This is a genomic window from Cupriavidus sp. BIS7 (assembly GCF_000292345.1).
Lineage (GTDB): Bacteria > Pseudomonadota > Gammaproteobacteria > Burkholderiales > Burkholderiaceae > Cupriavidus.
Map to the genome: position 1 here is coordinate 1 of NZ_ALOU01000010.1, position 57,671 is coordinate 57,671.

Below are 57,671 nucleotides of genomic sequence, written 5' to 3' on the forward strand. Positions count from 1 at the left end.
TCGTCGAGCAGCAGCACGTCGGCTTCGGCGGCCAGCGCGCGCGCCAGCATGACCAGTTGCCGCTCGCCGCCAGACAGCGAAAGAAACGCGCGGTCACCAAGGTGTGCGGACTCCACGCGTGCCAGCGCGTCGCGCGCGGCGGCGTAGTCGGCACGGCACGGTGCGCGCAGCAACGAGATACCGCCCGCGCGGCCCAGCAGCACCATCTCGAGCGCGCTCATCGGCAGCGCGGGATGGACTTCCTGCGGCACGAAGCCCATGCGGCCAACCCGGCCGACCTGGCCGGCGGACGGCGCCAGATGGCCCGCGAGAATTTTCAGCAGCGTCGACTTGCCCGCGCCATTGGCGCCCAGCAGCGCACACAGCGCGCCGCGCGGTAGTTGCAGATCGAGGTTGCGCAGCACGGCACGGTTGGCGTAGCCGTGGCTGATGCCATGGCACTGCAGGACGATGTCAGCCATGCGCAGCGCCTCCGAGCCGGCGGATCAGGAACGCAAACAGCGGCGCGCCGAACAAGGCGGTCAGCGCCCCTAGCGGGATCTCCATCGGGCTCAGGGTCCGTGCCAGCGTATCGACCAGGACCAGGTATACGGCGCCAGCCAGCACGGTGTTGATCAGGAAGTGCCGATGCCCGTTGCCGCAACTCATGCGCACCAGGTGCGGCACCACCAGGCCCACCCAGCCGACCACGCCGCACACGGCAACGCTGGAAGCGGTGATGACGCCGACAGCCAGCAGCGCAAGGCCGCGCACGCGGCCCACCGGCACGCCCAGGCTGCGCGCGTCATCCTCGCCAACCGCCAGTGCCATCAGGTGGAAGCGCATGCCGTAGAGCAGCAGCAGGCTCAGTCCGATGCATGGCAACGTGAGCAGCAGCCTGTCATGATCTGCCGCTGCAAGGCTGCCCATCAGCCAGAAGATGATCGCCGGCAACTGGTTTTGCGGATCGGCCATCAGCTTGACCAGCGACACGCCCGAGGCAAAGACGGCATTGACGACGATGCCGGCGAGCACCAGCAGCACGGCGCCGCTCCGTTGGCTTTTGCGCGCGCCCGCCAGCCAGTACACGGCCAGCAGCGACAACAAGCCCCAGATCAGCGCGCCAGTCATCACAGGCCAGCCGTCGCCGACGGCGAGCAAAGCCAGCACGCCGCCGAACGCCGCGCCGGACGACACCCCGAGCAGTTGCGGCTCGGCCAGCGGATTGCGGAACAGCGCCTGCAGCGCCGCGCCCGCGCCGGCCAGCCCCGCGCCTACCACCGCAGCCAGCAGCACGCGTGGCAGGCGTACGCCCTGCACCACGCTCTGCTGCATCGCGGTCCAGTCGCCAGCACCCAGCAGTGGCGATGCAAGGATGCGCAGCACGGTGGCGGGCTCGATTGCGTAGCGGCCCGCAGCCATCGCCAATACACCGACCACCGGCAGCGCCGCCAGCAGGATCAGCGTGGCCAGCGAACGTCCCGGCCTCATCGCACGCTCCCTGCGCCGAACAGTGCGCGGTAATGAGCGCTGCCGCCATTGGCGGTGAGTTTCAGCAGGTCGTCGGTGTCGCGATCGCTCAGGTGATAGCCGTAGATCATCCGGTACGCGTCGGTAATGCGCTGCCGTATGCCCGGCTCGCTGCGCTGCGGATGGAACAGGCTGAACAGCCATTCCTGGGCCAGCGGCGTCTCCTGGCTGGGCGGGTCCCAGCGGAAGCCGCCGTGCGGATAGCTGTAGATGCGTCGCTCGCGCACCGCCGCCAGGCCCTGAAGGCGCGGATTGCGGTAGACGTCCGCCGGCGCCAACCCCGGCTCGAAGTTGTTCAGCAGCACGATCTGCGGGTTCCATGCGAGCAACTGCTCAACATCCACCTGGGCGAAGCCCGGCACGCCGGCGGCAACGTTCACGCCACCGGCCAGGCGGATGTCGCCGTCCATGCTGGTTCCCTTCCCGGCCGCCCGCAGGCCTGAACGCGCACGCTGCAGGTAGAGCACGCGCGGCCGCTGCGCGCTGGGGATGGCTCGCGCACGCTCGCCGATGGCCGCGCTGCGTGTCTCGAACCAGCTCGCCAGATCTTCGCCACGGTCAGCACGGCCCAGCGCTGCGCCGACCAGGCGCAACCACCCGGCAGCCAGAGCGCTGTCACCGTAGCGCAGCGTAATCACCGGCAGGCCAATCGCGCGGATCGGGCGAACGATGTCGTCGCCGCGGTCGCCCCACTGGAAAACCACATCGGCCTTCGACGCGGCCAGCGCTTCGACATTGGGCACGAAGCCTTCGCCAGCCACCTGGGCCGGGATGCGCGCGGCCTCGGGGAACATGCGCCCAAGCAGGCCCAGTTCGAAGTCGGCACGGCTCGCGCCATTCATGCCCACCAGACGGCCCGCGCCGCCATCCACCGCCATGATCATCGACGCAATCGGGATCGGAATGGCGGCCACGCGCTCAACGCGCGATGGGATGGCCACCGGGCGGCCGCTCTGGTCAACAACTTCGGCTGCGCGGACGACCAGCGCTACCGGCAGCAGCAACAGCGCTGCCAGCAGGAGCATCAACGATGGGCGGCGCATCAGTACGTCCCCGTCAGTTTCAGCACCACTGACCGTCCCGGTTCCACCAGCGGATTGCCCACCAGCGTGTTCGGATACGACAGGTTTTCTGCAACGGTGGGATTTCGGCCTACCTGGTTGAACACGTTCTCGACGCCGGCCAGCATCTTCCAGTCGCGCCATCCATTGCCGAGCACGCGGTCCATGTCCAGGCCGAAGAACAGGTCGACCATTCCGTATCCGGCGGTCCTGCGCTCCTGGCTGGTGTCGATATGGGTCTTGGCCTTGAACGCGCGAATCACGCCCTCGCCGTACCATCCGGCCCCGTCGTAGCGCAGCGACGCATTGGCAGTGAGCGGCGCCACGTACGGCAGCGGATTGCCCGTCGAATCGTTACGGGCGTGGGTATAAGCCGCTGCAACGCCCACGCTCCAGCGCCGCGTGACCTGGGTGCGCCCCTCCAGTTCAAGCCCCTGGATAGTGGCGCGGCCGATGTTCTGGCGCTGGTAAAGGTTGGTGCCAACGCGATTCAGCGTGATCAGGTCCGTGTACTTGCTCTGGTAGCCGCTCAGCCTGGCCCAGCCCTTGTTGCCATACCAGCGCACACCGGCCTCGGCGGTCAGGTTGGTTTCGGGCTTCAGGTCGGGCGAAGGCAGCGTGGGCTGGGTGCCCGCAATACTGGAGATCGTCAGGTTCATGCCGGAAGGCGCGCGGAAACCGCGGCTCAGGTTGCCCACCAGTTGCCAGTTCGGCACGAACTCATAGATCGCGCCGAGACCGCCAGTCACCGCATAGTGGCGCGGACGGGTCTTGCCTTCATACGCCTGGGTCAGCTTGGCGGATTCCCCCGGATAGGTGTCGCCGATCCGGATATCGACGATGTCCGCGCGCAGTGAGCCGGATAGCGTCCATTTCTCGCTGACGTGCCAGTTGTCGTTGACGAACAAGCCCAGGTTGGTCTGGTCCGCGCCGCGCTCCATCTGTCGCCAGCCAGTGTTTGCGAGCAACGCGCCCGTGCTGTTGCTGTACCGCTGCACGCTGTTCACGCGGCCATCGAAGTTCTCGTTGAAGAAGTCCCCGCCGTAGCTCAGCGAGTGCTCGCCGATCTGCTTCATGGCCGTCAGGTGGCCGCCCCAGACCGTGGGCGTATAGACCTTGATGTGGTTGTACACGGTGACCGCAGGAGACGTGCTGTTGCGCTGGTAGATGTCGGTATCGAAATCGCGCACGTAGATGCTGGCATCCACGCTGTCGGCCCAGGCGCCAAAGTTGCGGCCCTCGTAGGCCAGGCGCATGTAGCGCTCGATGATCGGGTCCTCGCGCACGCTGAGCCACGGCTCGCCCGGTGCCGCGCCAAGGCCGCCGGCCCGCTTGCTGACCACGCGCTGATAGCGCCCCGACAGTTCCCAGCGCGAATCCGCATTCGGCCGGAAGCCAACCGCGAGGTCCGCGCCCGTCGAATTGAAACCGCTGTTGAGGGCATCGCCGATTGGCGTCGAATAGTCGCCCGCATCGCGATGATTGACGCCGAGCAGGACGTCGAAGCCGTTCCCGCCGCCGATAAGCTCCACGCGCCCGCCCACCATGTTGTTCACGCTGTTCCACTCCACCGAGCGCAGCTTTGGCGCGAGTTGGAACGGTTGATCGGGATCGGCCTTGGCGCGCCGCGTCACGATGTTGACCACGCCGTTCATGGCGTCGGAACCGTACAGCGCCGAGGCCGGGCCCCGGATGATCTCGATGCGCTCGATCGTGTTCGGATCGATCATGTTGTACTCGAGCGTGCTGCGGCCCCGGTAACGGTCGCCATCGATCGCCATGATCGACCGGCCGGAGTTGGTATTGAAGCCACGCATCACGAGTTGCCCGCCAAGCCCGCCGGTGCGCGCGTACGAAACACCGGGAACGTCCGCGAGCAGGCCCTGGATGCCACCGCTGCTTACACGCTCACGCACCTGCTCGCCCGTGATGACGGTGACCGTGCGCGGTGTTCCCTCGATGGTGTCGGACGTGCGCGTTGCGCTCACGGTCACGCTTTCCAGTTCCTGGACCTGACTGGCCATGGAAGCCGCGCCCTGGCCGGGCCAGACGAGCGCAACGGCACCGGCCGTCGAGCAGGACAGCCAGATCCGCCGATTTGACACAAATGTACGAGCCACGATGATTTCCCCGTTCAAGGGTCACCCCCTTGCGAGGATGACCAAGTTTTCGCGAATGATTATCATTTGCGAATTATTCGTGCCTCGTTTCGAAACGCCAATGAGAAATGTCAAGACAGCCAGGGCGGACCTGGCGGAAGCCCGGGCGATGCTGACCGGCCACCCGGTACTGCATCCGGCCGCGCTGAGCGAGCGCCTGCTCTCGCGGGCGGCGATCCGTCATCTGGAAAAGGGGGAGTACGTGTTCAGCCAGGGGCAGCGGGCGGACTACTGGTACCTGGTCCTGCGCGGGCGCATCGATACGCTACGCATGGGCATCGATGGGGAAGACCGGATCATTCACCACGTGGAAGCCGGCCAATTGCTGGCTGCCATCGTCATGTTCCTGCAGCAGCCGAGGTATCCCGTGGAGGCGCGCGCGGCCATGGACAGCACGCTGTGCCAGATCAGCCGCGCCAGCCTTCTCCAGGCATGCCAGGAACACTCGACGGTTGCCATGGGCATGCTGAGCCTGGCCGCGCAAACGCTGCAGCTACGGATCGATGATGTCGACAGCCTGGCAAGCACCAGCGCCCAGCAGCGGCTTGCCGCCTACATGCTGAGACTGGCGACGGCAGGCAGTGGGCGTGCGGAGTTGCCGGTGAGCCAGCGCCAACTGGCGGCCAAGCTCGGCGTGCGCGCGGAGACGGTGAACCGCCTGTTGTCCGATTGGCACAAGCGCGGCTACCTGGAGGGAGGCGGCCGGAGTTGGCTTATTGTCAAACCGGGCGAGTTGGACATGCTGGTGCGGGGTGCGCATGCGCGGCAGGGGCGATGAACAGCCTGGTCTCGCGAAGTCCGGCGTGGAAAGTTTCGGGGGAGTTCGTAGAGCCCCAGCACGGTCTGGAACAGCTGAAAAAACAAAAGCCCAGCGGCTAGGCTGGGCTTTTGAGGTTCCCTCAAGGGGAGCGAACTACCGCGTACTACAACAACTGTTTGCCTCAGAGGGCGTGTGCGAAAATTGTCCTGTAGTCATGCCGCATTGTCAACAGAATTGGACGCATCGACTACCAGTGGCGCCACAGTACCCACCTGGGCAACAGGCACAACAACCTTCGCCAACTGCAATAGCGCCTTCGCATTGATAGCGGCAATGATGCCCTTCTGGATGTCGGCCACCAAGTGAGGGGGTAGAACATCCACGATGTATTTGCCGTTGCCTTTCACGGTCTTCAAGCGCTTCTTGCTTACCTGCTGCACGTGATCACAAAGCGCCCATCTGTCGCGAGCGTCATAGAAAATCGTCCTCGTCACATGCATCGGGTCAATGAACACGTGGAGCCCTCGCTGAACCTTGTTCGCATCCTTGCTGGACGAGACAGGAACAACCACGGCCCCTTGGTTCAACTTGAAATTCAGCACCACCGCAAGACGATTCTTGACCATCTCCGGCGCGATGCGTCCGTCACAGTCGTCAACTGGTTGTTTGTTGGAGTCGTAGGCATAGTCGCCGAAGTCGCACTCCACCAACTGGCCTACTTTCATCGGTTGTCCCGTTCCTTTAGGTTGGGAATGCCGCTGCTACTGCCTGCGCGCCGCAAATCATACCGCCCTCTGTGGCGCACAAGTGTCTCGAATTACCTCCGACAATCGTCAAGATGGCGACACACCCACGCTATAAAAAAAAACCCCGCGGACGCTTTACGCGCCCGCGGGGTTTCTCAGTCCTCAGCAGAAGAAGATCCGCAGAGGAACGCTGACGATTACATCGTCACCGTATCCGCCACTGCCTTGAAGTCTTCGATCTGGTCGAAGTTCATGTACTTGTAGATCTTGTCGCCGTTGGCGTTCAGCACGCCCATGTCAGCCATGTACTCTTCCTTGCTCGGGATGCGGCCCAGGCGCGAGCAGATGGCGGCCAGTTCGGCGGAACCGAGGTACACGTTCGTGTTCTTGCCCAGACGGTTCGGGAAGTTACGCGTCGACGTCGACATCACCGTGGCGCCTTCACGCACCTGTGCCTGGTTACCCATGCACAGCGAGCAGCCCGGCATTTCGGTACGCGCACCGGCCGTGCCGAACACGCCGTAGTGGCCTTCCTCGGTCAGCTGCTTCTGGTCCATCTTGGTCGGCGGAGCGACCCACAGCTTCACGGGGATGTCGCGCTTGCCTTCCAGCAGCTTCGAGGCGGCACGGAAGTGACCGATGTTGGTCATGCACGAACCGATGAACACTTCGTCGATCTTGGCGCCAGCCACGTCGGACAGCGTCTTCACGTCGTCCGGGTCGTTCGGGCAGGCCACGATCGGCTCGTGCACGTCTGCCAGGTCGATCTCGATCACGGCGGCGTACTCGGCGTCGGTATCCGGCTCCAGCAGCTTCGGATCGGCCAGCCATGCTTCCATGGCCTTGATACGGCGCTGCAGGCTGCGCGGGTCCTGGTAGCCTTCGGCGATCATCCACTTCAGCAGCGTGATGTTGCTGTTGATGTATTCGATGATCGGTTCCTTGTTCAGGCGCACCGAGCAACCAGCGGCCGAACGCTCTGCCGAGGCGTCCGACAGTTCGAATGCCTGTTCCACCTTCAGGTCGGGCAGGCCTTCGATTTCCAGGATGCGGCCCGAGAAGATGTTCTGCTTGCCTTGCTTGGCCACGGTCAGCAGACCCTGCTTGATCGCGTACAGCGGAATGGCGTTGACCAGGTCACGCAGCGTGACGCCGGGCTGCATCTTGCCCTTGAAGCGCACCAGCACCGATTCCGGCATGTCCAGCGGCATCACGCCGGTGGCGGCGGCAAAGGCCACCAGGCCCGAGCCGGCCGGGAAGCTGATACCGATCGGGAAGCGGGTGTGCGAATCGCCGCCGGTGCCCACGGTGTCGGGCAGCAGCATGCGGTTCAGCCAGGAGTGAATCACGCCATCGCCCGGGCGCAGCGAGATACCGCCACGCGTGCTGATGAACTGCGGCAGCGTGTGGTGCGTCTTCACGTCCACCGGCTTCGGATAGGCGGCGGTGTGGCAGAACGACTGCATCACGAGGTCGGCCGAGAAGCCCAGGCAGGCCAGGTCCTTCAGCTCGTCGCGCGTCATCGGGCCGGTGGTGTCCTGCGAGCCCACCGAGGTCATCTTCGGTTCGCAGTACGTGCCCGGGCGGATGCCCTTGCCTTCTTCCAGGCCGCACGCGCGACCCACCATCTTCTGCGCCAGCGAGAAACCCTTGCCGGTATCGACCGGGTTCTGCGGCAGGCGGAACAGCGTCGACGGGGCCAGGCCCAGCGACTCGCGCGCCTTGGCGGTCAGGCCACGGCCGACGATCAGCGGAATGCGGCCGCCGGCGCGCACTTCGTCGAACAGCACGTCCGACTTCACCTGGAATTCGGCGATCACTTCGCCGTTCTTCAGGGCCTTGCCTTCATAGGGACGCAGTTCCACCACGTCGCCCATTTCCATCTTCGAGACGTCCAGCTCGATCGGCAGCGCGCCGGCATCTTCCATCGTGTTGTAGAAGATCGGGGCGATCTTGCTGCCCAGGCACACGCCGCCGAAACGCTTGTTCGGCACGAACGGGATGTCTTCGCCGGTGAACCACAGCACCGAGTTGGTGGCCGACTTGCGGCTGGAGCCGGTACCGACCACATCACCCACGTAGGCGACGAGGTGGCCCTTTTCCTTCAGCGATTCGATGAACTTGACCGGGCCGCGCTTGCCGTCTTCTTCAGGCTGGAACGCAGCGCCTTCGCGCTTGTTCTTCAGCATGGCCAGCGCGTGCATCGGGATGTCCGGGCGCGTGGTGGCGTCCGGGGCCGGCGACAGGTCGTCGGTGTTGGTTTCGCCCGGCACCTTGAACACGGTGATCGTCAGCGATTGCGGCAGTTCCGGACGGCTCGTGAACCACTCGGCGTCGGCCCAGCTTTGCAGCACAGCCTTGGCGTTGGCGTTGCCCTTGTCGGCCTTTTCCTTCACGTCATGGAAGGCGTCGAACATCAGCAGCGTCTTCTTCAGCGCTTCAGCGGCCACGGTGCCCACTTCGGCGTCGTCGAGCAGTTCGATCAGCGGCGAGATGTTGTAGCCGCCCAGCATCGTGCCGAGCAGTTCGGTGGCACGGGCGCGCGAGATCAGCGCGGTCTTTTCCGAACCCAGTGCCACGGCGGCCAGGTACGAAGCCTTGACCTTGGCGGCGTCATCCACGCCGGCCGGCACGCGGTGGGTGATCAGGTCCAGCAGGGTCTGTTCCTCGCCCGCCGGCGGGTTCTTGATCAGTTCGATCAGCTCGGCGGTCTGCTTGGCGGTCAGAGCCAGAGGGGGAATGCCAAGCGCAGCGCGTTCGGCAACATGGGCGCGATAGGTTTCAAGCATGGGAACCTGCTGGTAATAGGGTTGTAACGGTACTGCTGTCTCTGTGAGGACTGGCGTCGCATCACTGCCAGTTGCGCGTGATTGTAAACGGAAGTCCGGCCGAGATCAAATGTCTTATATCTTATATAAGAGTTAAGTTTTGCAAGGCGTTGTATTACAACGAATTGCCCACAAGGGGTCCGCCAGGCCGTGCACGCCTTTGCACCGGCATCCGCACCGGGATGCCACCCGAGCCGCCCGTACAAGCGCCCGATAAAGCACCTCATCCTTAAGATCCCTTAAGTTCCGCTCCCCTCATTCGTTAACCAGCTTGCAGGCGCAAATCGCGCGCCAATGCGCCACTGCGCCCGACGCCCGCCCAGCTCAAACGGCCAAGCTGAGCGGGATTCCCCCTTTTTATCGGCCCTTTGCTTGCCTGCGATTCGGGAAGAATGCAGGCATTCCGACACAGGCATCTCATGGCGAACACGCTTTCCCCCTCCCAGACCGGCGGCAACACGAGCAAGCGCGGCCGACTGCTGCTGATCGGCGGCGGCGTACTGGTTGTGGTGCTGGGCGTTGGCGGCTTCGTGCTTGGCAGCGTCATCGGCGGCAACCATCAGCCGGCGGCGCCGGCAGCGCCCGTGGTGCCGCCTCCGATCTTCGTGCCGCTGGACGCGTTCACCGTGAACCTCAAGAGCGAGGACGGCGACCGCTTCCTGCACACCGGCCTGTCTCTCAAGGTGGCGGACAGCGAGACCCAGGCGCGCCTGGCGCAGTACCAGCCGGAAGCACGCAGCCGCATCCTGCTGCTGCTGTCGGCCCGCCAGCCGGCCGATCTGGCAACCGTGGAAGGCAAGCGCAAGCTGGCACAGGACATCCAGGCGACTGTCAGCCAGCCGTTTGCCCCGAGCCTGCCGCCGCAGAAGATCCTGGACGTCTTGTTTACATCGTTCGTGGTGCAGTAAGCCGTGTGCCTGCCTCGCGAATCCCGAGCCAAACCGATATGAAACTGCCCGCCGTTCTTCACTGCTTCCGTCGCGCCGTGCGCGCCGCCTGAAGCCGGACATGGACCGTTTCATCCTTAAAGCCGTTCACGGGGCAGGACACTAGATGGCCTACGACAAGTTCCTCTCGCAGGACGAGGTAGACGAACTACTGAAAGGCGTATCGGGCGAAGCCGATGCGCCCGTGGCAAGCGCGCCCGCCGCCGACGACGGCGGGGTCCGGCCGTACAACCTGGCCACCCAGGAACGGGTGGTCCGCGGCCGTCTGCACACGCTGGAAATCATCAACGAACGCTTTGCCCGCGCGCTGCGCACGGCGCTGTTCAACTTCATCCGCCGTGGCGCGGACATCTCGGTGGGCTCGGTGCGCATCGAGAAATATGGCGACTTCGTCCGCAACCTGCCCGTTCCGACCAACCTGAACCTGGTCCACATGAAGCCGCTGCGGGGCACCGCGCTGTTCGTGTACGACCCGAATCTCGTATTTCTCGTCGTCGACAACCTGTTCGGCGGCGACGGCCGCTTCCACACCCGCGTGGAAGGCCGCGACTTCACACAGACCGAGCAGCGCATCATCCGCCGCATGCTCGACCTCACGCTCACCAGCTACGGCCAGGCCTGGCGCACCGTGCATCCGATCGAGTTCGACTATGTCCGCTCGGAGATGCACACGAAGTTCGCCAACGTGGCCGGCCCGAACGATGCCGTGGTCACCACCGCGTTCCATATCGAACTGGGCGCCGTGGGCGGGCAGCTTCATATCTGCATTCCGTTCTCGATGATCGAGCCGCTGCGCGATCTGCTGATGAATCCGCTGCAGGACGAAGTCGAGGTGGACAAGCGCTGGCTCGGCCAGCTTTCCAACCAGTTGCGAGCCGCCGAAGTGGAACTGGTGGCCGAATTCGCACACCTGCGCAGCACCGTGGCCGAGGTACTGGCCTTGCGCAAGGGCGACGTGCTGCCGATCGAACTGCCCGAACACATCTTCGGCAAGGTGGACGGCGTGCCCGTCATGCAGTGCGGCTTCGGCACCATGAATGGCCAGTACGCGCTGCGCGTGGAACGAATGATCAATTACCAAGATAGCGATTCCAACAAGGAAACCGATCATGACTGACGGCACCCAGGACAAGCCGGTCGATCCGATGGACGATTGGGCCAGCGCCCTCGCGGAGCAGACCAGCGCCGAGCAGGCAGCCCCTGCTGCCGCCATGGCCGCCACCGCTGCCGCTCCGGCGGCGCAAGCCATGCCTGCCGCCACGCCGGCGGCCTCCACCGTGTTCCCGCCGCTGGCGCAGGACGCACCGAGCGGCTTCCACAACGATATCGGGATGATTCTCGATATTCCCGTGCAGCTGACCGTGGAACTGGGCCGCACCAAGGTACCCATCAAGAACCTGCTGCAGCTTGCGCAGGGTTCGGTGGTGGAACTCGACGGCCTGGCCGGCGAACCGATGGACGTGCTCGTCAACGGCTACCTGATTGCCCAGGGTGAAGTGGTGGTGGTGAACGACAAGTTCGGCATCCGCCTGACGGACATCATCACGCCGTCCGAACGCATCCGGAAGCTCAACAAATGACAGCAGCATCGCGCCGGCCTGCCGCGGGCATCGCCCTGACGGGCCTTGCCGCAACCAGCGCTACCGGCGCGCATGCTGCCGATGTCGTCCTCAGTACCGCCCAGGCGGGCACCCCCGCCAGCGGTGCGGCGGCCAGCCATCTGGCCACCTCCAGTGCGCCGGTCATCAGCAGCGGGGCCAGCCTGGCGCAAGCGGGCCTGGGCCTGTTCGCCGTCATCGCACTGATTCTGGCGATGGCCTGGGTAGCGCGCCGCGTTGGACTGGTGCGCCACGGCTCGGGCAACGCGTCGATGAAGGTGGTCGGCAGCCTGATGCTCGGTCCGCGCCAGAAGGTGGTCACCGTGGAAGTTGGCGATACGTGGCTGGTGCTTGGCGTATCGCCCAACGAAATCCGCCCGCTGCACACACTCGCCGCGCGGCCGGACACCGGCGCCCCAGATAGCTCACAACCGGGTTCACAACCGGGCTCACAACCGCCACAGCGCATGCAAGGCGGATTTGGCGAACGGCTGATGCGCGCCATGCAGGAAAACCTCAAGAAATGAACTCGCTGCGTGCCGACGACGTACGGCATTCCGTGCGCCATGTACGCCATGTGCGCGTGGCTGCCGCCCTGCTGGCACTGCTGCCGCTTGCGCTCTGGCTCGTGCCCGAATCGGCGCTGGCCCAGTCGCTGCCCGGCGTAACCAGCCGGCCGGGCCCCGGTGGCGGCCAGACCTGGTCGCTGTCGATCCAGACGCTGGTCCTGCTGACCTCGCTGTCGTTCCTGCCCGCGGCCATGCTGATGATGACCGGCTTCACGCGGATCATCATCGTGCTGGGCCTGCTGCGCAACGCGCTGGGCACGGCATCGTCGCCGCCCAACCAGGTGCTGGTGGGGCTGTCGCTGTTCCTGACGTTCTTCGTGATGTCGCCGGTGTTCGACAAGGTCTACACCGACGCCTACCAGCCGCTGTCGGAAAACAGGATCAGCCTGGAGACCGCCGCCCAGCGCGCCGCCGTGCCGCTGCGCGCGTTCATGATGCGCCAGACCCGCGAGAAGGACCTTGCGCTGTTCGCGCAGATGGCGAAGACACCGGAAATGCAGGGCCCAGACGACGTGCCGTTCTCGGTGCTGGTGCCCGCGTTCGTCACCAGCGAACTGAAGACCGCGTTCCAGATCGGCTTCACGATCTTTATCCCGTTCCTCATCATCGATCTCGTCGTGGCCAGCGTGCTGATGGCGATGGGCATGATGATGGTGCCGCCCGCCACCATATCGCTGCCGTTCAAGCTGATGCTGTTCGTGCTCGTCGATGGCTGGCAACTGCTGCTGGGCTCCCTGGCGCAGAGCTTCATGAACTGACCGGAGGCCCGCCATGACACCGGAAATGGTGATGACGATCGCCACGCAGGCGATGAAAATGACGCTGATGCTGGCCGCCCCGCTGCTGCTGGTGGCGCTGGCAGCCGGCCTGGTGGTGAGCCTGTTCCAGGCCGCGACGCAGATCAACGAAATGACGCTGACGTTCATCCCCAAGCTCATCGCGCTGTTCGCAACGATGGTGCTGGTCGGCCCCTGGATGATCAACACGTTCGTCGACTACATGCGCGGCGTGTTCCAGAGCATTCCCGCGCTGGCGCACTGACCGCCGCCACCCGCCCCACCTTTCACTTTTCGAGCCGCCCGCCGTGATCGAGGTCACCACTGCCCAGATATACGGGTGGATCGCCGCCTTCCTCTGGCCGATGTTCCGGCTGATGGCGCTGATCTCGGTGGCACCGGTGTTCAGCGAATCGTCGATTCCGCGCCGCCTCAAGATCCTGCTGGCGGCTGCGCTCGCGGTCATCATCTCCCCGACGATCGGCAAGATTCCCACGGCGCCGGTCTACTCTCTCGAAGGCCTGCTGGTCGTCCTCAATGAAGTCGGCATCGGCCTGTCGATGGGCTTTGCGATGCGGCTCGTGTTCGCAGCCGTGCAAATGGCCGGCGAAGTCATCGGCCTGCAGATGGGCCTGTCGTTCGCGTCGTTCTACGACCGCTCGTCAGGCGGGCAGACCATGGTGCTGTCGCGCTTCCTCAATGTCGTCGCCACGCTGCTGTTCCTCGCGCTGGACGGCCACCTGATGATGCTGGCCGCGCTGGTCGACAGCTTCCAGGGCGTGCCAATCGCAGGCGTGCCGCTCTCCGGTCACGGCTGGGGCGCGCTGGCGCGTGCCGGATCGATCGTGTTCGCGTCGGGCACGCTGCTGGCGCTGCCGATGATCGCCGCATTGCTGACGATGAACCTGGCCATGGGCATCCTGAACCGCGCTTCGCCGCAGCTTTCGATCTTCGCGGTCGGCTTTCCGGTCACGCTGCTGGGCGGCATGCTGGTACTTTCGCTGGTCATGCCGCACATGGGCGCCTACATGCAGCACCTGATCGAAGCGGGCCTGCAGACTGCCGCGACGGTACTCGACCAGCTTGCGCCGTAGGAACCGGCGGCCGGACATGCCGGCCGCCATGACGCTTGCGTGGGCTCTGCCGAGCTTCACGCAAGTTCCGCGAGAGTCTTACGTGTATGCGATGGCGCCCAGCGCAGCCGCCCGCCGGGCCGGCACGGCGCGTTGCACGCCTACGTCCGCCGGCAGCTTGAAGAACGCCACGGCATCGTCCAGGGACCGGCTCTGGTCCTGGAGCGCCTTTGAAGCATTGGCGGCCTCGTGCACCAGCGACGCGTTCTGCTGGGTGACCTGATCGATCTGCACGATCGCCTGGTTCACCTGCTCGATGCCGCGGTTCTGCTCCGCCGATGCCTCGGCAATCTCGTCGACGATATTGGTCACGCGCGCCACTGCCTGTGTCACGTCGGTCATGGTCTTGCCCGCTTCGTTCGCCAGGGACGAACCGGCCTGCACCTGGGCGACCGATGCTTCGATCAGGTCCTTGATCTCCTTGGCGGCGCTTGACGAGCGCTGCGCGAGTCCGCGAACCTCGCTGGCCACCACGGCAAACCCACGACCCTGCTCACCGGCACGCGCCGCTTCCACCGCTGCATTGAGCGCCAGAATGTTGGTCTGGAACGCAATGCCTTCGATAATGCCGGTGATCTCCGCGATCTTGGTCGAGCTTGCGCTGATGCCTTCCATCGTATCGACCACGCGGCTCACGGTTCCGCTGCCCAGTTGCGCCACTTCGGCCGCATTGCGTGCCAGCGCACTGGCCTGGCGGGCGTTCTCGGTGTTGTGCCGCACCGTGGCGGTCAGTTCCTCGATGCTGGCCGCGGTTTCCTCGAGCGATGCGGCCTGCTGCTCGGTGCGGCTCGACAGATCGATGTTGCCTTCCGAGATCTGGCCCGTCGCCACCGCAATGCTTGAACTGCCCTCTCGCACGCGCGCCACCGTTTCGGTCAGGCGCTCGTTCATGTCGCGCAGCGCGCCGAGCAGCCGGCCGGTTTCGTCAGCGGAATCCACTTCGATACGTGCGCCAAGTTCGCCGCGTGCGACGGTACCTGCCGCCTCTACGGCGCGCTCGATCGGGCCGATAATGGCGCGCGTCAGCAGCATGCCGCCGATCAACGCGAATGCGACTGCGGCAATCGACACGATGATCAGCAGGTTGCGCTGCATTACGTACTCGTCCTGCAGGCGCTTGATCATCTCCGCCTGACGCTCATGCGTGAAGGTGATGTAGGTGTTGGTGGCCTTGATCAGCTCGGCCAGCAGCGGGCGGCACTCGTTGTTCATCTTTTCGGTCGCCGCATCGCGCTTGCCATCCAGGGCCAGCGCGACGATGGCGGTCGCCACGGGGCCATAGCGCGCTTCAACGCGATCCACCTCCGCCACGAGATTGCGCGCCGTCTCGCTGACCCCGTCGGCCATGATCATCTGCTTGAGCCGGGTCATCCGCGCCTCAACGTCCTCATGCGCCTTCAGGACCGCTGCCTTCTCCAGGCTGATGTCGGCCTGCGTCGTCACCAGCACCAGATTGCGTGCGGCGATGGCACGGCGGTCAACGGCGGTACGCACCTGTGTCGCTGCCTCTGCTCGCGCATTGAGGCCGTTGATGTAGGCACTGAACCCGTCCGTGGCCTGGCTCAATGCGCGAAGTGACAACCCGGAGACCACCAGCACGATCAGCGCGAGTGCGCCAAACCCCGCCAGGAGCCTGGTCTTGATCGACAGATCACGAAACTTCATAGCTACCCCCCCAATTACCGAAAGTACGGCCAAGGTTTTGCATCACAACGTGATGCAATAAGCACTGAAATTCCCCGTATCACACGTCTCAGGACCACCACCTGCGGCGTCTTTGCGCCATGCCTTCAATGTATTGTTCGCAGGCTAACGGTGCGAGCGTTGTGCGCTGCACCCTGCCGTGGAGGGGTGTGGCCCCAGAACCGCATAGGTGCTTGCCCGCAGCAACCGGTTGCAATGCCATCGATCACTCCCTGAGTTTTAAGTTGTATTTCATATGCATGTTTTATAGAATCGATTGCGTCACGCGAGCACCCCTTCCTGATCATGTCCGTCCTGCTGCCAATCTCCCCACCTTCCCGCTCCCAGGCCGGCTATCGCGGCCTGCCTGTGCTGGCCCTGGCATTCCGCCCGTTCTATCTGCTGGCCGCCGGATTCGGCGCGTTGGCCGTCGCAACATGGGTTGCCATCTACCTTGGCTGGTGGGCACCGTCCAGCCAGCCGTGGGCAGGCGTCATGCTCTGGCATGCACATGAAATGGTGTTCGGATTTTCGGCGGCGGTAGTGGTGGGCTTTCTGTTCACGGCCGGCAAGAACTGGACAGGCCTGCAAACCCCGCAGGGGGCATGGCTCGGCGCGCTGGCCGGCACCTGGCTGCTGGCGCGCGTGCTGATGTGGACCGGCCCGGCCTGGGCGGCCATCGCGGTGGACGCGGCGTTCCTGCCGCTTTGCAGCCTGACCTTCTATCGCATCCTCCGGCGCGCCAAGAGCGAACGCAACTACGGACTGGCCATCGCGCTCGGCTTGATGGGTGCGCTGAACATTGGCTTCCATGCCGCAGTTCAGGCCGGCCAGATTGCCTGGGCACTGCATGCATGCGAAGCGGCAATCGGGTTCGTCGCCATCTTCGTCACGGTGATCGGTGGCCGCGTGATTCCGATGTTCACCGCCAACGCCATTCCGGGTATCCGCATTCGCCGCTGGGCCGGCGTGGAGCGCAGCGTCATCGCGCTGACGCTTCTTGCGGCGCTGGCCAATGCCGTGCAGGCACCCGCCGCCATCACCGGCCTGCTGGCGGCAGGGGCCGCCGTGGCACATGGCATCCGCCTTGCCGGATGGGATTCGCTGCGCACGGTACGCAAGCCCATCGTCAGCATCCTGCATGTTGCCTACGCGTTCCTGGCCATCGGCTTCGCGCTGATCGCGGCGGCCTCGGCCGGCTGGGTAGACCGCTCCTCCGCGCTCCACGCGCTGACCGTCGGGGCAATCGGCTGCGCCATCATCGCGATGATCACGCGCACCGCACTGGGCCACACTGGGCGCATGCTCCAGACCGGCCGCATGGAACACCTGGCTTACCTGTGCATGACGCTGGCAGCCGTTGTGCGGGTGGCGGTTCCGATCACACTGCCTGCGCACAAGCCTGAGGCCATTGCTGCCTCTGGCGCGCTGTGGGTGCTGGCGCTTGTTCTCTACCTTGCCAAGTACGCGCCCTACCTGATGCGGCCCCGCACCGATGGCCGGGAGGGTTGAGTCCCTCTCTGCATCACGCGCGGTACATGCCGCGCGGTCAAATGCAAGCGGCCACGTGATTCACCCGGGCCGAACCCGGATTGAATCGACGTGGCCGCTGTTTGTCACCTGACGTCAGGTGCAAGACGGCGTCAGGTTTCCTTCTTGCCGATAAACACCATACGCAGCGCAGGCACGATCACCAGCAGCATGATCGGCCCGATCAGCATGCCGCCCACCACCACGGTGGCCAGCGGGCGCTGCACCTGGCTGCCGATGCCGGTGGAGATTGCCGCCGGCAACAGGCCGATACAGGCGGACAGTGCCGTCATCAGCATCGGCCGCATCCGCTGCTGCGCGGCATGTGACATCGCATCCTCGGACTTCTCGCCCTGCTCCCTGAGCTGGTTGTAGTACGTGATCATCAGGATGCCGTCCATCACGGACACCCCGAACAGCGAGACAAAGCCGATTGCCGCCGAGATGCTGAAGTCCAGCCCGGTCACGAAGAGCGCGATCACGCCGCCAGCGATGGCGAACGGAATGCCCGCGAGCGTCATCACGCTATCGCGCAGCGAATTGAACAAGCCGTACAGCAGCACCATGATCATCACGATGCTGATCGGCACGATCAGCTCCAGCCGCTTCTTGGCCTGCTCCAGTTCCTCGAACTCGCCGGCCCACTGAATCTGATAGCCCTCCGGCAGCTTGATCCGGCTGGCGATGCGCGCCTGCGCTTCCTTCACCGTGCTGCCCAGGTCGCGGTCGCGAACGCTGAACTTGATCGGGATATAGCGCTGGTTGCGTTCGTGATAGATGTACGACGCCCCGGTATCGAGCGAGATATCGGCCAGCGCGCTGAGCGGGATATACGCGTTGGAACCGCCGGCGGTCTGGTAGGCCACCTTGATATTGCGGATCGCGTCGATGCTGCCGCGATACTCGGGCGCCATGCGCACCGTCAGCGCGAACTGGCGGTCGCCTTCCAGCACCGTGGTGGCCTGCGTGCCGCCCAATGCGGCCTGCACGACCGAGTTCACGTCACCGGTATTGAGCCCGTAGCGCGCCGCCGCCTCGCGGTTCACCTTGATATTGAGGTTCGGCTGGCCCAACACGCGGAACACGCCAAGGTCCGTCACGCCGCGGATCTGCCTCATCTCGGCAAGCACCTGGTCGGCCAGCTTCTCTAGCGTGGGCAGATCACGGCCCACGATCTTCACCGAGTTCGCGCCCTTGACGCCCGACAGGCCTTCCTGCACGTTGTCCTGGATGTACTGCGAGAAGTTCAGTGAAATGCCGGAGAATTCGTCGGCGAACTCCTTCTGCACCTGCTCGACCAGCTTGTCCTTGGTCATGCCGGCCGGCCATTCGTCGAACGGCTTCAGCGGCACGAAGAACTCGGCGTTGAAGAAGCCCGCGGCATCGCTGCCGTCATCCGGGCGTCCGTGCTGCGAAACCACCGTCGCCACCTCGGGATGCGACAGCAGGATCTTGCGCATGCGCGCCACCGGAGACACGCCCGCTTCCAGCGAAACGGTCGGCGGCATCGTCGCGCGAATCCACAGGTTGCCCTCCTCCAGGGCCGGCAGGAACTCCGTGCCCAGCAGCGGCATCAGCGCGCCGGTAATCACCAGCACCACGGCGCCGATGGCGACCGACATCCGCTTGTTGCCAAGCGACCATTTCAGCGCCGGCTCGTAGATGCGATGCAGCCAGCGCACCAGGATGGTTTCCTTTTCCTCGATATGCTTGGGCAGCAGATAACTGCACAGCACCGGCGTGACCGTGAACGTGGCGATCAGCGCGCCCAGCAGCGCATAGCCGTAGGTACGCGCCATCGGCCCGAAGATCTGCCCTTCCACGCCCTGCATCGTGAACAGCGGGACGAATGCCGCAACGGTGATGGCCGCCGAGAAGAACACCGCCTTGTCCACCTGCAGAGCGCTCACGAAGATCATGCGGATGCGGTCGGTGATGCCCGCGCCCTTGCCCAGCGCCCGCGCATCGCGGCTCATCAGCAATCGCCGCTGGTCCGCCGACGGCATCTGGAAGTTCCGGAAGATGTTCTCGACCAGGATCACCGAGGAGTCCACGATGATCCCGAAGTCCACCGCCCCCACCGATAGCAGGTTGGCCGACTCTCCCAGTATCACCAGGATCATGATGCTGAAGAACAGCGCGAACGGTATGTTGACGCTGACGATCACCGCGCTGCGCAGGTCGCCCAGGAACACCCACTGGATGAAGAACACCAGCAGACAGCCGAACAACAGGCTGTGCAGCACCGTATGCGTGGTGACGGCGACCAGTGTCGAGCGGTCATAGTACGGATCGATCTTCACCCCGGCAGGCAGCGTGCCGTCGCTGTTGATCTTGTCGATTTCCGCCTTGACGCGGGCCACCACCTCGTTGGTCTGCAACGTCCGGTTCATCACGACGATGGCCGTGACCACGTCGTCCTGGTTGTCGCGCCCGGACCTGCCCAGCCGCGGCGTGAAGCCGACCTTGACCTTGGCCACGTCCTTGACCTGGACCGGCACGCCATTGCTCTGCGTGAGCACGACCTGCTCGATATCCTTGGTGTCCTCGATCAACCCCACGCCACGGATGTTGACGGACTGCTGTCCAAGGTTGATGGTTCGCCCGCCGACGTTGATGTTGGCGTTGCCGAGCGCGGTGATCATCTGCGGCAGCGTGATGTTGTACGCATCAAGCTTGCGCAGATCGGCCTCTACGTCGTACTCCTTGGTCGTGCCGCCCCAGCTCACCACCTGCATGACGCCCGGCACCGTCTTCAGGCGGCGCTCGAGCACCCAGTCCTGCAGCGTGCGCAGATTGGTCAGCCCGAAGTGCTCCGGCCCGCGCAGCTGGTAGCGATAGATTTCGCCAACCAGGCTCGACGCCTGGATCTGCGGCTGTACGTTGTTGGGCAGGCTGACGTTCTGCTGCAGCGCAAGCGCGGCCTGCGTATAGGCAAAGTAGTAGTCGATCCCGTACTTGAACGTGACACGCACGAACGAAAGCCCGTAGAACGACGTCGAGCGGATGCTCTCCACGCCGGGCGTGGCCGCCAGTCCCACTTCCATGGGCACCGTGTAGTAGCGCTCCATTTCCTCGGCCGACAGGCCAGGCGCCTGCGCGGTGATTTCCAGGATCACGGGAGCCGGGTTCGGATACGCCTCGATATTGAGCCTCGAATAGGCGAACAACCCGGCACTGGCAAACACCAGGAGAAAAAGCAGAATGAGCGGCCGCCGCGTCAGCGACAGCCGGAGTACGTTCCTGAGCACGGAAGCCTCTTATTCGGAATGACTGGGGTCGCGACTTATGCGCGTCTTACTGGGCGGCAAGGGCGGCCGCGTTGCTGAGGAACAGTGCGCCCTCGCTTGCCACAAGCTCGCCCGGCTCCAGGCCGCTGAGAATCTGAACCAGACCGTCCTGCGTCAGGCCGATGGAGACCACGCGGCGTTCAAAGTGCCGCTTGTCCTTGGTGACCCAAACGGTCATCGTGCCATCGCCTTCGCGCACCACGCCGTCGGCCGCAACCGCCGCCGACCGCGACGGGTCGCCGGTGCGGATGTCGAACGAGGTGATCATCCCCGGCCGCAGTTCATGCTTCGGGTCCTTGACCTCGGAGCGGACCATCAGGCGGTGCGTGGTCGGATCGATCGACGCGCCCATGGCCGTAATGGCGCCCGGGAACTCGCGGCCCGGATAGGCCATGGCGTGCACCTTGACGGGCTGCCCCACATGCAGCAACGGGCTGTCGGCCTCGGTCACGAAGGCTTGCATCCAGACTGTGGAAATGTCGGAGACGGTGATCGGCGCCGTGCTGCTGCCCGGCTGGACCAGCAATCCCGGCTGTGCATTGCGCGCGGTGACGCGGCCGGCAATCGGGCTGGACACGGTCAGGACCGAATCGGTGCGGCGCTGCTCGATGATGCGGTCCATCTCGGCCTGGCTCTTGCCGAAGATCGCCACAGCGTCGCGCGCTGCCTTGTAGGCGGCCTCGGCGGCCTGCTGGTCGGACACGGCCTGGTCAAGGTCCTTCTGCGCGATGCCCTGGATCTCGAAGAGCTGGTGCGCGCGCTCCAGCGCGCGGGCGGTGAGCTTGCGCGTGCCGGCGGCGGAGATCAGCGTCGATTCGGCCTGGACCAGGTCCGGGCTGTCGATATCGAACAGCGGCGTGCCCTTGGCCACATCGTCGCCAATCCTGACGAATACGTTGCGGACCTTGCCCTGATAGGACGTGAACACCGGGACCGATCGGTCCTGGTTGAAATCGATATTGCCGACGGCTTCGCGCTGATTGGCGAACTCGTATTGCTGGGCCGATACGACCTTGACACCCCCCATCTGGGTGGGAGTCAGTGTCACGGATGACCCACGCGGGGCCACCCTTGGCTCGGACGCGGCGCCCTTGCCAAAACCTTTTTCCGGACCATATAGCGGGCTCGGTTGGGTCCACGCGTTGAATGCGAGCATCAACCCCACCAGGACCACAGCGGTGGCGCCGCCGCCAATGACAGCGGACTTAGCATCTAAACGCATGGAGTGACCCTCAGTATTCTAAAAAACTTGGCCGAATGATGAGAGTTCGCCGCGTCACGGTCTACTGTGATTAATGACAGTGGCCGGGCGGCCGCTTCACTCCTAGAATCCGCCCAGCGCTACAAATAGCTATAGAGACTACGGCCTATGCTGCCCGCTCATCGCAGCCTTACTACCCGTTCGAGAATCCCGTTCGCCAGCACCGCATGTGCGCTGGCGGCTTGCTGTGTCGTGGCCGCGTGCGCCGTCGGCCCGGACTTCAAAACGCCCAAGGCGCCTGACGCCGCCGCCTACACGCCGACCCCGCTTCCCGAGAAAACGGCTTCCGCGCCGGTTCAGGGCGGTGAATCCCAGCGCTTTGTCGCCGGGATGCAGATCCCGGAACAATGGTGGTCGATGTTCCACTCGGAGAAGCTTGACCGCTTCATCGATAACGCGCTTAGGGCCAATCCGACGGTAACGGCCGCACAGGCCGCCCTGCGGCAGGCGCAGGCGCAGGTGCGCGCGCAGGAAGGCTTCTTCTTCCCGACGATCTCGGGTTCCTATTCGCCGTCACGGCAGCGCAATCCTGTGGGAACGATCTCGCCGACGCTGACCTCGGGCGAAGAACTGTTCAACCTGCACACGGCGCAACTGTCGATCAGCTACGCGCCCGACGTGTTCGGCCTGAACCGCCGGCAGGTGGAATCGTTGCAGGCGCTTGAGGATGCACAGCGCTTCGAGGTGGAGGCCACCTACCTGACGCTGGCCTCCAATATTGCGCTGGCCGCGATCCAGGAAGCCTCGCTGCGCGCGCAGATCGACGCGCAGCAACGCATCGTCGCCATCGAGACCAATCTGCTCACCATCCTGCAGAAGCAGTTCGCGCTCGGCTTTGTAAGCGGCCTGGACGTTGCCGCGGCACGCACGCAGCTTGCGCAGGCAGAGCAGGCGCTGCCGGGCTTGCGCAAGCAACTGGCGATTCAGCGTGACCTGCTGGCGGCGCTGGCCGGCAAGCTGCCGGCAGACCCGCTCGACGCCGAGTTTACGTTCGATGATTTCAAGCTGCCCGAAGAACTGCCGGTGTCGCTGCCGTCCGAACTGGTGCGGCAGCGTCCGGATGTCCGCGCAGCGGAAGCGCAACTGCATTCGGCCACGGCCAATGTCGGCGTGGCCATCGCCAATATGCTGCCGCAGCTCACCATCACCGGATCGAAGGGCGGCACGGCCACCGTGTTCAGCCAGATGTTCGCCGCGGGCAATGTGTTCTGGAGCCTGGCGGGCAACGTCGCGCAAACGTTCTTTGCCGGCGGCACGCTGCTGGCGCGCAAGCACGGCGCCGACGCGGCACTGGTGCAGGCCGAGGCCCAGTATCGCAGCACCGTCATCAACGCGTTCCAGAACGTGGCCGACACGCTGCACGCCGTGGATGCGGATGCAGATACCTTGAAGGCCGCCATCGCCTCGGAGCAGGCCGCGCAGACAACGCTCAACATCACCGAGAAGCAACTGTCGAACGGCTATGTGAACGTGCTGGCCGTGCTCAACGCGGAGCAGGCCTACCGGACTGCCACGCAAGCCACTGCGCAGGCACAGGCCGCCCGCTATTCGGACTCAGTGGCGCTCTACCAGGCCCTTGGCGGCGGCTGGTGGAACCGCCAGACCGAAGAGACGAAGGTGGGACAGGGCGAGAAGACGAATACGAAGACGAGTACGAAGACGAATACGGACGTGGCTACGCGCTAAGCCCTGCGGGCTCGCCCGGCAGGCTCAGCACGAAGCGCGAGCCCGTTCCCTCGGCACTCATCACCGAAACCGTGCCACCGTGCAGTTCGGCGGCCAGACGCACGATATAGAGCCCCACGCCCGCGCCCGCGGTGCCGCTGACATTGGCACCGCGCACGTATCGCTCGAATACGTGGTTCAGGTCCTTCTCGGGGATGCCAATGCCCTGGTCCGCCACGCATACTGCGATGGCGCCCGATTCCATCGCCACTTCCACGCAGACGGGCGCCCCGGGCGGGGAATACTTGATGGCGTTGCCAACGAGGTTGTTTAGCGCCTGGAACAGCAGCCGCGGGTCCCCCTGGAATACCTCCGCCACCGCATCATCCCAGCGCTCGACGATCACCGCATCGGGCGAGCTTTCCCGATGCATCTCGCAGACTTCATGCACCAGCAGGCGCAGCGAGAACTCGATGTGCTGCAGCGCGCCCGGCGTTGCAACGTCAAGCACTTGCGATGCGCCCAGCATGTCGTCGATCAGCGCGGTCATCCTGCGCACGGCGGCGCGGATCTTCGCCGAACGATCCATCACGGGCTCCATCGACAGCGGCGGCTTCATATGGCTCAGGCGCTGCGCGTACCCGTCGATCACGGTAAGCGGCGTGCGGAACTCGTGCGACACCATCGAGACGAAGTTGCGCTGCAGCTCGGCCATGCGCCGCTCGTTGACCAGCGTGGCTTCCAGCGCGCGCGCCTGCTCGGCCAGCGCGGCCCGGCTTTGCGCCAGCGCCACCGTGTTGTCGCGGAAGCGGAGCACGGCGCGGGCGATTTCGCCAACCTCATCGGGGCGCTCGGTCGACGGGATACTGATCTCGGTTTCGTTGTCGGAAATCCGGTGCATGCGCACAACCAGCTCGGCAATCGGATTGGTCACCGCCGTAACGAAGTAGAGCACGCCCGCGATCATCAGCAGCGTGGCCACGATGATCGCGTTGACGATCAGGTCCCGAGCGCGCCGGTAGGCCAGCGCTTCCGCCTGGGTGGCTTCGTTCGCGCCGGTCACATTGCGCTCGGTCAGCGTGGTGAGCGTGTTGTTGGCCAGGTTGAACGCACGGCGCGATTCCTGGTAATAGAGTGCGATGGCGTCGGTCTTGTCGTCGCGCTGGGACAGCACCATGACGCGGTTGGCCAGGTCGCGGTAGGTGCGCCACTGGCCGGAGAACTGCTGGTAGAGGTCAAGCTCGACGGTATCGTGATCCACCTGCTCGTAACGCCGCTGGGCATCGGCAATCGTCTCGTCGAGTTCCGCGAGCTGCCCTTCCGCCCTGCCCCGGTCCTTGCCGCGCCGCGCGGTCAGCAGTTCGCCTTCCGTGGCGCGGAAATCTGAAATATTGTTGTTCAGGTCGCCCAGGATGCGGTCACTCAGCAGCCAGTGCCCGCTGATCTGGGCCGAGACATTGTGGAAGCTGTTCAGACGATTGATACTGAACGCGCCCAGCCCGATCACCAGCAGCAGGAACAGCACAAACACCAGCGGCAGGCGCACGCGCAGACGCTTGAGCTGGGCCAGCGGAGCCGAGGCAAACCCGTTGATGGTCACCGGGCCGTCAGCATGAAGCAAGTGGCGCATAAATTACCCTGAAGTTTGTGAAGATACGCTCGGTTGACGTATCGGATCCCGCTGAATACAGTACAGCCCCGATGACCGCAGCCACCGGCAACGTTCCCCGCCAGATTCTATGCATCGAGGATGATGCAGAAACCGCCACGCTGATTGCCGAGGAACTGGCCGAGCGAGGGTTTGCGGTGACCGTCGCCCATGACGGCCAGGAAGGCTTTGCCGCCATTCTGCGCACGCCGCCCGATCTTGTCCTGTGTGACGTCGGCATGCCGGTCATGGATGGTTTCGAAGTCCTGTCCAAGCTGCGCGCCCTTGCCCCGCGCTTTTCCGACGTTCCTTTCGTTTTCCTTACCGCGCTGGCCCAGCGCGATACCGAACTGAAGGGCCGCCGCCTCGGCGCGGATGACTATGTCACCAAACCCGTCGATTTTGACATCCTTGAGAGCATTATCGAAGCGCGGCTGTCACGTGCCGGCAAACCGCAACATCGCAGCCAGCAGAACGTAAGCCTGAGCGAGCGCGAGATCGAGGCGCTGTCGTGGTCCGCACGCGGCAAGACCTCCGGCGAAATCGCGACGATCCTGGGCCTGTCGAAGCGCACCGTCGATTTCCATATCGACCGGGCCAGGGAAAAGCTCGGTGTGGCCACGCGGGTAGAGGCCGTGGTGCGCGCAGCAACAGAGGGGTTCATCAAGCCTTAGAAGCGGCGCCGGGGTGGGCCGGGGAATTCGCGGATCGCAATACCTCTCATTACCTTCATCATTCCCACCAGGTTCCACACGCGGCATTACGGCGACCGAAGCATATCTCGCCTATCATCCACGCATCGTCGTCCCCGCGGGATTCTCGATGAATGCCTGGCACCGGCTTGGACTCGCGCTGTGCACCGTTGCGCCGATGTACTGCGCAACGCCGGCCCGTGCGGCGCTGCCGGACGAGATCCAGGTGTATGGGGCCGATATCAATGCCCCGGGCGAGTTCGGGCTTGAGTTCCATGTCAATACCACGCCAAGCGGGAATTCGCAGCCGTCCTATCCCGGCGAAGTCACGAACCCGCACGGCTGGCGTGCCACGGCCGAGTTCTCCTATGGCCTGTCGCAGACGTGGGAGCTGGGGCTGTATATCCCGACCGTGCTGACGCGTGACAACACGTACTACGTGACGGGCCCGAAGGTTCGCGTGAAATGGCTGCCGCTGCAGCCCGTGGACGGCACCGGCTACTACGCCGGCGCAAACGTCGAGGTTGCGCACGTCGATCAACGCTTCGACCAGTCCACCCGTACGCTGGAGCTGCGTCCGATCTTCGGCTACCAGGACCCGCTCTGGCTGTTCTCGTTCAACCCGGTGCTGGACTGGGATCTGGCCGGCCCCACGAAGAGTGGTGTTCCCGCATTCGAGCCCGCCTTCAAGGCGGCCCGCACCATCATCCCCGGCGTGCGGGCCGGGCTCGAGTACTACATGGACCTGGGGCGCCTCAATCATCCGGCCATGGGCCCCAGCCAGTCCCAGGTGCTGTACCTCGCCATCGACGTCACGCGGGGCTTCCTGCCATTCAACTTCGGTGTCGGCCGCGGACTGTCGAATGCGGCGGACAAGTGGACGCTGAAGTGGATCTTCGAGGTGCCGCTGCCGTAGCGTCGCAGGCCAGCCCGCAGCGTACCGTGCGACTCGGTCGACTCGGTCGACTCAGTCGCGGTCTTCGTGCCAGCGGTGCCATTCGCGGCGGCGCTCATGCTCGCGCCATTCGTGCTCGCGCCATTCCCGATCGCGCCAGCCGTCGTAGTAGCCCGGCGCCACCACTACCGGACGCGGGGCCACCACTACCGGGGGCGGCGGCTGGACGTAGACCGGCGCCGGCTGATAGTAGACGGGCGCCGGCGGCGCGGCCACGACCACGCCGGGGATGCCGATACCGATGCCAACGTCGACGTGGGCAAACGCGGAGCCCGATGCCAGTGCTGCCACACCGGCCAGAATGCCGGCCACCATGATTCGTTTCATATTGCTGTACCTCCTGCGTGCAGTCTATCGGCGCCTTGCTTCGCGTTCTCTTTGCGAAGTGTTAGCGCGGTTATGACGTGTAACGGGAACGCACACATGTCGTTGACGTTGCAGACACATTTGCGCCAGGAGCTTTGTAAGGAGTTGTTGCCGCGTGGCTTTCGGCTAGCGCCGCTATGCCTGCGCTAAGACTCCTGCGCCAAACTGCGGGTCATGCCTCACGGCGCTTTTTATTAATGAAGCCTTAACGAAGGCTTTACTGAAGCTTTGGAGGCCGTTTCAAAATGAAGCGAAGCGGTTCTGGCTAGGCGCGGGGCCGCAGACAGTACAAGTAGTACGGCAAGGCCCCGCAACGACGCCAGAATCATTTTGAAACGGCCTCCTGAAAATGGACACGCCATGAATACTTTCACCACTCGCCAGGCCCTGAGCAAGGTGCCTGAGATAACGCTGGCTTTCTGGATCATCAAGATCGCAGCAACCACGCTCGGCGAAACCGGCGGCGATGCGCTTTCGATGTCGCTGAACCTTGGCTACCTGGTCAGCACCGCGATCTTCGCCGTAGTCTTCCTGATCGCGGTTTCGGCGCAAATCCGCGCGCGCAGCTATAGCCCCGCGATGTACTGGGTGACGATCGTTGCCACGACCACCGTCGGCACCACGCTGGCGGACTTTGCCGACCGTTCGCTCGGCATCGGCTATGCCGGCGGCAGCGCGATACTGCTTACGCTGCTGCTGCTTTCGCTGGCCGTGTGGTACCGCACGATGGGCACCGTATCGGTCGATACCGTGAACTCACCGAAGGCCGAGCTGTTCTACTGGGTGACGATCATGTTCTCGCAGACGCTGGGCACGGCGCTGGGGGACTGGACCGCCGATTCGATCGGCCTTGGCTACACGGGCGGCATTGTCGTGTTTGGCACGTTGCTGGCCGTGCTGGCTGCCGCCTACTACTGGAGCAACATCTCGCGCACGCTGCTGTTCTGGGCGGCCTTCATCCTTACGCGGCCGCTTGGCGCCGTGGTTGGCGATTTCCTCGACAAGCCGCTGCAGTCTGGCGGGCTGGCGCTGAGCCGCTTCTCTGCCTCGGCCGCGCTGATCTCGTTCATGGTGATCTGCATCATCATGCTGCCCCAGCGCGCCGCGTCCCGCGCCAGTCACTGAGCAGGACTATGATGCATCCTGACAGGCATGGAGATGGCCAATGCGGGTACTGCTGGTCGAAGACGACCGAATGATCGGGCAGGTAGTTCAGGATGCACTGAAGGATGCATCCTGCGCTGCCGACTGGGTCGAGGATGGACAGGATGCGCTGCACGCGCTGGAAGCCCAGCACTATGACGTGGTGCTGCTGGATCTGGGCTTGCCGCGCAAGGATGGGCTGTCCGTGCTGCAGTCGCTGCGCGCGCGCGGCAATGCCGTCCCGGTACTGATCCTCACGGCCCGGGACGCGCTAGAGGACCGCATTGGCGGGCTCGATGCCGGCGCTGACGACTACGTGGTCAAGCCGTTCGAGATGGACGAACTGCTCGCGCGCATGCGCGCGGTGTGGCGCCGCAAGAGCGGCATGGCATCCTCCGTACTCGGCAATGGCAGCGTGTCGCTGGACCTTTCCACGCGCCAGGCCACGGTTGCGGGCGCATCGCCGCAGCAACTCACGAACCGCGAGTTTGCGCTGCTGCAGGCGCTGCTGGCGCGGCCGGGCGCCATCCTGTCCCGCGCGGAGCTGGAAGAGCGCATCTATGGCTGGGGCGAGGAAGTGGAGAGCAATGCGGTCGAGTTCCTGATCCATAGCCTGCGCAAGAAACTTGGCTCCACCGTCATCAGGAATGTCAGGGGGGCGGGATGGCAGGTGGCAAAGGAAGGCTGACCAACAAGCTGACCAACGCGAAACAGAACTCGGTCCAGAGCCGGATCTCGCTGTGGGTCTCGCTGGCGATCCTGGCGGTTGCGCTGGTAGGGGGCATCGTCTCCTTCGCCACCGCCTATCACGAAGCGGACGGCATGCAGGACGACCTGCTGCGGCAGGTTTCGATGCTGTTCGACGCGCAGCACCTGCCCGCACCGCATCTGGCCGATGCCGGCCGGCTGCCGCATAGCGACGAGGAAGCCCGCGTCATCGTGCAAACGATTACCCCGGGCGGCGGCGGCAGGCAGATGCTGGCCGTGCCCGCCAGCGCACCCGATGGGCTGGGGACGTTCAGGATCGACCGTGAGTCGTACCGGGTGCTGATCCGGACGCTGCCCACCGGCGAGCGCATTGCCGTTGCGCAGGAAACGGGCATGCGCGACGAGATTGCGCGCAACAGTGCGCTGCTTACCGTGCTGCCGTTCCTGATTCTCGTACCCGTTCTGCTGCTCATCGTGGCCAATCTGGTGCGCCAGATGTTCCGCCCCATCGCCACACTCTCCAGAGAGGTCGATCGGCGCGGCGACCACGAGCTTTACCCGCTGCCGGACGATCAGCTTCCGGCCGAAGTCCGCCCGTTCGTCGTCGCCATTAATCGGATGCTTGCCCGGGTCTCTCAGGCCATGGAAATGCAGCGCCGGTTCATTGCCGATGCAGCGCACGAGTTGCGCTCGCCCATGACTGCGTTGTCGCTGCAAGCGGACCGGCTCGATCATGCGGAGATGTCGGATTCAGCGCGAACCCGGCTGGCAACGCTGCGGCGCGGCATCGAGCGCAGCCGCGGCCTGCTGGAGCAGTTGCTGAGCCTTGCCCGCGTGCAATCGGCGTCCGCACCGGCCACCGAGGCCGTATCGGTACGGCACGTGTTCCGGCAGGTGCTGGAGCATCTGATGCCGCTGGCCGATTCACGGCATATCGATATCGGCGTGGTCGGTGAAACCGATGCGCAGGTGCTGATCCGGGAAGTCGACCTGATCGCGCTGATGAAAAACCTCGTCGACAACGCGATCCGCTACACGCCAGAGCATGGCCGCGTGGACCTGTCAGTCGAAATTACGGCGGACACTGTGGAGATGGCCGTCACCGATTCCGGCCCCGGTATCACTGCCGAAGAGCGCGGCAGGATCTTCGACCCGTTCTATCGGATTCCCGGCAACGAGGCACCCGGATCAGGACTGGGCCTGTCCATTGTCAGCGCGATTGCCGAGCGCGCGGGGGCCGTGGTGACGATTGGCTATGCCGATGAAGCCGCCCGGCACGGGACACGCGTCACGGTACGCGTACCGGGCAGCCGGCAGGTGCCTGCCACCGCCCGGACGCGACATTGAATCAACCGCCCTGCTTGTTCTCCGGCGCACTCCCCGCCGCATTCCCTGCCGCGTTCCCTGCCGCGTTCCCCTGTGCCTTGCCCGGCTCGTCCTCCCAGCTTCCGCCCAGCGCCTGCATCAGCGCCACGGTATCGGAATAGCGGCTCGCACGTGCCTGTACCAGCGTGATCGACGCCTGCCGGTACGTCTGTTCGGCCAGCATCACGGCGGGGTAGCCGATCTGTCCGGCCTTCCATTGCTTTTGCGCGATGTCGAAGCTGCGGTACGCGGCGCGCTCGGCGTCGAACGCCTTCTGCAGCCCCCGGGCGTCAACCTCGATCGCTTGCAGCGAATCGGCCACACCCTGATATGCCGTCAGCACGGTGCTGCGGTACTGCGCGGAGGCCTGCTTGTAGGCCTGCTCCGCCGCGCGCTGCTGATGCAACAACATGCCGCCCTTGAAGATCGGCTGCATCAACCCGGCCGAAATGCCCCAGAAACCGGTGCCGGCCGTGAAGAGGTCACCGATCGACTGCGACGCACTGCCCAGGCTTGCCGTTAGCGTGATGTTGGGCAGGCGCGCGGCCGTGGCCACGCCGATCTGCGCGCTGGCCGCATGCATCTGCGCCTCGGCCGCCCGAACATCGGGGCGCTGCCCGACCAGCCGCGACGGCAGGCTCACTGGCAGCGTACCGGGAAGCGTGAGCGATGCAAATTCGAACTGCTGGGAAACCGGATCGCTCGGCAGGCGTCCGGTCAACACCGCCAGCAGGTTGCGCTGCTGGTAGAGCTGTTTTTCGAGCGGCGGCAACGTAGCTTCGGCCTGGGCCAGTGCAGCTTCCTGCGCAGCCACCTCGGCGGCGCCAACCTGCCCGGTGCGCTGCTGTTTGCGCACGGCTTCGAGCTGGCGCGTGGACAGCGTGATGACGTCGTGCGTCGCGCGGATCTGGGCCCGCAGCGACGCTTCCTGGATTGCCGCATTCACAACGTTCGACGTCAGCGTCAGATACGCCGCCTGCCACTGGAAGCGTGCGACATCGGCCTGCGCGACACCCGCTTCCACCGCCCTGCGCGTGCCACCGAACACATCGGGCACATAGGAAACGCTCAACTGTGCCGTGTGCAGCGTGAAGAGGTCGCTGTTATCGGAAAGCGGACTGGCAATGATCTGGGCGATCTTCTGGCGCGACGGCGTGTACTCGGCATCGACGCTCGGGAAGAACGCGCCGCGCTGAGCCGCCACGTTCTCGCGGGCCACGCGCAGCGCGGCCTCCATGGCCTGCAGGTCCGGATTGGCTTGCAGCGCCGCGTCCACCAGCGTGTTCAGTTCGCTGGAACCAAACATCGTCCACCATTGCGCGGGCACATCCTGCCCCGGCGCGAACTGCTGCGCCTGCCCGCCTTCGGTGGCCGCAGAGGCGGTCTCGGCTGGCATGTCGGTTGCCGTATAGCGTCCGCCATCCGGCGCGGCTGGCCGCTGGAAGTCCGGGCCAACCGCGCAACCGGCGGTACCCAGCGCCAGCAGCGCGGCCAGGCTGATCGAAGTGATTCTTGCCATTACAGTTCCCCTTCGCTGGCAGGGCCAAATCCGACCGGCTCTTCCGCGCGCACGCGCTTCGCCGCGCGCGCTTCGATCAGGTAGTACAGCGCTGGCAACAGTACCAGCGTCAGCGCAGTGGCCGTGATCAGGCCGCCCACCACCACCGTGGCCAGCGGGCGCTGCACGTCACTGCCCAGCCCGTGCGCAAGCGCGGCTGGAATCAGACCCAGCGCCGCCACGGTCGCCGTCATCAGCACCGGACGCATCCGTTCGCCCGCGCCACGGATCACGGCATCCTTCAGGCTTACGCCGGACGTATCGCGCCAGCGGTTCAGGTTGGCGATCATGATGATCGCGTTCAGCACCGCCACACCGAACAGTGCGATGAAGCCCACGGCGGACGACACGTTAAGCGTCATGCCACGCAGGTGCAGCGCCACCAGGCCGCCGAGCGTGGCCAGCGGCACCGCCATCAGGATCAGCGCGGGCTGGCGCAGGTTCTTGAACTCGCCGAACAGCAGCACGAACATCAGCGCCAGCACCATCGGCAGGATCACAGCCAGACGCGCCTGTGCGCGCTGCTGGTTCTCGAACTGACCGCCCCATGCCACCCGGATATGGGTGTGGTCGTACGGCACCTCCTTGTCGATGCGCTCCCTGGCCTCGTCCAGGAACGAGGACAGATCCCGCCCGCGCAGATTCAGGCGGACGGTCAGGTGGCGCTTGTTCATTTCACGCGTGATGGTGGTCTCGCCTTCGGCCAGGCGGATGCGGGCCACCTGCGCCAGCGCCACGTGCGCGCCGTTGGCGGCGGTCAACGTCAGGTTGCCGATCGCCTCCGGATTGTTCCGCGCACTGGTGACAAAGCGCGCCACCACGTCATAGCTGCGGTCCTCGACAAACACCTGCGTCACCGGGCTGCCGCCGATACCGCTCTGGATCAGCGCCATCACGTCGGCAATATTGATACCCAGCCGCGCCGCCGCTGCACGATCCACGTCGATGCGGACCTGCGGCAATGGCGGTTCCTGGTCGATGATCACGTCCTGTGCGCCCTGAACGTCCTTCAGTACCCGCGTGATTGCGTCGGCAACCTGGCGCGTCTCGACGAAGTCGTTGCCGTACACCTTGACCACCAGGTCGCTGTGCGCGCCAGCGAGCTTGTCCAGCACGCCGTCGATCATCGGCTGCGAGAAGCCCACCTGCGTACCCGGCAGTTCACGGAAGCGCGCGGACATCGCCTCGATCAGTTGCTGCTTGTCGCGGCCCGTGGTCCACGTGTTGTACGGATGCAGCGTCACGGCCGTCTCGATATGCGACGGCGTGAACGGGTCGGTGCCTTCATCGTTGCGGCCGACCTGCGTCACCACGTGTTCGACCTCGGGAAACTCCAAGGTCGCCGCGCGCAGGTTGTCCGCCATCTGGCCGGCCTTGTCGAGCGAGATCCCCGGCGGCAGGGTCACCTGCAGCCAGATCGATCCTTCGTCGAGGTACGGCAGGAAGTCCCGTCCGATGGTGGCGCCCAGGATCATCACGCCCACCAGCGTGGCCACCGCAATGCCAATCGCCGTCCGCGTACGGCCCACCAGCCGCTCCAGCAATGCCTCGTAGCGTGGCGCCAGCCAGGCCAGCACCGGGTTGTGGAACACCTTGCGCGGCTTGCGGTAGGCCCAGTAGGCCAGCCCCGGTATCAGTAGCAGCGCCACCAGCAGCGCGCCGAACAGCGCAAAGCCCACGGCGAAGGCCATCGGCGAGAACAGCTTGTACTCGATGCGCTGGAACGCGAACAGCGGCAGGTAGGCCGTGATGATCACGACCATGCCGAAGAAGATCGGACGCGCCACCTGCAACACCGACTGCATGATGTCCCGGCCGTGCAGTTCGCTTTCCGCGTCTTCCTCACGGCGGCGCAGGATGTTTTCCATCACCACGATGGCACCGTCCACGATGATGCCGAAGTCGATCGCGCCGAGAGACAGCAGGTTCGCCGGGATCTTGAAGTGGTGCATCAGGATGAACGCCATCAGCAGTGACAGCGGAATCGTGATGGCCACGATAATGGCCGCGCGCGGGCTGCCCAGGAACAGCAGCAGCACCAGCGAAACCAGCAGCATGCCCTCGAGAAGCGTCTTGCCCACCGTGTGCACCGTGGCCTCGACGAGATTGCTGCGGTCGATGTACGCCACCACCTTGACGTCCTTCGGCAGGATGTTTTCGTTCAGGTCGCGTACGGCTTCATGCACGCCTTCCATCACGACCGAAGGGTTCTCGTTCTTGAGCAGCAGCGTGATGCCCTGAATCGTGTCCGGGTTCTTGTCCATGCCCAGGATGCCGTGCCGCTCCGGGTTGCCCAGCACGACGCGGCCCAGATCCTTGACCAGCACCGGCACGCCATTCTTCTGCGTGACGACGATATTGCCGAGATCGTCCAGGTTGCGGATCAGCCCCACGCCGCGCACCACCATGCCCTGCTCGCCACGGTTGAGAATGCTGCCCCCGGCGTTGGCGTTGTTTTGCGAGATCGCCTGCGTGACCTGGTTCAGCGAGATGTTGTACTTCGACAGCATCACCGGATCGAACTCGAGCATGAACTGCGTGGTCAGGCCGCCGAAGTTGGCCACATCCACCACGCCCGCCACCTGCTTGAGGCGCGGAATGACCTTCCAGAACTGAAGCTCGGACAGCTCGCGCAGATCGCGGGTCTTCGATACCAGCGTATAGCGATAGATCTCACCGATCGGCGAGGTCAGCGGATCGAGCGACGGCTGCGCGCCGTACGGCAGCGTCACGCTGCTGATGCGCTCCTGCAGGCGCTGGCGCGACCAGTAGTCTTCCGCGCCGTCCTTGAACACCACGGTGATCAGGGACAGGCCGAACGTGCTCTTGGAACGCATCACGTGCATGCCGGGCACGCCCATGATTTCGCGTTCGAGCGGGATCGTGATCTGCTGCTCAACTTCCTCGGCGGCCAGGCCGTTGACCTGCGTGACCACCTGCGACGTGGTATCGGCGATGTCCGGATACGCTTCCAGCGGCAGTTGCTTCCACGCATACCAGCCGTACAGCGCGACCATCACGAACACCAGCACCACGATTCCGCGCCGGTTGAAGCAAAGGGTGACAAGGCGCTCAATCATTCAGCAGCACCCCTTCCTTCACCACCACGCGGTCGCCCGCGGACAGTCCCGACTTCACCTCCATGCGGTCGCCAACCTGCGCGCCAAGCTTGATCACGCGGGGCTCGAACTGCCACGGCGCCACTTCGACGAATGCGCGCGTGTAGAACCCGCTCTGGACGATGGCCGACATCGGAATGACGATGCCTTCGTGCGGCTGCGCCAGGAACGTGGCCTGCGCGAACATGCCGGGCTTCAGTTTGGCGTCGGGGTTGTCGAACACCATGCGCACCTTGGTCGTGCGGGTATCGGCGTCAAGGATGTCCCCCACGTAGCGCACCTTGCCCGGCTGCGGCTCGCCGTAGGCATCGAACCTGACAGTGGCCGACTGGCCGACGTACACGTGGCCAAGGTCCTTTTCCTGCGCGTTCGCCGTGACAAACACATGGGAGAGATCGGCCACGGTCATCAGTGATGCGGTGGCATCGTTCCAGTAGCCGCCGGTGGCGGCATTTAGTTCGACAACGCGGCCATTGATCGGCGAGCGGACGGTCAGGATATGGCCGCCGGTCACCTGCGCCGCGCCGCCGCCCTTGGCGCCAAGCTGGGCCAGGCGCGCGTTGGCGCGTTCCGATTCACTGGCGGCCTGGTCGTAGTCGCTCTGGGCCTGTTCGAAATCACGCTTGGCGGCGATCTCCGATTTGTCGAGTTCGCGCTGGCGGTCCAGGTTGCGGCGCGCCATGGTCAGCGCGGCGCGGGCCTTGCCGGCATCGCTGATGGCCTGCGCCAGGTCTGCCGAATCGATCGAGAACAGCACATCGCCGGCCTTTACCGAATCCCCAAGCTGCTTGTTCAGCGTAACGATGCGGCCGGCCAGCGGCGGCAGCACCTTGACCAGCCTGGCCGGGTCCGCCTCCACGATGGCCGGCAGGTTGAACGGCGCAGCCACGGTTTCACGTGTGGCGGCAGCCACCACCAGCGTACGGCGCAGCGGCGAATCGGGGGGCACCACCAGGCGCTCGCCCTGATGGCGCACGGCGACGGGAGGCTCCGCTTGCTTCTTTTCTTCCTTGGCGCGCAGCGTCCAGACTCCTGCGCCAACAAGAACCAATACGATCAGTGCGGCAAGCCAGTAGGCAGCGCGCCCGGGAAGGGCTGGCCTGTTTTTCATCATTTACTCCGAGCTGATACGTAAGAAGTTATGAAACCGCCACATGCGGCAATTTGCTGCCAATGGTACGCATGCATGCTGCGACGCACCCTGAATTCTTCTTCAGGCGGGGGCGTGCGTGCAACTGGCCGTTTAGGGGGCTGATAGAATTTGCCCCGACCCGAAAAGGCCAACCCATGAGGATCCTATTAGTAGATGACGACCAGAAGGCAGCGCGATTGCTGGCTCGCGGTCTTCAGGAAGAAGGCTATGACGTGGAAACGGCGCATTCGGTTGACATGGCCGCTTTGCACGACAGCACCGCCTTCAGCCTGTTCATTCTTGACTGGATGCTTCCCGGCAAAAGCGGCGTCGATTTTTGCCGGGACTTGCGCGCCCAGGGCGTGCGCACGCCGATCCTGATGCTGACCGCGCGCGACGCGGTGGAGGACCGCATCGCCGGCCTGGACACCGGCGCCGACGATTACCTGACCAAGCCATTCGTATTCGAGGAACTGCTGGCGCGCGTGCGCGCGTTGCTGCGCCGTGTGGAGCTGGCACAACCCGCGCAGATCACACTGGACGACCTGGTCATCGACCCGCAATCGCGGGCAGTCACACGTGCCGGCGTCCGGCTGGACCTCACGCCGAAGGAGTACGCGATCCTGAAGTTGTTGGTGACCCACGCCGGAGAAGTGGTCAGCCGCGCACAGCTTGCCGAACATATCTGGCACGCGGACCTGATTGCCATCGACAACCTGATTGACGTCCATATGAAGAACCTGCGCCGCAAGCTCGACCCTCCGGGCATGGCGGCGCTTATCCATACCGTGCGTGGCCAGGGGTTCCGGCTCGCACCTGCGGGAGCCTCCTGACGTGCTGAACTTCCGGCAGCGGCTGGTCCTGACGCACTGGACCGTCATCGTCGTGATCGTTGCCTGCTCGGCGTTCGCCGGGTGGTGGCAGCTTTCCCGACTGGTACACGGGCAGCTTGATGCCGCGCTGCTGGCGCTGGCGGAGACCGAAGCCGGCATGCAGGCCGAAAGCCACGGGCAGCCTGTCCGGGTGCATGAGCGCCCGCCTGGCTCGGCGCCGCCCTCGCTCGTGCGCCTGGACCGCCTGGTGCAGATCGTCAACGCAAGGGGCGAGGTGCTGTCCCGCAGCGCCAACCTCGGCGATGCCAGCCTGCCCGCGCCGCCCGCGCTGCTGGCGGAGCTGGCATCGGGCGGACAGGAGGTATTCCAAACGCTGCCGAACTTCGGCGAGGAGCCGATGCGCATGGTGTCCCTCCCGGCAATGGCGAACGGCAAGCCCGTCGTCATCCAGGTGGCGGGATCGCTGGACGACGTGCACGGCGTGCTGGAATCGGCAACGATACTGTTCGGCATCATGGCGGCGCTGCTGCTGGCCGCAGTCGGCGCGGCAGGGGTCGTGCTCACGCGGCGCACGTTCCGCGGCATCAACGACGTCGTGAAACAGGCCCAGCTTATTGGCGACGCAAACCTCGGCGAACGCCTGCCGCATCCGGGCGCCTCGGACGAGATCGGCCAGCTTGTGGACACGCTGAACGCGATGCTCGACCGGCTCGAGCACGCGTTTGACCAGCAACGGCGCTTCACCGCCGATGCGTCGCACGAGTTGCGCTCGCCGCTTTCCCGGCTGCGCACGGAGATCGAAGTAACGCTGCGGCGCCCGCGCGAAAGCCAGGAGTATGTGGATACGCTGCGCTCCTGCCTGGACGAAGTTGGCCGCCTGACCCGGCTGATCGAGGAACTGCTGGTGCTGGCGCGCTTCGATGCGGGTCAGGACGGCGCGGCCGGCGAGCCGCCCGCGCTGAACACGCTGGTTGCCGAGACGCTGCTGCGCGCGGGCCCGGCTGCCCGCGACCGGCAGGTCGATTTCGTCGTGCACAACGATGCGGCGGCCGGCGCCAGGGTGGCGCACGCATCGGTCAGCCTGGTGCTGGCCAACCTGGTGGACAACGCGCTGAAGTTCTCCCCCCGGGGCGGCAAGATCACGGTCGACTGCGCCACGGACGCGCAGGACGCGCTGCTGAAGGTTGCCGACGAAGGGCCCGGCATCCCGCAGGACGAACTGCCTTACCTGTTCGACCGGTTCTTCCGCGGCGCGGGCGCACGGGCATCGGATGCAGAGGGCGTGGGCCTTGGCCTGGCGCTGTCGCAATCGATCATTCACGCTCAGGGCGGGCATATCGAGGCCGCCAACGCGCCGGGCGGCGGCGCGGTCTTCACGGTCAGGATCCCGCTCGCGCATCAGGAATCCGACGCGTGAGCGCCTGAAGAGCCTGAAGGCCTGAAACACCTGAACAACCTGAAGAAGAATTCAGTGTACGCAGCGGCACCCCGTTGATAAGCTCCGTTCCGTCAAAGCAAACCTGAGGAGTCCCTCAAATGGACAGTTGCTCTAGTCGATCTTCGAAGCAAGATTCGAAACAAGGTTAAGCAAGCCACCCGCATTCCCTTTGCCGCTGGCTTGCATCGATCCATCGCAAGTCACGCAGCGGCAACACCGGGCACCTCCGCCCGCCGCGCGCCACTCGCACTCGCCTGCCCTCGCAGGCCACGCTGTCCGGACCAGCCGGATGGCCAAGGAGTCGGAAATGCGCAAATTCCTCTTTTCCACCACCCGGACCTCCGCACTCACGGAACGTCTGGCATCCCCGTTCCTGCGCACCCGGGTGCAGTCGGACACCTCAACCGCGAAATCGTCTGGCCGGGCCGGCCACCGCGACGCCCCGATGACCGATCGGGAGTACGCCGATGCGGCCGTCCGGTTCTGCCGCACGCTCTGGTAACTCCGTGCCCCCACGGAATACCTCCGCCATGATTTCCATTGCAGTTTCCATTGCTGTTGAGCATGTCCATCGAAGCCATCCAGAACATCAACGTTGACTCACTCCTCGACACCGGCATCAGCCTGATCACCGCCTTCCTGCTGGGCGGGGTCATCGGATACGAACGCCAATACCGGCAGCGCACGGCCGGCCTGCGCACCAACGTGCTGGTGGCCGTGGGCGCCGCCATCTTCGTGGACATGGCCAATCGGCTGGCCGGCCATGATGGCGCCGTGCGCGTGGTGGCCTATGTGGTGTCCGGCATCGGCTTTCTCGGTGCCGGGGTCATCATGCGCGAAGAAGGCAATGTGCGTGGGCTGAATACGGCCGCCACGCTATGGGGCTCGGCCGCGGTCGGCGCATGCGCGGGGGCCGACCTGATCGTCGAAGCGGGCCTGGGCTGCCTGTTCGTGCTGGCGGCAAACACGCTGCTGCGCCCCGTCGTTCATCGCATCAACCAGCAGCCCATCGATACCCCGGCCGTGGAGGTCACCAACACGGTGTACGTGATCACGCCGCGTCATCGCCAGAAAGAAGCACTGGCGATGCTGACGGACGCGCTGGAGGCCAGCAACCATCCCACGCGCGATCTGGTGGTGCACGCGTTCGGCGCGAGCGACGTGGAGATCGAAGCCGTGCTTATGGCCACTTCCGTCGATGGCGATGAACTGGATGCCGTGGTGGCGCGGCTAGCCGAATCCGAGGCAGTAAGCCAGGCATTCTGGAGCCCGAGCACCACGGAATAGTGGCCTCCTCATCCAGCGTCCACACCCGCTCCGGCCGCCCGGCTTGAAATCGGGGGCTCGCAACCTACCATTGTCTGCATGCGGACCAACGCGGGAGCGAGGCCATGGAACTCAGCATGGTGCCGGTGACAAAGCCGGAAGCCACCAACTTCATCTTCGGACAATCGCATTTCATCAAGACTGTCGAGGACCTGCATGAAGCGCTCGTCGGCACGGTCCCGGGCATCCAGTTCGGCATCGCCTTCTGCGAAGCCTCCGGCAAGCGGCTGGTGCGCTGGTCAGGAACCGACGAGGCAATGATCGACCTGGCCTGCCAGAACGCAACGGCGATTGCCGCCGGCCACACGTTCCTGATCTTCCTTGGCGACGGATTCTTTCCCGTCAATGTGCTCGGCGCGGTGCGCGCGGTGCCGGAGGTGTGCCGCATCTACTGCGCCACGGCAAACCCGACGCAGGTCATCATCGCGCAGACCGACCTGGGCAGGGCTGTGCTTGGCGTCGTCGACGGCGAACCGCCACTTGGCATCGAAACCGAAGCCGACATCGCCGACCGCAAGGGCTTGCTGCGGCGGTTTGGGTACAAGCTCTGAGGGGGCGAGGCGGTCTTGTGTGCGTCGCATATAGCCACGGCCATGGCGGAATCCGGGCCGTGGCTCAAGACACACCTGATCAGCAAAACCTGGATCAGTACTGGTAGGTAACCTGCAATCCGCCCGTCACATCCGCCGTCTGGAACGTGGCGGGCTTATACACTGGCATCCCCGCGAACAGGTCATAAGACAGCCGCCCGAACCGCGACCCGAACCCGCCGCGCAGGCCCAATACCGCGCCGGCAAGCTGCGTTCCCACGAGACCGGCCGTTGATGGCCCAAATACACGCCCGTAATCGAGCCCCGCGTACAGCGCCAGCCCGGTGTTCGCAATCGGTGCCTGCAGCTCGTTGCGCCAGTAGAAGCCGCTGTCGCCCGCCAGCAGCATTTCGCCGTCGAAACCACGCACCGTGTAGCGGCTGCCGATGGTCATCATGTCCGACGAATACAGGTGATTGCCGGTGTACTGGCCCCGGAACGTCGTCACATAGCGCAGTGCCTGATTGCCGAGCCTGAATGGCGCCGACAGATTGGCATCGGCCACCACCATGCTGTACCGCCACGTTGGCCCGCCATTGACGGCCAGCGTATCGGGCTGGGCCCCGAATCCGCCGATGCCCTGCCGGAAGACGAGACTGCCGTCGAACTGTGCAGCGCCGAAGTAATGCCGGTCAGTGAAACCGGCCTCCACCAGCGTGTTGTTGCGACGCTGCTGGGGAATCTCGGTGTCCTCGATGAAACTCTGGCCAAAACGGCGCGACAGCCGGAACTGCAGTCCCAGCACATCGTTCTGGCTGCGACGGATCACGCGCTGCAGCTTCATATCCACCGTCTGCGAGTTTCCGCTCGAAATAAAGGTCTGATTGACCCCGGCGATCTGCTGGTAATACGTGTTCGAGTAAGCGGACAGCGTGCCAGTCCAGTAACCCCACGGCACCGAATAGAAACCATTCCAGCCGTGCGTGCCACGCGTACGGTTGCCGAACCCCAGGTCCTGCATATAGCCGACGTTGAAAAGATCATTGAGGCCCAGCGGGTTGTCGATGCCGACGCTCAGGTTGCCGAGCCACTTGCCGGTGGCCTCCGTGCCCGAGTTGTCGACCGATGCAACCACCGTCCATGGCTTCGCACGCTTGACCGTAATCACGACATCGCTGACGCCGGGCACGGCAGTCGGCACCACCTGCATATCGGCATCCTGGCTGGCCACGCGCTTCATCTGCTCCAGCCCCTGCTCCAGATCGCGCAGGTTCAGCAAATCGCCCGAGCGCGCCGGGAAAGCTGTCTTCCATGTGCCACGCGTTTCAGCGTCTGCAAAGCGCAACTCGCCGATCACACCGGGAATCAACGCCAGCCGCAGCGTGCCGGAACTCAGGTCCTGCTGCGGCAGCAACACGCGCGTGGTCACGTAGCCCCGGCCCAGAACGGCTTGCGATACGCCCTTGACCAGCAGATCCAGCCCCTGCCTGCCGACGCACGCGCCCTGGTAGTGATCGAGCCACGTCCGGGCAAAAGCGAACGGGTCCTGCGGCAATGCGGAGGCGCCTTGTGCTTGAACGCTGTCGGGCAGGTCCGCAGGAACCTCCAGCACGAAACGGTCGATGCGGAAGCACGGGGTCTCGGAGGGAAGCACCGGGTATGCGAGCGGCGCAATCTCTTGCGCGCGTACGCCCGGGGCTTCAGTGACCTGCGCACGCTCGCGGGCTTCTTGTTGCTGGCGGGTGAGTTGTTGTTGCTCGGCGGCGGTTGTTGCTACTTGCCCAGGCGGGAGGGCTTGTGCGAGTACGGCAGGACTGGCCAGCAACAGCCCGGCGAAAGACTGCCAACCACTTATGGCGGGAAGGTTTTTCTTCTTCATTGAGATACTTCAGATCACGATCACCATCAGCTCGGATCCTTGATGATGACCTTCGGTTTTTGCCTCACCCAGTTCCTGAACCGGGGAAACGGGGAAAATCTTCAACATCCCATCTATCCGGTAGTCGAATAGTTGGAGAGAAATCGACCTTCCAAATATCAACCTCGCAGGGATAAGATCGATCGTTTACGTATAACGTCGCCACGAGGAGGACTCCGTCGGAGTCGTTCGACTTCAATGTCGCCCCAACTATTCCTCGTTGGACATCTTCGTACTCGTGCGGTAGGCATATACGAAAGCTCCCCATGCCTCCATCGTCCAGCGGTTCGACGAGCAGCTTTTGATGGTGACGAACGAGTAACTGCACCTCTGGAATCGTTGCAACCTCGCCAAGATGTAGCAGTAAGCCCCTTTCTCTATCCGATATTTCTCGCAAAGCCTTCATCTCACAGTTACGCGCCGGATGTTCGCTATCTGGATTATCGAGCACGGTCGGCGGAAAATACGCTCGGCCAGCGCCCCTAATCTATCAGCCCTGCCTCTTGTAGATGCTTAGGGAGGACAACGACATGAACGATCAACAAAAAGATGAATGCCGGAAGGCTAATCCAGATCAAGCAAAATCTCTCATCCATTCCAAGTAGAAACCTCACGCCCCCGCCCAATATGAACGCGTATAGCCCACTGGATGCAATAGATATGCATCCCACAACGATAATGCTTCGCTCGTTTATGAGTGACACGCGGTCAATCAGTCTCTTTATTTTAACCATGGAACGAACCGCTCTGGTTTATCACTCAACATTCCGGCCTTTCTCAATGACTCCGGTAAAAATCTTGCGAAAATAACAAATAAGATAATGAACAATGGAAGGCCAATCACTACTAGCGATTCGTTGTCATTAAATCCAATCCCCATTCCGCAGATACTCGCCACTAAAAATGACCAAAATCCGGCATTGCAAGCCGAGGCCACGCAGATCACGAACCAAGTCTCAAGGCTCGCGTAGACGTAACGCCAATTCATTTCTGATCTCCCGCCTCCCGAACTACTCTCTGCGTAGATACACGCACCAGTCGAGCAAACAGTCGCGAAAATCTTGTGGGGCGTCAATTCTTGCGCACTCCACCTCGACGCTTGCGCCATCAAAATGTGAGGCCAGCTCAGTTCCAACTTCATCCATGATTCCGCGATCCAACTCCGGAATCGCGCCATCGAAGATGACCTTGATTCTTACGTCGTCACCGTCGAATCCACAGCTAATAACTCGAATATTTGAACTAACACTTCCCAGCAAAGCGGCCTGCATGGCCAAGAGCAAGCGAATGCGCAGCGTATTACTCATGATTAAGCTCTCGCAGGTACAATTCAAATCTATGAAAACGGCGTCTTTTCTCTGTTAAGGATGGCTTTCCACTGCCCAATGGCCTGCTGGATAACTGTTATGAACATATCTTTTGGAAGTCGCACTTCCCAGGCATTACTTGGTTTAGCTACATCGCCAAAAACTAGGCGATCACCCCCCTCTTCTTGGAGCAAAAAGAAGGCGTAACCAGCATCCAAAATGCTCAAGGGAGAAACCAGATGGGTATAATCACTGGACTCCGCGTTCGAATTCATCCCAGGAAACGCGAGGACACAAAGGCTCTCAAACACCTCCTGCGGCCCCTTTGCCGCAAGGTTTCCATCGCCGACAGCCTTCTCTAGGCACGTAAAATTGGCCATGGAGGCAATATCAGAGCCGATGGTCGATAAAAACGGTTGTTGTGGGTACATGTGCTCTTCAACTATGTATGCCAGGCATCCATTAGAAAATTTAGCTGTTGACCAAGCATCAACCTGATCAATCCAGACCGCAAATATTTGTGGGTCGCCAATAATCATATTATCTCCCCCTAAAACCTCGCGCTCTAATATGATTTGATGAGTTGAACTCACTTCAATCATATTCGGATCATAGTGCCGCGCTGTCCTCAACTGAGAGAGCCTTCATTACTGCATCCTGCCAGTCCTGCCAAGCGCCAGGATCAGCAGGACCATGTCCGCCTTCCCAGACTTGCCATGATAGCGAACCGAGCATCCCACCAAGCTCATCCGATTTAGTTAGCTCATATTCGCGCTCGATAAAATAAAACATCGCACGATATGCCTGCTCTATAGTCAATTTCTGTTCAGTCATCATTTCCACCCTGGTTATAAGCCTGCAGCCGTCACTGACATGCCTCCAACCACACCAACAATCTGGCTAACGGCATACAGGCGCCTCCAGTTCATCCGTATCCCTCAGAATAACCACGCAGCACTTGCCAATTGAAGCGGCCAATCAGCCTCTGCAGGTCCGGGGTGTTGCCCACCTGCGTGTTGGTGTTCGACGTATCGCGGCTCAGCAGCATTCCGGAACTTGCGTGCCCCAAATGACGAAGCAGTCATTAACTTGCTGACGGTGATTGTGAGAAGCGGCTTTGGAGAATGGGCGCTAGTATCGACGTACCCAAACTCGCTTTACCTGTGTCGGAAGCAATGCCACCAGCGCGAGCGCCTTTCCTTGTTCGTCACAAAATTCGACTTCATAAGCAAGGCAAGGACTATGGTGAATTTCAACGATGACACCTTTCATTCCCGCACGAAGCCCGTCATCAAGTAGGTCGTCGATCAACGCAACAACATCAAATAGCTCAAATTCGTTCATGGCAGTTACTTCACGTAGACAGTTGCCATTCGAGGGTTGGACGAGCCTGGTTCGATAATCCAGCCAGTGCGTACCGTCGCGGTGTTGCCTTTGGGGCCGGTAATCGGTATATCAACCGTAAATCGCTGACCGAACTGATCCGACTTGCCAGGGATAGCGGGATATTCGTTGACGCCCTTCTGAATCTGGCTAATTAGCTGATCTGCCTGCGCTAGTGAGAGTGATGGCAACGTAAGGACAATGGTGTGACGCAGCATCCAGTTCGGCCCGCTTTTCGAAAGGCGACATACATCAAGGCTATTCCTTCGCCTTAGATTGACTTACGACTGAGCGAATTACGCTCCTTACATCCTCAGTCGAGTCAATCGACATTATCGCATCGATGTACCCGTCTAGATTGTCGCTCAGCCAACTCTCGTCGACCCTTTGTACATGAAATTTCACCACTACACTTAACTCATCGGCGGAAACAAAAGCAACCAGCACAGAACTCGGTGATGTGCTGTTCCATCCCTCGAAGACCCTGCTTAAAAATTGAATAGCCTGAGGCAGAGGTGTCACATCGTCATAGTCTTCGACATGAAGAGAATTAACGAAGCATTCGAATCCTGTGCCATCCTGAAAATTTCGTCTGTCAACATTTCTCTCTTTTTCAAGCATGGCGCTAAGTAGATAACAGTCACCAACCACTTGGAAGCCCATATCCGCTATCTCGCTCAACCCTGAATTTGTGTCGCAAGTATCAGGCGAATTCAGCAGAAGTCGTTGCATCTCACTATTAATTATCATTACTGTACCCCTAGATATTTCATTCATCCTACGTCTCGCACCAGTTGATAGATGTAGATGATGATTAACTCGAATAATATGAAAGTGGTATTTACAATTATCTTCCCTCTCGCGACCCTCCATGGTTCGGTGATTGCATCATATTTTTTCTGAAAAACCTCAAGCACCCCATCTGACCAGAAATCCCTCCAGTCTTTCCCCTGACCAAGAAAGGCAAAATTATTAATCGCCAAACCGACAATTGATTGCATAAACATCGAAGCTACCGATACCATTACCGCCACATCAATGGCTGACACCTTCGTTGACCTCTCCCATAGATTTAGCTTTTCGATGGACATAAAAAAAATCAAAGTGAATATTGCCACCCCATTTATTAGAGTCAGCCGCAAAATTGATTTCAACATTTCCAATGGCTCATTATTTGCTGAAAGAAAACTTGCCATCAACAATTCCAAAAAGTCTTGTGTTGGTTTGCGTAACTGAACCGACGGGTCCAACATAAACTGGCAATGGAGATTTCAGGCCAATGCTGACACCACTCCCAATCAGATCGTTATTAGCGCCATAGATTGCACTTCCTTCCGCACTGCCAGCCAAAACCGTCCCTCCTGCATTTATTGATCTCGCGTGTCCGGCAAAATTTTCACCTGCATTGCCTTTCACCTGAGAGATACTTACTGCCGGACCAAAATCGGTGCCGACCGTGCTTCCAAATGAGCTAAAGGCCGCAAACGTCGATTTTGATCCATTTACACCAAGATTCACAGCGAAACCAACTTGCCATGTATATCCAGTGCCGGTGCTCAAATTCACTCCAATTGAAGTCGTAGACGATGGGTCTTTGCTGAATCCAGCAGAGTAATCGCCAGTATTCCAGCCATGCGCAAAAGGACTCTGTGGCTGCGCCCCAATATCGCCGCTTGTCTTGTCCCAGCTATATGGGGAATTCGCGCTTCCCGTGCTCTGCGTGATCAGATCCTGCAGCGTCTGCGATGGAGTGACCAGCATCGACGGATCCTGCATAAGAGAGTTGTGACCTGCGCCGTCATTCTGGACTAGCATGCCCGTAGTATCGTAAATCTGGTTCGCATTGGTGTTGGCATTCAGCGGCACCAGTACGCCTGTGGCGCTGGTCTCGCCATACTTGCTGTTATTTGCCGAACGCATTGCGTTTTCAAGTTGGTCGCTGGTAATCGGCGAGCCGTCCGAATTCCTGAGGCCCCGTGTTGCAGCGTCGGTCGCAATCTCGCGCGCCAAGGTTTTCTCATCCGGATGCAATTGGCGGTTGAAGCGGTCCACATTTGCCGCCGTTGCCGCGCCCGATCCGCCGCCGACGACCGCACCGACTCCACCTGCCACGATGTTGGCCGCAAGGTTGCCAATGGCCTGATTCAATTCAGCATTGCCAGTATTGATGTTGTTGCCCACCGAATTGCTCAGGTCTTTCAGCGCGGGAGCTATCAGTGACGAGGCTGCCGCACCAGCCGCCCCGGCCAAGGCGTTGCCGCCACCCAGTCCCACCACCAATGCACCGCCTGCCGCCTGCAGTGCGGCACGATTGGCACCGCCTTCGTCCCAGCTCTTGGCTTCGGCTAGGTATTGTTGCTGCTTGTCGGTGTTTCCCGCCTTGCCGGCCGCGGCGGCATTAACAAGCGCTTCATCGCGCTTTGAATTTGCAACATCCCCAACGGTCTTCGCCACCGCCTCGCCCGCCGCCTGCGCTGCCGCCATCATGTCGGCCTGCTTGTTCAGGATGTTCTGCAGGTCTGGGTTGTTGCCCACCTGCGTGTTGGTGTTCGACGTATCGCGGCTCAGGCCTGCCATATCCTGCTTCTGATCCGCGTCGTTTTTGATGTGGATCGATCCATCGGCCACGGCTGAGCGCGCCGTGCCATCCTGGCTGCCGCTCTCGTTCTGCGGGATCATCGGGCTCACGCCGCCGGTGTTCTTGCCCGACGTCTGGCCGCTGTTGCTCTGGCCCGGTGGGCTGCTGAATGCGCCGCCTGCTGACAGCCCCATCGAGTTGACGCTGTAGTCCGAATGGTTCCGGATATCGCCATAGGTCAGCGTGCCCGTGGTCAGGTTGTTCTTGTCCCCGGTTGCATCGCTGGCGATTACCGCGCCCTTGAGGTCGGTATTGCCCTTGACGTTGATATCGAATCCGTCCTGGCCCGCGAAGATGCCCGACTGCTCGCTGACGTTGGCGTAGTTGCCGCTGCCTTTGCCCTGGGTTGCCGAGACGCTGCCCGATGCACCGCCCGTGCTCACCGTGATGCCGCCGCCCACGCTCTGCTGCTTCGCTCGCGTCTGGCCGGTGTCCTGCTGGCTGGCGATGTTCAAGTTGCCGCCCACGTCCGCAATCACCTTGCCGCCGCTGACGGTGGCGCCCTGGATAGTCGTGTCGTTGCCTGAGCCGATGGTGACCGACTGGCTGCCCTTGATATGGCTGTTGACCTGCGTCGTGCTCGTGCTATCCGAGTTGCCTCTTGCCCCGGACGCCGAGACCGACACCGCAAGCCCGGCCGCGCCCTGTCCGAGGCCGTAGGAAACGCCAAGGCTGCCGCTGCTGGATTTGTTGGTGCTGCGGCTATTGTTGGTATCGGTGGCTGCAACGATGTTCACGTCGTTCCTGGCCAGCAGGTGCACGTTCGTGGCATTGATGTCCGAGCCGACGATGTTCAGGTTGCCTGCTGTGGCATTGCCATTGGCATCCTTGCCGGTGGCCTGGAACAACGCCGTGCCGCCCGCCGTCACCCGCGATCCGGTGTGCGTCGTGCTGTCCTGCGTGAGGGTCTGCTTGCTCTGGCTGGTGCCGATTGAAACCGTCAGCGCCACGCCGCTGGTCAACGTGGCATCCTTGGCTGTGGCCAGTTGCTGGGCGTCGTACAGGTCTCGCCCGGCCGCCACGCCCCATAGCGCGGAAGCACGGCCATCCTGACTCTTGGTAGCGCTGTTGATCTTGTTCCCGGCGTTGATCGCCGCACCAACGGCACCGCCCGATACACCCAGCGTCACACCCGTCTGCTTGACCTCGTGCGATTCGTCGTGGTGACGCGTGCTGCGCGAGGCGTCGATCGTCACATCCGCCCCAACGCCGATGATGTCCTTGGCTGCAACGAGTTCGCTGCCGGTCACCTGCAGCTTGTTGCCTGCATTCAGATGCACGCTGCCCTGCGTGGAACCAACAAGACTGGCGGTCTGCGTGACCTCACTGTCGTTGACCGTATCCTTCTGGTTCCGCTTGCCGAACGAGATGCCAGCGCCAGTCGCACCGAAGCCGGTTTTGGTGGTCTCCTGGAAGAAGTGGCTGTCGCTCGTGCTTTGCGCGCTGCCGATCGTCAGGTTATTTCCCGCCGCCAGGCTCACGTCATGGGTGGCCGCCACGGTCGAGCCGCTCACCGTCAGGTCGTGGCCGGCCAGTCCGTTGACCGAATCCGCCGACACCACCGAGCCCACCGCCACCGTCCGCTGTTCGCTGGATCGTGTGGTGGTCTTTTCCTTCGACAGGAACCCCGAGCGCTTCGATTCCGCCCAGCTTTGCGATTGGTGCTGCTCGGTGACCGTGCCCACGGTCACGTCGCCGGTAGCCATCAGATTGGCCGCGCCCTTGTCAGTTGCCACCGCCGAGCCGAGCACGGCAAGGTTGCCCTTGCCGTCGCCCTGCGAAGCATTCGGCGCGATGCCGTTGGCCTGCAGGATCTGGTTGACCGTGGCCGATTGTCCAGCGCCGAGCGTGGCATTGTTGCCCGCCTGCACGATGCTGCCGCGCGCCGTTTCGTCGTAGGACGATTGCGTGTATGCGGCACCCTTGCCGCCGAGCGAGCCTTCACTGTGCGTGCGTGTATCGAGCGATGCCTGGATCGTTGTGTCGCGGCCGGCTAGCAGCGCCACATCGCCGCCTGCGGCAAGCGCGGAACCGGTGAGCGTTGCATCGCGCCCAGCCACCGCCGTCATGTTGTTCCCCGCCTGCACGCTGCCGCCCACGCCTGCCGTGGTCTGGTCGTGGTAAAAGCTCTGGCCACCGCGCGCGCTGGAGTCCTGGGTAGTAGCCGTGGCCACGGTGCCCAGGTTCAGGTCGCGGCCCGCGGCCAGCAGGGCATCGTTGCCCGCGTTGACGGTGCCGCCCGCCATGGTGATATCGCGCCCGGCCAGCACGCCGACGTTGTTCGTCCCGGAGATCGCGGCGACTGACCCGACCGCCGTGGCGCTGGCACTGTGTTCGCCCATCGTCACCCGGTTCGATATCGTCTGGGAATCGTTGATCACATCCCTGCCTGCGGTGACCAGCGTATCGGTACCGGCAATCCGCCCACCCAGATTGCGCACGTCCTGCTGGGCCGCCACCAGGGTGGTGCCGACGCTGCCAATCTGCCCCCGATTGACGATGTTGTTCCCGATCACCTGTGTGGTGAGGTCGCCCACGATCCGACCGCTATTGTTCACGTCACCCGTGGCGTGTTGATAGACGCTGCCGCCTGCTACCAGCGCGCCGGTGCTTTGCAGATCAACTGCGCTGGATTGCGCCAGATAGACCTTTGGTACCAGCACCGACTGGCGCGTGCCATTGGGCAGCGTCACGTCCTGGCTCACCAGCCACACCATGTCCGTGGTGAGCTGCGCCATCTGGTCGGCAGTCAGGCCAATCCCCGGCGTCAGTTGCAAGGACTTGGCGTAGGCCACGCCGTTGTCCATTAGCGCCTGATATTCGCTGAGGTTGTCGGTGAAGCCCGCCAAATACGTGCGGCCGGTGAGTTGCGTCACCTGGTCGCGGATCAGCTTCTCCTCGTAGAAGCCATCGCCCAGACGCTTCTGCGTGGCCATCGGGTCCAGCCCAAGCTGACCAAGCATGTAGTCCGATGAGAGGAATTTGCCGTACTGCGTGAAGCGTGGATCGGTGGCAATCAGGTAGGTGGCCTCGGGGGCGGGCTGGTAGTGATACAGGCCATTGGTAGGCAGTTTGAGGTTGGGAATGCCGCCGCCGGCGGTACCGAGCGTCTGCTGCCCATTGCCCTGGTCGTCCGAGCCGCCACTGCCAGTAACGGTATCGCCCAGCCGGTTCACGGTTGTTACGTCGATCGTCCGTGCGTTGGTTTGCACAGACTGGTTGCCCGTGGCGATGGCGGGCAGTGCCTCGACACTGGTCGGTGCCTGGGGTGTGGTCGGGTAGGGCACCACCTGCGTGTCGTTCTTGCGTCCGCTCTTCTGGTGCCAGTAGAACGTGGAGGTTTCCGTCGCACTGACGTGTTGCTGCAGCGCCGTACCTTGATCCTTCACGGCACCGCCCGGTGCGATGCGCACGAGATCGCCGCCCGCCGTCATCGTGGACGACTGATTCAGGATCGAGCCACCGGTGCTGTTGATGCGCAGATTGCCTCCGGCCTGCATCAGCGCCGCGGGCGTGGCGCTCACCAGCCGGTCGGTCGACGTGGTGGTGGTCACCGTGCGCGAAACCTCGTTGTAGTCATGCAGATCCGGGCCCAGGTCATAGCGGATGCGCACCTGGTCGGGACGGATGTGAATGTCGGGATCGAAGTCCGGCCAGAAGGTGATCCTGTAGGTGGTGCCCGTGTCTTCGATGGCCTCGTAGTGCTGTGTCGGGTTCGTCACGATGGTGCGATCGGCCGGCGACATCGGGGTCGCACAGTTCTCGACGCCTGAACACCCGGTGTACGCCATGTACTCATCGACGGGTGGTTTGATGAACGACAACGTCTTTGTAGCCGCGTCGACAGACTTCACATCGGTTTTTGGCACTTCCACCGTGATCGGCTGCCGCAGAGCATTGAGCATGTCCGCACTGATGGCGGCCTTGCCACTGGACCAGCGCCACTGCGGAAACCGCGTGCTGCCATAGCTGGTACGGCCTTCATTGAATCCTGCCTTCCAGAGCACCAGCGTCTTCGTCACCGTCGTCGGCGTACCCGCCTCCGTCACGATGCTCGTGCGCTTGTTCACCACCTCATTCGCAGCGATGTCGATGTCACCCTCGGCCTGAATCGTGGCCGAGCTGTTGATCAGCGACTTGACCTGATTGGCCAGCAGCCCCGTATCCGGATCACGCGTGCCATCCCTGGCAATCTGCAGGTCGCCGGCGCTGTACAGGTTCGCCCCATCCAGGTTCTGTACCGAATTCGTCGCGTAGACGTTGAGTTGCTTGACCGCCGCGATCAGCGCCGATTCGCCGTCGTTCACGATGTCCGTGCCTTGCACCGTCACGCTGTTGCCGATGATGGTGCCGGTGTTGGTCGTGGTCGCGGCATTGGTTTCGACCACGTCGCCTTCGATGCGGCCGGCGTTGGCGAGCGAGTTCGACGCATCGACGCGCGTGGCCGCGCTGTTCATGCCCGCGCCTGCGGCGTTGACGATATCGGTACCCTTGACCGTCAGCCCACCGGCAGCGGCCAGCGTGCCGGTATTGGTGAGCGTGCCCGTGGCCGAGACACGCATGTCACCATCGGCGCGCAGCGTGTTTGCGGCGTCATTGGTGTAGTCGCCCGCCACATCGAGCGAGAGATTGCGTCCGGCCTGCATCGTGCCACTGCCAGAGGCCGCACCGGCAACGGCAATATCGCGATTGGCCAGGATCGCGCCGCCCGCGTTGCTGATCGATGCCGTGTTGAGCGTCACATCGGTCTTGCCGAGAATCTTGCCGCCGTCGTTGTTCAGTACTGCATTCGGTTGGGCCAGCGTCAGGCCGTTTCCACCGTACAGCGTGCCGCCGGTGTTGTTCAGACTGCCTGCAATGTCGAGATCGAGCGCGCCGCCCGCCTGGATTGCGCCCTGGTTGTTGTCGAGCGCCCCGGCGGACCGGATTGCGACCGCGCCCTGTGAAGCGATCTGGCCGCCTGCGTTCGACACTCGGCCCGCCGTCACGCTGATGGCCCCTTCGCTCAACATCTGGCCATGGTCGTTCAAGACCGCACCAGACGCGCTGGCCGCCAGTCCGGCGCCCGCGGTGGCCGTGGCGCCAGTCAGATCGAGGTCTCCTGCCATGGCCGCCACATTCAGGTTGCCGCCGGCCGCTGTCTGGCTGCCAGCCAGATTCACGCTCGCCCCCTGTAGTGCGGCGCTGCCACTGGCCTGGTTGCGTCCCGTGGCCGTCAGCGCGCCGCTGGTGGCGGTCACCGTCAGGTCGGCAGGAGCGGCCACGGTGCCATCCTGGTTCACGCCCGCTGCCAGCGTACCCGTCGAGGCAACGCTGCCGCCTTTGGCGTCAAGGCGCTGCTGCGCGGCAAGCATGCCGGTGTTGCTCAGTTCGCCATCGGTATCCACCGACACGTCTTGCGCCGCATAGGTGATCCCGGAGTTCTCGATACCGTCACGCGCATACGCGGCCAGATTGCCGCTGGCATTGGCCTGACCCGCCAGCACAAGCGTGCCCTGGGCCGTCAGCGTCAGGTCGCCCGCATGGGCTGCCGCGATACCTCGCAGGGATACACCCACGCCATGTTCGGTCGATGCAAGCAGGATTTTGTTCGCATACATCCCGCCCAGTTGCGCCACGTCGATGCCAAGCGCCGGCACGGGGCCCGTTCCGGCAATCGGCGTGGCGGCCAGCGTGTAGTGATCCACCTGGTTTGCGCCGGCAATCACATTGAGCCGGTTCGCGTACAGCGCGGAATTGGCCTGCACGGCGCGCGCCACCAGATCCACCTGATCGACATTGGCCGCATTCATGCCGGCGCCCTGCACGGTAATCCGCCCGCCCGTTACACGGAATGCGTCCAGGCTGCCACTGCCGCCAAATACCGGCATGCCGGTTGTCAGCGTCGCGCGGCTGGTATTGATGAAGCCGAGTCCGTTGACGACCAACCCATTGGGGTTGGCAATGACTACCTCGGATCTGGCGCCAGCAACCTCGACATACCCCTGCAAGTGGCTCGGCAACGTGCCGGTTATCTGGTTGACGATAATGCGGGCACTCTGACCCGGCAGCAGATTCGGATTGCCGTTGATATAACCGGCTTGCTGTGTCGAGACTGCGGTCGGCGAGTTATTCAGAATTGCGCCGGGCTTGTTGACGTCGAACTGCAAATAGTGATTGAGCGAAACACCAGCTGCGGAGGGCCGCGTGATATCGACCTGTGGCAGGCCATTGGCCGTCTGCCCGACCGCCGGGCGATTGGCACCCGAATTTGGATCGGCCACGATCTGTGCCGTCGCGGTGATCGGCACGCCCATTGCGATCCACACAGCAAGCGTGACCGCAGGCAACTGAAAGCGCGTGGCGATGGTTCGCGCGGTTGGCGTCCCACTGCCAGCATGACGGCCCTTGCCGCGATTGACTGCACTTTCCTGGACGGCAACCAGCATGCCGTGCGCCGCGTTGAACACGAGGCGGTACAGATTCTTGTTCATGACCCTGCAACTCTTTGACCCGACGAACGACAACGGGGACCGTCGATCCCCATACCCGACTCCGTACTTCGCGGAGAAATGTGGCTGGCGGACGCGCCACCGAACGCGCAAAAAAACCCAGGGCCTATGACCTGGGATTGCGATTGGCGGCGTTTGCCACAACCTGATTGGCCTTGCCGGTGCATGACGCAGCAAAGCCAGCGCGATTAAATGGCAAATATGTCAGGGGCGTCTATAGAACAAATCTCAAACTGAACAAGGATTTGCGTTCGCGCAAAATGGCGCTGAGGTCCGTTGAGAATCGTGTCAAAAGCGATGCAAATGCATGACGCATATTGATCGTAGAAAATCTAAAAATGCGCTCGATAATGTCCGAAGTCGAAACGACGCATTTATTCACCTGAGGGGGAGCAGGCAGGATCGCTCTTGAACCCGGCATCCGCCTGATCGCCGACCTCTTTTTTTCAGTCCGATGGAATAGCAAGGGCGTCTCGCGTGTTTACCTCCCGTGTCACTTCTCACCCGGGAGCACGCCTTGACCGAAGTTACTTCTCCAACCAGCCCACGAACCTGCGTGCCGTGCCGCCTTGCGGCCATTGGCGCCGTCGTGGCCACCCTGACCGCACTGGCCGGGGCCTTTGCCTACGCAGGCGGATGGATCGCGCCGGACCGCCTGACCGCGCAGACCATCATCAACCAGTTCCAGCGCAATGCCGGTCTGCATGAAGGATTCCGGCGCAATCATGCCAAGGGCGTTTGCATCGACGGCTATTTCGAGAGCGATGGCGCGGCGGCATCCTTGTCGTCAGCCAGCGTGTTCGCGGCGGGGCGCACGCCGGTCATCGGCCGCCTTGCGATACCCGGCGGCAACCCGACGGCACCTGACGGCAACAGCGCGGTCCGCAGCATGGCGTTGATGTTCACGCAGCCGGACGGTCAGCAATGGCGCAGCGGCATGAACTCCACGCCGATGTTCGGCGTCCATACGCCGGAACAGTTCTACCAGCAGCTTGTAGCCGCGCAGCCGGACCCCGCCACCGGCAAACCCGACCCTGCAAAGCAGAAGGCGTTCCTGGCCGCCAACCCTGAATCGCAGGCACTTCAGGCATGGATGCGTGGCCACCCGCCAGCGTCAAGCTATGCGAACACCGCGTACTACAGCGTCAACGCGTTCTATCTTGTCGACGCAAACGGACGCCGGCAGGCGGTGCGCTGGTCGATGCAGCCAGAGTTGCCATATGCGCCGGTGACAGCCGCCGAGAAAGGCCAGCCAGCGTGGCTGGCCGACGATCTTGTGCATCGTCTGGAAGCGGGACCACTACGCTGGCATCTGCGGCTGACGCTCGCGGCGCCTGGGGACCCGACTGACGACGCCACGCAGTCGTGGCCGGATGACCGCAAGCAGGTCGATGCAGGAACACTCGTCATCGAGCATGCCAGCGCGCAGGACAACGGTGCCTGCCGCGACGTGAATTTCGATCCGACGATCCTGCCCGCCGGTATCGCGCCTTCAGGCGACCCTCTGCTGGCCGCGCGATCCGCCGCCTATGCGCTCTCCTATCAGCGTCGCACGCGCGAAGTCGCGCTCGGCGCGCATTGACCACGCATGCACTCCAGCCCCCTGAGGCCGAATCCCATGAATGCTACTCACACACAATTCACCGCGCTGCAGAAGCTGCTGCACTGGTCAATGGCAGTGCTTATCCTCACGATGCTGTTCGTCGGGGTTGCGATGGTTGCCACCGTTTCGCATGCGCACCAGACGCTGGTCAACCTGCACCGGCCGCTTGGCATCGCCTTGCTGCTTCTGGTGATGGTCCGCATCGTCGTGCGGCTGCGCAAGGGCAGTCCGCCGCTGCCGGACAGCATGCCCGCCGCACAGCGGGTTATCGCCAGAGGATCACATGTGGTCTTGTACGCGCTGATGGTGGCCATGCCCCTGGTCGGCTGGGGCATGCTGTCTGCCGGGGGGTATCCGGTGACCATGGCGGGCGCCATTCATCTGCCGCCGATCCTGCCGGCCGATGTCCGGCTGTTCGCGCTGTTGCGCGCGCTGCATACCGGGCTCGCCTTCACGCTTTTCGCGGTGGTACTGGCGCATCTGGCGGCCGCATTGCTGCATGGCCTGATCCTTCGCGACGGCGTGTTTTCGGCAATGGCGCCGCGCAGGAGTTCCTAGCTGCTCTTCGTCGCCTTCACCAGGCATTCGGACAGCTTGTCGAAATGGCGCAGCGCCGCCTGGGTCAGTTCGACCTGCTTGCGGCGCGCATCGTCGGTGTCAGCAAGCTGGATCCAGCCCTTCTTGCGCATGGACTTCAGCCGCGCGTGCAGCGTGGCGGGCGAGCCGAATTCGGCGTGCGTGATCATGTCCCGCACGGACAGTGGCTGGTTGGCCTGACAGGCGCGCGCCACGAACTCCAGAATCCGTTGTTCCAGCGGGTCCAGTGCCGGCAGCGAAGGCAGGCCGCGCACGGCGTCGGCCAGTTGCAGGAAGCGCAGATAGATGTCGGCGGGTCTCGTCATACGGACTGTTCAAGCCAGGGCACGAGGATTGACGGTTTGCGGATGCGCTATCATCCGCCGGTACAAAAATGGCACCGGCCGGATTCTACGTCAATGTCAAACCTCCGTCTGCAGCTTGCCATGGTCCTGGCGACGATCGTCATGTTCGTGCTGTCGTTCGCGCTCAACGAGTGGCTGTTCCTGAAGCTGGTGTTCGTGCCCGGCATCACCTGGATCTTCCTGCCCGCGGGCGTACGGCTGCTCTCGACACTGCTGTTCGCGGAAGCCGGTGCAGTGGGATTGCTGATCGCCTCGTGGCTGGTCTGCTTCCTGTACCTGTTCCCGGACAATTTCAGCCGTGCGTTCATGGGCGGCGTACTGCCGACCGTGGCGCCGTACCTGACGTACAAGCTGGCACAGCATTTCTTCGGCCTCAAGGCATCGCTGACCAACCTGACCCCGAAGCGGCTGCTGGCTTGCATCGTCGCGTATGCGATTGCCAACTCGCTGCTGCACCACGTCTGGTTCTACGTGCATGACCACGCGGAACATGTGGTGCCAGGGTTCCTGATCATGCTCACGGGTGACCTGACGGGCACACTGATCGTCATCTACGCGATCAAGGGATTGCTCAGGCTCGCGCCGCGCCGCCGGACAACAGACGGCCCATGTACTTGCCAAGGGCAATCTGCAGGACATCGGAGTTGAGGCCATCCATGCCGCCGAGCAGCGGCGCGATGACCAGCCGCGTCTCTCCCTTTGCATAGACACGCAGCAGCTTGGGCAGGTCGGCCGGTTGCAGGATCACGTTCTCGCCCGCAATGCCATCGAAGCCGAACGCACTGCAGAAGTCATCGGCATGCTGGGCGCCGAAACACACGATGAGCTTCGGCGCCATGCGCTGCGCCAGCGCCGTGACGAACGCAAAGCGCGACCCGCTACGGCAAAGCGCAGCGTAGCGCTTCAACGTGCGCGGCACGGCGAAGGTGCCTTGCAGGCCCGCCGATTCCTCCTGCCTGACAAGCGCAGGGTAGAGACTCAGCCAGAACTCGCTGCCAGTGGGCGCATAGAGCTGACGCTCAAAATAGTCCTTCCAGTCGGGCGCGCCAGCATCGGACGCGG

General features: G+C 63.3%; 47 protein-coding genes (1 of these 47 running past the window's edge). 23 read left to right on the top strand and 24 right to left on the bottom strand.

Going from position 1 to position 57,671, the window contains the following annotated elements:
- The 4 genes from B552_RS0103895 to B552_RS0103910 form a co-directional block, all read right to left on the bottom strand.
- Positions 1-461: ABC transporter ATP-binding protein (locus B552_RS0103895; protein WP_019447700.1), on the bottom strand; the 461-nt coding region annotated here is incomplete at its 3' end.
- Positions 454-1,470, bottom strand: a complete 1,017-nt coding sequence (locus tag B552_RS0103900; protein ID WP_019447701.1) for an iron ABC transporter permease — start codon at positions 1,468-1,470, stop codon at positions 454-456. The genes B552_RS0103895 and B552_RS0103900, both read right to left, overlap by 8 nt.
- Positions 1,467-2,552 (bottom strand): ABC transporter substrate-binding protein, encoded by a 1,086-nt coding sequence (locus B552_RS0103905; protein WP_019447702.1) that lies wholly within the window; start codon positions 2,550-2,552, stop codon positions 1,467-1,469. The genes B552_RS0103900 and B552_RS0103905 overlap by 4 nt, the downstream gene beginning before the upstream one ends.
- On the bottom strand, positions 2,552-4,690 hold the full coding sequence (locus tag B552_RS0103910) for a TonB-dependent receptor (protein ID WP_162137609.1): 2,139 nt from the start codon (positions 4,688-4,690) through the stop codon (positions 2,552-2,554). The genes B552_RS0103905 and B552_RS0103910 overlap by 1 nt, the downstream gene beginning before the upstream one ends.
- A gap of 100 nt (positions 4,691-4,790) precedes the next feature.
- Here B552_RS0103910 and B552_RS27110 point away from each other — a divergent pair, with 100 nt between their 5' ends.
- Positions 4,791-5,507 carry a Crp/Fnr family transcriptional regulator gene (locus B552_RS27110; RefSeq protein WP_162137610.1) on the top strand — a complete coding sequence of 239 codons (717 nt, stop codon included), beginning with the start codon at positions 4,791-4,793 and terminating at the stop codon, positions 5,505-5,507.
- Between the two features lie 194 nt (positions 5,508-5,701).
- Here the strand turns inward: B552_RS27110 and B552_RS27115 are convergent, their stop codons facing one another.
- Positions 5,702-6,214 carry a type II toxin-antitoxin system PemK/MazF family toxin gene (locus B552_RS27115; RefSeq protein ID WP_019447705.1) on the bottom strand — a complete coding sequence of 171 codons (513 nt, stop codon included), beginning with the start codon at positions 6,212-6,214 and terminating at the stop codon, positions 5,702-5,704.
- 218 nt (positions 6,215-6,432) lie between these two features.
- Entirely contained in the window at positions 6,433-9,024 is a 2,592-nt protein-coding gene (acnB, locus tag B552_RS0103925) for a bifunctional aconitate hydratase 2/2-methylisocitrate dehydratase (protein ID WP_019447706.1), read from the bottom strand.
- Between the two features lie 458 nt (positions 9,025-9,482).
- Here acnB and fliL point away from each other — a divergent pair, with 458 nt between their 5' ends.
- The 7 genes from fliL (at position 9,483) to fliR (ending at position 14,047) form a co-directional block, all read left to right on the top strand.
- A complete protein-coding gene (gene fliL / locus B552_RS0103930; RefSeq protein ID WP_019447707.1) occupies positions 9,483-9,971 on the top strand; it encodes a flagellar basal body-associated protein FliL in 489 nt (162 codons plus the stop codon).
- 145 nt (positions 9,972-10,116) lie between these two features.
- Entirely contained in the window at positions 10,117-11,127 is a 1,011-nt protein-coding gene (gene fliM / locus B552_RS0103935) for a flagellar motor switch protein FliM (protein ID WP_019447708.1), read from the top strand.
- Positions 11,120-11,590 carry a flagellar motor switch protein FliN gene (gene fliN / locus B552_RS0103940; protein WP_019447709.1) on the top strand — a complete coding sequence of 157 codons (471 nt, stop codon included), beginning with the start codon at positions 11,120-11,122 and terminating at the stop codon, positions 11,588-11,590. The genes fliM and fliN overlap by 8 nt, the downstream gene beginning before the upstream one ends.
- Entirely contained in the window at positions 11,587-12,135 is a 549-nt protein-coding gene (gene fliO, locus B552_RS0103945; protein ID WP_019447710.1) for a flagellar biosynthetic protein FliO, read from the top strand. Before fliN ends, fliO begins: the two co-directional genes overlap by 4 nt.
- The gene (gene fliP / locus B552_RS0103950) at positions 12,132-12,935 is read left to right on the top strand and encodes a flagellar type III secretion system pore protein FliP (RefSeq protein ID WP_019447711.1); all 804 of its coding nucleotides are present in this window, start codon (positions 12,132-12,134) and stop codon (positions 12,933-12,935) included. Before fliO ends, fliP begins: the two co-directional genes overlap by 4 nt.
- A 13-nt stretch (positions 12,936-12,948) precedes the next feature.
- Positions 12,949-13,218 carry a flagellar biosynthesis protein FliQ gene (fliQ, locus tag B552_RS0103955; RefSeq protein WP_019447712.1) on the top strand — a complete coding sequence of 90 codons (270 nt, stop codon included), beginning with the start codon at positions 12,949-12,951 and terminating at the stop codon, positions 13,216-13,218.
- A 43-nt stretch (positions 13,219-13,261) separates the two neighbouring features.
- A complete protein-coding gene (gene fliR, locus B552_RS0103960; RefSeq protein WP_019447713.1) occupies positions 13,262-14,047 on the top strand; it encodes a flagellar biosynthetic protein FliR in 786 nt (261 codons plus the stop codon).
- Positions 14,048-14,125: 78 nt separating this feature from the next.
- On the opposite strand, the gene B552_RS0103965 is transcribed toward fliR, so the two are convergent.
- Positions 14,126-15,751 carry a methyl-accepting chemotaxis protein gene (locus B552_RS0103965; RefSeq protein ID WP_019447714.1) on the bottom strand — a complete coding sequence of 542 codons (1,626 nt, stop codon included), beginning with the start codon at positions 15,749-15,751 and terminating at the stop codon, positions 14,126-14,128.
- Between the two features lie 324 nt (positions 15,752-16,075).
- Here B552_RS0103965 and B552_RS0103970 point away from each other — a divergent pair, with 324 nt between their 5' ends.
- Positions 16,076-17,281 (top strand): NnrS family protein, encoded by a 1,206-nt coding sequence (locus B552_RS0103970; protein WP_019447715.1) that lies wholly within the window; start codon positions 16,076-16,078, stop codon positions 17,279-17,281.
- A 131-nt stretch (positions 17,282-17,412) separates the two neighbouring features.
- Here B552_RS0103970 and B552_RS0103975 read toward each other — a convergent pair whose 3' ends face one another.
- Together B552_RS0103975 and B552_RS0103980 are read right to left on the bottom strand one after the other, a co-directional pair.
- Positions 17,413-20,550, bottom strand: a complete 3,138-nt coding sequence (locus B552_RS0103975) for a CusA/CzcA family heavy metal efflux RND transporter (protein ID WP_019447716.1) — start codon at positions 20,548-20,550, stop codon at positions 17,413-17,415.
- A gap of 46 nt (positions 20,551-20,596) precedes the next feature.
- Complete coding sequence (locus B552_RS0103980; protein ID WP_026035299.1) at positions 20,597-21,811, bottom strand: efflux RND transporter periplasmic adaptor subunit; 1,215 nt, start codon at positions 21,809-21,811, stop codon at positions 20,597-20,599.
- 147 nt (positions 21,812-21,958) lie between these two features.
- Between B552_RS0103980 and B552_RS27120 the strand changes: the two genes are divergently transcribed.
- On the top strand, positions 21,959-23,536 hold the full coding sequence (locus tag B552_RS27120; protein ID WP_083860216.1) for an efflux transporter outer membrane subunit: 1,578 nt from the start codon (positions 21,959-21,961) through the stop codon (positions 23,534-23,536).
- Here B552_RS27120 and B552_RS0103990 read toward each other — a convergent pair.
- Positions 23,526-25,145: an ATP-binding protein gene (locus tag B552_RS0103990; RefSeq protein ID WP_019447719.1), complete on the bottom strand. Its 1,620-nt coding sequence runs from the start codon at positions 25,143-25,145 to the stop codon at positions 23,526-23,528. The two genes, B552_RS27120 and B552_RS0103990, sit on opposite strands and share 11 nt — an antisense overlap.
- A 71-nt stretch (positions 25,146-25,216) precedes the next feature.
- Here B552_RS0103990 and B552_RS0103995 point away from each other — a divergent pair, with 71 nt between their 5' ends.
- On the top strand, positions 25,217-25,837 hold the full coding sequence (locus B552_RS0103995) for a response regulator (RefSeq protein WP_019447720.1): 621 nt from the start codon (positions 25,217-25,219) through the stop codon (positions 25,835-25,837).
- A 148-nt stretch (positions 25,838-25,985) separates the two neighbouring features.
- Positions 25,986-26,771: a hypothetical protein gene (locus tag B552_RS0104000; RefSeq protein WP_019447721.1), complete on the top strand. Its 786-nt coding sequence runs from the start codon at positions 25,986-25,988 to the stop codon at positions 26,769-26,771.
- A 51-nt stretch (positions 26,772-26,822) separates the two neighbouring features.
- Here the strand turns inward: B552_RS0104000 and B552_RS0104005 are convergent, their stop codons facing one another.
- On the bottom strand, positions 26,823-27,137 hold the full coding sequence (locus tag B552_RS0104005) for a hypothetical protein (RefSeq protein ID WP_026035302.1): 315 nt from the start codon (positions 27,135-27,137) through the stop codon (positions 26,823-26,825).
- A 399-nt stretch (positions 27,138-27,536) separates the two neighbouring features.
- Between B552_RS0104005 and B552_RS0104010 the strand changes: the two genes are divergently transcribed.
- Genes B552_RS0104010 through B552_RS0104020 form a run of 3 tightly spaced genes read left to right on the top strand, consistent with a single transcriptional unit; the run spans position 27,537 to position 30,374 of the window.
- The gene (locus tag B552_RS0104010) at positions 27,537-28,301 is read left to right on the top strand and encodes a membrane protein (RefSeq protein WP_019447723.1); all 765 of its coding nucleotides are present in this window, start codon (positions 27,537-27,539) and stop codon (positions 28,299-28,301) included.
- Positions 28,302-28,341: 40 nt separating this feature from the next.
- Positions 28,342-29,007, top strand: a complete 666-nt coding sequence (locus tag B552_RS0104015; protein WP_019447724.1) for a response regulator transcription factor — start codon at positions 28,342-28,344, stop codon at positions 29,005-29,007.
- Positions 28,983-30,374, top strand: coding sequence for an ATP-binding protein (locus B552_RS0104020; RefSeq protein WP_019447725.1), 1,392 nt, complete (start codon positions 28,983-28,985; stop codon positions 30,372-30,374). Before B552_RS0104015 ends, B552_RS0104020 begins: the two co-directional genes overlap by 25 nt.
- A gap of 1 nt (position 30,375) precedes the next feature.
- Here the strand turns inward: B552_RS0104020 and B552_RS0104025 are convergent, their stop codons facing one another.
- The 3 genes from B552_RS0104025 to zneB are packed head-to-tail and all read right to left on the bottom strand — an operon-like array spanning position 30,376 to position 36,180.
- The gene (locus B552_RS0104025; RefSeq protein WP_019447726.1) at positions 30,376-31,911 is read right to left on the bottom strand and encodes an efflux transporter outer membrane subunit; all 1,536 of its coding nucleotides are present in this window, start codon (positions 31,909-31,911) and stop codon (positions 30,376-30,378) included.
- A complete protein-coding gene (locus B552_RS0104030; protein ID WP_019447727.1) occupies positions 31,911-35,030 on the bottom strand; it encodes a CusA/CzcA family heavy metal efflux RND transporter in 3,120 nt (1,039 codons plus the stop codon). Before B552_RS0104030 ends, B552_RS0104025 begins: the two co-directional genes overlap by 1 nt.
- Complete coding sequence (gene zneB / locus B552_RS0104035) at positions 35,023-36,180, bottom strand: zinc efflux RND transporter periplasmic adaptor subunit ZneB (RefSeq protein ID WP_019447728.1); 1,158 nt, start codon at positions 36,178-36,180, stop codon at positions 35,023-35,025. The genes B552_RS0104030 and zneB overlap by 8 nt, the downstream gene beginning before the upstream one ends.
- Positions 36,181-36,356: 176 nt before the next feature.
- On the opposite strand from zneB, the gene B552_RS0104040 reads away from it, so the two are divergent.
- The 5 genes from B552_RS0104040 (at position 36,357) to B552_RS0104060 (ending at position 40,349) form a co-directional block, all read left to right on the top strand.
- Positions 36,357-37,034, top strand: coding sequence for a response regulator transcription factor (locus B552_RS0104040; protein ID WP_026035303.1), 678 nt, complete (start codon positions 36,357-36,359; stop codon positions 37,032-37,034).
- A 1-nt stretch (position 37,035) separates the two neighbouring features.
- Positions 37,036-38,451 (top strand): ATP-binding protein, encoded by a 1,416-nt coding sequence (locus B552_RS0104045; RefSeq protein WP_019447730.1) that lies wholly within the window; start codon positions 37,036-37,038, stop codon positions 38,449-38,451.
- Positions 38,452-38,779: 328 nt separating this feature from the next.
- On the top strand, positions 38,780-38,974 hold the full coding sequence (locus B552_RS0104050; protein WP_019447731.1) for a hypothetical protein: 195 nt from the start codon (positions 38,780-38,782) through the stop codon (positions 38,972-38,974).
- Positions 38,975-39,036: 62 nt separating this feature from the next.
- On the top strand, positions 39,037-39,759 hold the full coding sequence (locus B552_RS0104055) for an MgtC/SapB family protein (protein ID WP_202802744.1): 723 nt from the start codon (positions 39,037-39,039) through the stop codon (positions 39,757-39,759).
- 104 nt (positions 39,760-39,863) lie between these two features.
- A complete protein-coding gene (locus B552_RS0104060; protein WP_019447733.1) occupies positions 39,864-40,349 on the top strand; it encodes an adenosine-specific kinase in 486 nt (161 codons plus the stop codon).
- 94 nt (positions 40,350-40,443) lie between these two features.
- Here the strand turns inward: B552_RS0104060 and B552_RS0104065 are convergent, their stop codons facing one another.
- From B552_RS0104065 to B552_RS0104110, 8 genes are all read right to left on the bottom strand, one after another.
- Entirely contained in the window at positions 40,444-42,207 is a 1,764-nt protein-coding gene (locus B552_RS0104065) for a ShlB/FhaC/HecB family hemolysin secretion/activation protein (protein ID WP_026035305.1), read from the bottom strand.
- A 1,049-nt stretch (positions 42,208-43,256) separates the two neighbouring features.
- Positions 43,257-43,553 carry a hypothetical protein gene (locus B552_RS0104080; RefSeq protein ID WP_019447738.1) on the bottom strand — a complete coding sequence of 99 codons (297 nt, stop codon included), beginning with the start codon at positions 43,551-43,553 and terminating at the stop codon, positions 43,257-43,259.
- A gap of 29 nt (positions 43,554-43,582) precedes the next feature.
- Positions 43,583-44,155 carry an Imm42 family immunity protein gene (locus tag B552_RS27125; RefSeq protein ID WP_083860217.1) on the bottom strand — a complete coding sequence of 191 codons (573 nt, stop codon included), beginning with the start codon at positions 44,153-44,155 and terminating at the stop codon, positions 43,583-43,585.
- A gap of 7 nt (positions 44,156-44,162) precedes the next feature.
- Positions 44,163-44,390, bottom strand: coding sequence for a hypothetical protein (locus B552_RS0104090; protein WP_202802745.1), 228 nt, complete (start codon positions 44,388-44,390; stop codon positions 44,163-44,165).
- A gap of 294 nt (positions 44,391-44,684) precedes the next feature.
- Complete coding sequence (locus B552_RS28195; protein ID WP_083860218.1) at positions 44,685-44,897, bottom strand: DUF4926 domain-containing protein; 213 nt, start codon at positions 44,895-44,897, stop codon at positions 44,685-44,687.
- A gap of 297 nt (positions 44,898-45,194) precedes the next feature.
- The gene (locus B552_RS28205; protein ID WP_237718160.1) at positions 45,195-45,713 is read right to left on the bottom strand and encodes a hypothetical protein; all 519 of its coding nucleotides are present in this window, start codon (positions 45,711-45,713) and stop codon (positions 45,195-45,197) included.
- Entirely contained in the window at positions 45,710-46,132 is a 423-nt protein-coding gene (locus B552_RS0104105; protein WP_157160175.1) for a hypothetical protein, read from the bottom strand. The genes B552_RS28205 and B552_RS0104105 overlap by 4 nt, the downstream gene beginning before the upstream one ends.
- The gene (locus B552_RS0104110) at positions 46,107-54,047 is read right to left on the bottom strand and encodes a hemagglutinin repeat-containing protein (protein WP_019447743.1); all 7,941 of its coding nucleotides are present in this window, start codon (positions 54,045-54,047) and stop codon (positions 46,107-46,109) included. The genes B552_RS0104105 and B552_RS0104110 overlap by 26 nt, the downstream gene beginning before the upstream one ends.
- Before the next feature lie 574 nt (positions 54,048-54,621).
- Between B552_RS0104110 and B552_RS0104115 the strand changes: the two genes are divergently transcribed.
- Both B552_RS0104115 and B552_RS0104120 read left to right on the top strand, forming a co-directional pair.
- Positions 54,622-55,647 carry a catalase family peroxidase gene (locus B552_RS0104115; protein WP_019447744.1) on the top strand — a complete coding sequence of 342 codons (1,026 nt, stop codon included), beginning with the start codon at positions 54,622-54,624 and terminating at the stop codon, positions 55,645-55,647.
- A gap of 36 nt (positions 55,648-55,683) precedes the next feature.
- The gene (locus B552_RS0104120; protein ID WP_019447745.1) at positions 55,684-56,226 is read left to right on the top strand and encodes a cytochrome b/b6 domain-containing protein; all 543 of its coding nucleotides are present in this window, start codon (positions 55,684-55,686) and stop codon (positions 56,224-56,226) included.
- On the opposite strand, the gene B552_RS0104125 is transcribed toward B552_RS0104120, so the two are convergent.
- Complete coding sequence (locus B552_RS0104125) at positions 56,223-56,570, bottom strand: transcriptional regulator (RefSeq protein WP_019447746.1); 348 nt, start codon at positions 56,568-56,570, stop codon at positions 56,223-56,225. The genes B552_RS0104120 and B552_RS0104125 overlap by 4 nt on opposite strands.
- Before the next feature lie 93 nt (positions 56,571-56,663).
- On the opposite strand from B552_RS0104125, the gene B552_RS0104130 reads away from it, so the two are divergent.
- Positions 56,664-57,257, top strand: coding sequence for a hypothetical protein (locus tag B552_RS0104130; protein ID WP_019447747.1), 594 nt, complete (start codon positions 56,664-56,666; stop codon positions 57,255-57,257).
- Here the strand turns inward: B552_RS0104130 and B552_RS0104135 are convergent.
- Positions 57,181-57,671 carry the 3' portion of a hypothetical protein gene (locus tag B552_RS0104135; RefSeq protein WP_019447748.1) on the bottom strand. Its footprint extends 292 nt past the window's final position, so the window shows 491 of its 783 coding nt (coding positions 293-783); its start codon lies off the right edge, out of view; it ends in the stop codon at positions 57,181-57,183. The two genes, B552_RS0104130 and B552_RS0104135, sit on opposite strands and share 77 nt — an antisense overlap.

Coding starts and splice junctions, on each gene's coding strand:
- B552_RS0103900 (WP_019447701.1), bottom strand. CDS start 1,470: ATGAGGCCGGGACGTTCGCTGGCCACGCTGATCCTGCTGGCGGCGCTG.
- B552_RS0103905 (WP_019447702.1), bottom strand. CDS start 2,552: ATGCGCCGCCCATCGTTGATGCTCCTGCTGGCAGCGCTGTTGCTGCTG.
- B552_RS27110 (WP_162137610.1), top strand. CDS start 4,791: ATGAGAAATGTCAAGACAGCCAGGGCGGACCTGGCGGAAGCCCGGGCG.
- B552_RS27115 (WP_019447705.1), bottom strand. CDS start 6,214: ATGAAAGTAGGCCAGTTGGTGGAGTGCGACTTCGGCGACTATGCCTAC.
- acnB (WP_019447706.1), bottom strand. CDS start 9,024: ATGCTTGAAACCTATCGCGCCCATGTTGCCGAACGCGCTGCGCTTGGC.
- fliL (WP_019447707.1), top strand. CDS start 9,483: ATGGCGAACACGCTTTCCCCCTCCCAGACCGGCGGCAACACGAGCAAG.
- fliM (WP_019447708.1), top strand. CDS start 10,117: ATGGCCTACGACAAGTTCCTCTCGCAGGACGAGGTAGACGAACTACTG.
- fliN (WP_019447709.1), top strand. CDS start 11,120: ATGACTGACGGCACCCAGGACAAGCCGGTCGATCCGATGGACGATTGG.
- fliO (WP_019447710.1), top strand. CDS start 11,587: ATGACAGCAGCATCGCGCCGGCCTGCCGCGGGCATCGCCCTGACGGGC.
- fliP (WP_019447711.1), top strand. CDS start 12,132: ATGAACTCGCTGCGTGCCGACGACGTACGGCATTCCGTGCGCCATGTA.
- fliQ (WP_019447712.1), top strand. CDS start 12,949: ATGACACCGGAAATGGTGATGACGATCGCCACGCAGGCGATGAAAATG.
- B552_RS0103965 (WP_019447714.1), bottom strand. CDS start 15,751: ATGAAGTTTCGTGATCTGTCGATCAAGACCAGGCTCCTGGCGGGGTTT.
- B552_RS0103970 (WP_019447715.1), top strand. CDS start 16,076: ATGTCCGTCCTGCTGCCAATCTCCCCACCTTCCCGCTCCCAGGCCGGC.
- B552_RS0103980 (WP_026035299.1), bottom strand. CDS start 21,811: ATGCGTTTAGATGCTAAGTCCGCTGTCATTGGCGGCGGCGCCACCGCT.
- B552_RS27120 (WP_083860216.1), top strand. CDS start 21,959: ATGCTGCCCGCTCATCGCAGCCTTACTACCCGTTCGAGAATCCCGTTC.
- B552_RS0103990 (WP_019447719.1), bottom strand. CDS start 25,145: ATGCGCCACTTGCTTCATGCTGACGGCCCGGTGACCATCAACGGGTTT.
- B552_RS0103995 (WP_019447720.1), top strand. CDS start 25,217: ATGACCGCAGCCACCGGCAACGTTCCCCGCCAGATTCTATGCATCGAG.
- B552_RS0104000 (WP_019447721.1), top strand. CDS start 25,986: ATGAATGCCTGGCACCGGCTTGGACTCGCGCTGTGCACCGTTGCGCCG.
- B552_RS0104005 (WP_026035302.1), bottom strand. CDS start 27,137: ATGAAACGAATCATGGTGGCCGGCATTCTGGCCGGTGTGGCAGCACTG.
- B552_RS0104010 (WP_019447723.1), top strand. CDS start 27,537: ATGAATACTTTCACCACTCGCCAGGCCCTGAGCAAGGTGCCTGAGATA.
- B552_RS0104015 (WP_019447724.1), top strand. CDS start 28,342: ATGCGGGTACTGCTGGTCGAAGACGACCGAATGATCGGGCAGGTAGTT.
- B552_RS0104020 (WP_019447725.1), top strand. CDS start 28,983: ATGGCAGGTGGCAAAGGAAGGCTGACCAACAAGCTGACCAACGCGAAA.
- B552_RS0104025 (WP_019447726.1), bottom strand. CDS start 31,911: ATGGCAAGAATCACTTCGATCAGCCTGGCCGCGCTGCTGGCGCTGGGT.
- B552_RS0104030 (WP_019447727.1), bottom strand. CDS start 35,030: ATGATTGAGCGCCTTGTCACCCTTTGCTTCAACCGGCGCGGAATCGTG.
- zneB (WP_019447728.1), bottom strand. CDS start 36,180: ATGAAAAACAGGCCAGCCCTTCCCGGGCGCGCTGCCTACTGGCTTGCC.
- B552_RS0104040 (WP_026035303.1), top strand. CDS start 36,357: ATGAGGATCCTATTAGTAGATGACGACCAGAAGGCAGCGCGATTGCTG.
- B552_RS0104050 (WP_019447731.1), top strand. CDS start 38,780: ATGCGCAAATTCCTCTTTTCCACCACCCGGACCTCCGCACTCACGGAA.
- B552_RS0104055 (WP_202802744.1), top strand. CDS start 39,037: ATGTCCATCGAAGCCATCCAGAACATCAACGTTGACTCACTCCTCGAC.
- B552_RS0104060 (WP_019447733.1), top strand. CDS start 39,864: ATGGAACTCAGCATGGTGCCGGTGACAAAGCCGGAAGCCACCAACTTC.
- B552_RS0104065 (WP_026035305.1), bottom strand. CDS start 42,207: ATGAAGAAGAAAAACCTTCCCGCCATAAGTGGTTGGCAGTCTTTCGCC.
- B552_RS0104080 (WP_019447738.1), bottom strand. CDS start 43,553: ATGAGTAATACGCTGCGCATTCGCTTGCTCTTGGCCATGCAGGCCGCT.
- B552_RS27125 (WP_083860217.1), bottom strand. CDS start 44,155: ATGATTGAAGTGAGTTCAACTCATCAAATCATATTAGAGCGCGAGGTT.
- B552_RS0104090 (WP_202802745.1), bottom strand. CDS start 44,390: ATGATGACTGAACAGAAATTGACTATAGAGCAGGCATATCGTGCGATG.
- B552_RS28195 (WP_083860218.1), bottom strand. CDS start 44,897: ATGAACGAATTTGAGCTATTTGATGTTGTTGCGTTGATCGACGACCTA.
- B552_RS28205 (WP_237718160.1), bottom strand. CDS start 45,713: ATGAATGAAATATCTAGGGGTACAGTAATGATAATTAATAGTGAGATG.
- B552_RS0104105 (WP_157160175.1), bottom strand. CDS start 46,132: ATGGCAAGTTTTCTTTCAGCAAATAATGAGCCATTGGAAATGTTGAAA.
- B552_RS0104110 (WP_019447743.1), bottom strand. CDS start 54,047: ATGAACAAGAATCTGTACCGCCTCGTGTTCAACGCGGCGCACGGCATG.
- B552_RS0104120 (WP_019447745.1), top strand. CDS start 55,684: ATGAATGCTACTCACACACAATTCACCGCGCTGCAGAAGCTGCTGCAC.
- B552_RS0104125 (WP_019447746.1), bottom strand. CDS start 56,570: ATGACGAGACCCGCCGACATCTATCTGCGCTTCCTGCAACTGGCCGAC.
- B552_RS0104130 (WP_019447747.1), top strand. CDS start 56,664: ATGTCAAACCTCCGTCTGCAGCTTGCCATGGTCCTGGCGACGATCGTC.